Source organism: Glutamicibacter sp. NPDC087583 (genome assembly GCF_044743685.1).
Taxonomy (GTDB): domain Bacteria; phylum Actinomycetota; class Actinomycetes; order Actinomycetales; family Micrococcaceae; genus Glutamicibacter.
In genome coordinates, this window is the sequence record NZ_JBIUWY010000012.1 from 1 (window position 1) to 53,955 (window position 53,955).

50 protein-coding genes are annotated in these 53,955 nt (G+C 55.7%); 33 read left to right on the forward strand and 17 right to left on the reverse strand.

The window, feature by feature from the left end; genetic code table 11:
• Positions 1-253: 253 nt before the first annotated feature.
• From ACIOU9_RS17575 to ACIOU9_RS17590, 4 genes are all read right to left on the reverse strand, one after another.
• On the reverse strand, positions 254-547 hold the full coding sequence (locus ACIOU9_RS17575; RefSeq protein WP_402697727.1) for a hypothetical protein: 294 nt from the start codon (positions 545-547) through the stop codon (positions 254-256).
• The gene (locus ACIOU9_RS17580) at positions 544-1,329 is read right to left on the reverse strand and encodes a ParA family protein (protein ID WP_402697729.1); all 786 of its coding nucleotides are present in this window, start codon (positions 1,327-1,329) and stop codon (positions 544-546) included. Before ACIOU9_RS17580 ends, ACIOU9_RS17575 begins: the two co-directional genes overlap by 4 nt.
• A 316-nt stretch (positions 1,330-1,645) precedes the next feature.
• Positions 1,646-3,073 (reverse strand): hypothetical protein, encoded by a 1,428-nt coding sequence (locus ACIOU9_RS17585; protein WP_402697730.1) that lies wholly within the window; start codon positions 3,071-3,073, stop codon positions 1,646-1,648.
• Between the two features lie 149 nt (positions 3,074-3,222).
• Positions 3,223-3,423: a hypothetical protein gene (locus ACIOU9_RS17590; protein WP_133833129.1), complete on the reverse strand. Its 201-nt coding sequence runs from the start codon at positions 3,421-3,423 to the stop codon at positions 3,223-3,225.
• 461 nt (positions 3,424-3,884) lie between these two features.
• On the opposite strand from ACIOU9_RS17590, the gene ACIOU9_RS17595 reads away from it, so the two are divergent.
• Entirely contained in the window at positions 3,885-5,624 is a 1,740-nt protein-coding gene (locus tag ACIOU9_RS17595) for a hypothetical protein (RefSeq protein WP_402697731.1), read from the forward strand.
• Between the two features lie 272 nt (positions 5,625-5,896).
• Entirely contained in the window at positions 5,897-6,631 is a 735-nt protein-coding gene (locus ACIOU9_RS17600; RefSeq protein WP_402697732.1) for a hypothetical protein, read from the forward strand.
• Positions 6,632-7,243: 612 nt separating this feature from the next.
• On the opposite strand, the gene ACIOU9_RS17605 is transcribed toward ACIOU9_RS17600, so the two are convergent.
• A complete protein-coding gene (locus ACIOU9_RS17605; RefSeq protein ID WP_402697733.1) occupies positions 7,244-8,086 on the reverse strand; it encodes a hypothetical protein in 843 nt (280 codons plus the stop codon).
• A gap of 385 nt (positions 8,087-8,471) precedes the next feature.
• Here ACIOU9_RS17605 and ACIOU9_RS17610 point away from each other — a divergent pair, with 385 nt between their 5' ends.
• The 3 genes from ACIOU9_RS17610 (at position 8,472) to ACIOU9_RS17620 (ending at position 11,631) form a co-directional block, all read left to right on the forward strand.
• The gene (locus ACIOU9_RS17610; protein WP_402697735.1) at positions 8,472-9,308 is read left to right on the forward strand and encodes a hypothetical protein; all 837 of its coding nucleotides are present in this window, start codon (positions 8,472-8,474) and stop codon (positions 9,306-9,308) included.
• 1,402 nt (positions 9,309-10,710) lie between these two features.
• Positions 10,711-11,178, forward strand: coding sequence for a helix-turn-helix transcriptional regulator (locus ACIOU9_RS17615; protein WP_402697736.1), 468 nt, complete (start codon positions 10,711-10,713; stop codon positions 11,176-11,178).
• A gap of 3 nt (positions 11,179-11,181) precedes the next feature.
• Positions 11,182-11,631: a hypothetical protein gene (locus tag ACIOU9_RS17620; protein WP_402697737.1), complete on the forward strand. Its 450-nt coding sequence runs from the start codon at positions 11,182-11,184 to the stop codon at positions 11,629-11,631.
• A 518-nt stretch (positions 11,632-12,149) separates the two neighbouring features.
• Here the strand turns inward: ACIOU9_RS17620 and ACIOU9_RS17625 are convergent.
• The gene (locus tag ACIOU9_RS17625; RefSeq protein ID WP_402697738.1) at positions 12,150-12,500 is read right to left on the reverse strand and encodes a hypothetical protein; all 351 of its coding nucleotides are present in this window, start codon (positions 12,498-12,500) and stop codon (positions 12,150-12,152) included.
• A 418-nt stretch (positions 12,501-12,918) separates the two neighbouring features.
• Between ACIOU9_RS17625 and ACIOU9_RS17630 the strand changes: the two genes are divergently transcribed.
• The 3 genes from ACIOU9_RS17630 to ACIOU9_RS17640 all read left to right on the forward strand — a co-directional run bounded on the left by ACIOU9_RS17630 (position 12,919) and on the right by ACIOU9_RS17640 (position 15,406).
• Positions 12,919-13,545: a helicase associated domain-containing protein gene (locus tag ACIOU9_RS17630; RefSeq protein WP_402697740.1), complete on the forward strand. Its 627-nt coding sequence runs from the start codon at positions 12,919-12,921 to the stop codon at positions 13,543-13,545.
• Positions 13,546-13,973: 428 nt separating this feature from the next.
• Positions 13,974-14,666: a hypothetical protein gene (locus tag ACIOU9_RS17635; protein ID WP_402697742.1), complete on the forward strand. Its 693-nt coding sequence runs from the start codon at positions 13,974-13,976 to the stop codon at positions 14,664-14,666.
• A gap of 5 nt (positions 14,667-14,671) precedes the next feature.
• On the forward strand, positions 14,672-15,406 hold the full coding sequence (locus ACIOU9_RS17640) for a hypothetical protein (RefSeq protein WP_402697743.1): 735 nt from the start codon (positions 14,672-14,674) through the stop codon (positions 15,404-15,406).
• On the opposite strand, the gene ACIOU9_RS17645 is transcribed toward ACIOU9_RS17640, so the two are convergent.
• A complete protein-coding gene (locus ACIOU9_RS17645; RefSeq protein WP_402697745.1) occupies positions 15,390-16,592 on the reverse strand; it encodes a M23 family metallopeptidase in 1,203 nt (400 codons plus the stop codon). The two genes, ACIOU9_RS17640 and ACIOU9_RS17645, sit on opposite strands and share 17 nt — an antisense overlap.
• Complete coding sequence (locus ACIOU9_RS17650; protein WP_402697746.1) at positions 16,592-17,110, reverse strand: hypothetical protein; 519 nt, start codon at positions 17,108-17,110, stop codon at positions 16,592-16,594. The genes ACIOU9_RS17645 and ACIOU9_RS17650 overlap by 1 nt, the downstream gene beginning before the upstream one ends.
• Before the next feature lie 89 nt (positions 17,111-17,199).
• Here ACIOU9_RS17650 and ACIOU9_RS17655 point away from each other — a divergent pair, with 89 nt between their 5' ends.
• The 8 genes from ACIOU9_RS17655 to ACIOU9_RS17690 all read left to right on the forward strand — a co-directional run bounded on the left by ACIOU9_RS17655 (position 17,200) and on the right by ACIOU9_RS17690 (position 27,282).
• Entirely contained in the window at positions 17,200-18,486 is a 1,287-nt protein-coding gene (locus ACIOU9_RS17655) for a ParA family protein (protein ID WP_402697747.1), read from the forward strand.
• A gap of 3 nt (positions 18,487-18,489) precedes the next feature.
• On the forward strand, positions 18,490-18,843 hold the full coding sequence (locus ACIOU9_RS17660) for a hypothetical protein (RefSeq protein ID WP_402697749.1): 354 nt from the start codon (positions 18,490-18,492) through the stop codon (positions 18,841-18,843).
• Positions 18,843-19,598 (forward strand): hypothetical protein, encoded by a 756-nt coding sequence (locus ACIOU9_RS17665; RefSeq protein ID WP_402697751.1) that lies wholly within the window; start codon positions 18,843-18,845, stop codon positions 19,596-19,598. The genes ACIOU9_RS17660 and ACIOU9_RS17665 overlap by 1 nt, the downstream gene beginning before the upstream one ends.
• Positions 19,595-21,670 carry a hypothetical protein gene (locus tag ACIOU9_RS17670; protein WP_402697753.1) on the forward strand — a complete coding sequence of 692 codons (2,076 nt, stop codon included), beginning with the start codon at positions 19,595-19,597 and terminating at the stop codon, positions 21,668-21,670. The genes ACIOU9_RS17665 and ACIOU9_RS17670 overlap by 4 nt, the downstream gene beginning before the upstream one ends.
• A 9-nt stretch (positions 21,671-21,679) precedes the next feature.
• Positions 21,680-23,302, forward strand: coding sequence for a hypothetical protein (locus ACIOU9_RS17675; RefSeq protein ID WP_402697754.1), 1,623 nt, complete (start codon positions 21,680-21,682; stop codon positions 23,300-23,302).
• A 233-nt stretch (positions 23,303-23,535) separates the two neighbouring features.
• Entirely contained in the window at positions 23,536-24,933 is a 1,398-nt protein-coding gene (locus tag ACIOU9_RS17680) for an ATP/GTP-binding protein (protein WP_402697755.1), read from the forward strand.
• Complete coding sequence (locus ACIOU9_RS17685) at positions 24,908-26,668, forward strand: type IV secretory system conjugative DNA transfer family protein (RefSeq protein ID WP_402697757.1); 1,761 nt, start codon at positions 24,908-24,910, stop codon at positions 26,666-26,668. Before ACIOU9_RS17680 ends, ACIOU9_RS17685 begins: the two co-directional genes overlap by 26 nt.
• Positions 26,665-27,282 carry a DUF4913 domain-containing protein gene (locus ACIOU9_RS17690; RefSeq protein WP_402697759.1) on the forward strand — a complete coding sequence of 206 codons (618 nt, stop codon included), beginning with the start codon at positions 26,665-26,667 and terminating at the stop codon, positions 27,280-27,282. The genes ACIOU9_RS17685 and ACIOU9_RS17690 overlap by 4 nt, the downstream gene beginning before the upstream one ends.
• A gap of 360 nt (positions 27,283-27,642) precedes the next feature.
• Here the strand turns inward: ACIOU9_RS17690 and ACIOU9_RS17695 are convergent, their stop codons facing one another.
• The gene (locus ACIOU9_RS17695) at positions 27,643-27,807 is read right to left on the reverse strand and encodes a hypothetical protein (protein ID WP_166650673.1); all 165 of its coding nucleotides are present in this window, start codon (positions 27,805-27,807) and stop codon (positions 27,643-27,645) included.
• A gap of 376 nt (positions 27,808-28,183) precedes the next feature.
• Positions 28,184-28,936, reverse strand: a complete 753-nt coding sequence (locus tag ACIOU9_RS17700) for a hypothetical protein (protein WP_402697761.1) — start codon at positions 28,934-28,936, stop codon at positions 28,184-28,186.
• A gap of 715 nt (positions 28,937-29,651) precedes the next feature.
• On the opposite strand from ACIOU9_RS17700, the gene ACIOU9_RS17705 reads away from it, so the two are divergent.
• From ACIOU9_RS17705 to ACIOU9_RS17715, 3 genes are all read left to right on the forward strand, one after another.
• Positions 29,652-29,909, forward strand: coding sequence for a hypothetical protein (locus ACIOU9_RS17705; RefSeq protein WP_402697763.1), 258 nt, complete (start codon positions 29,652-29,654; stop codon positions 29,907-29,909).
• 356 nt (positions 29,910-30,265) lie between these two features.
• Positions 30,266-30,892 (forward strand): transposase, encoded by a 627-nt coding sequence (locus ACIOU9_RS17710; RefSeq protein ID WP_402697764.1) that lies wholly within the window; start codon positions 30,266-30,268, stop codon positions 30,890-30,892.
• A gap of 72 nt (positions 30,893-30,964) precedes the next feature.
• A complete protein-coding gene (locus tag ACIOU9_RS17715) occupies positions 30,965-31,474 on the forward strand; it encodes a transposase (protein ID WP_402697765.1) in 510 nt (169 codons plus the stop codon).
• Positions 31,475-31,796: 322 nt separating this feature from the next.
• Here ACIOU9_RS17715 and mobF read toward each other — a convergent pair whose 3' ends face one another.
• Positions 31,797-36,137, reverse strand: coding sequence for a MobF family relaxase (gene mobF, locus ACIOU9_RS17720; protein ID WP_402697794.1), 4,341 nt, complete (start codon positions 36,135-36,137; stop codon positions 31,797-31,799).
• Positions 36,138-36,739: 602 nt separating this feature from the next.
• Here mobF and ACIOU9_RS17725 point away from each other — a divergent pair.
• The gene (locus ACIOU9_RS17725; protein ID WP_402697767.1) at positions 36,740-37,174 is read left to right on the forward strand and encodes a hypothetical protein; all 435 of its coding nucleotides are present in this window, start codon (positions 36,740-36,742) and stop codon (positions 37,172-37,174) included.
• A 279-nt stretch (positions 37,175-37,453) separates the two neighbouring features.
• Here the strand turns inward: ACIOU9_RS17725 and ACIOU9_RS17730 are convergent, their stop codons facing one another.
• Positions 37,454-37,876: a hypothetical protein gene (locus ACIOU9_RS17730; protein WP_402697768.1), complete on the reverse strand. Its 423-nt coding sequence runs from the start codon at positions 37,874-37,876 to the stop codon at positions 37,454-37,456.
• A gap of 1,716 nt (positions 37,877-39,592) precedes the next feature.
• On the opposite strand from ACIOU9_RS17730, the gene ACIOU9_RS17735 reads away from it, so the two are divergent.
• Complete coding sequence (locus tag ACIOU9_RS17735; RefSeq protein ID WP_402697770.1) at positions 39,593-40,063, forward strand: GNAT family N-acetyltransferase; 471 nt, start codon at positions 39,593-39,595, stop codon at positions 40,061-40,063.
• Positions 40,064-40,103: 40 nt separating this feature from the next.
• Here ACIOU9_RS17735 and ACIOU9_RS17740 read toward each other — a convergent pair whose 3' ends face one another.
• Positions 40,104-40,298 carry a helix-turn-helix transcriptional regulator gene (locus tag ACIOU9_RS17740; RefSeq protein WP_402697771.1) on the reverse strand — a complete coding sequence of 65 codons (195 nt, stop codon included), beginning with the start codon at positions 40,296-40,298 and terminating at the stop codon, positions 40,104-40,106.
• Positions 40,298-40,762, reverse strand: coding sequence for a hypothetical protein (locus ACIOU9_RS17745; protein ID WP_402697773.1), 465 nt, complete (start codon positions 40,760-40,762; stop codon positions 40,298-40,300). Before ACIOU9_RS17745 ends, ACIOU9_RS17740 begins: the two co-directional genes overlap by 1 nt.
• Before the next feature lie 284 nt (positions 40,763-41,046).
• Between ACIOU9_RS17745 and ACIOU9_RS17750 the strand changes: the two genes are divergently transcribed.
• Both ACIOU9_RS17750 and ACIOU9_RS17755 read left to right on the forward strand, forming a co-directional pair.
• Positions 41,047-41,631 (forward strand): recombinase family protein, encoded by a 585-nt coding sequence (locus tag ACIOU9_RS17750; protein WP_402697775.1) that lies wholly within the window; start codon positions 41,047-41,049, stop codon positions 41,629-41,631.
• Between the two features lie 338 nt (positions 41,632-41,969).
• Positions 41,970-42,521, forward strand: coding sequence for a hypothetical protein (locus tag ACIOU9_RS17755; RefSeq protein WP_133833159.1), 552 nt, complete (start codon positions 41,970-41,972; stop codon positions 42,519-42,521).
• Between the two features lie 104 nt (positions 42,522-42,625).
• On the opposite strand, the gene ACIOU9_RS17760 is transcribed toward ACIOU9_RS17755, so the two are convergent.
• Positions 42,626-43,147 carry a hypothetical protein gene (locus tag ACIOU9_RS17760; protein ID WP_133833160.1) on the reverse strand — a complete coding sequence of 174 codons (522 nt, stop codon included), beginning with the start codon at positions 43,145-43,147 and terminating at the stop codon, positions 42,626-42,628.
• 223 nt (positions 43,148-43,370) lie between these two features.
• Here ACIOU9_RS17760 and ACIOU9_RS17765 point away from each other — a divergent pair, with 223 nt between their 5' ends.
• The 10 genes from ACIOU9_RS17765 (at position 43,371) to ACIOU9_RS17810 (ending at position 52,741) form a co-directional block, all read left to right on the forward strand.
• Positions 43,371-43,946, forward strand: coding sequence for a recombinase family protein (locus ACIOU9_RS17765; protein ID WP_402697776.1), 576 nt, complete (start codon positions 43,371-43,373; stop codon positions 43,944-43,946).
• Positions 43,947-44,225: 279 nt separating this feature from the next.
• Entirely contained in the window at positions 44,226-44,930 is a 705-nt protein-coding gene (locus tag ACIOU9_RS17770) for an Abi family protein (RefSeq protein WP_402697778.1), read from the forward strand.
• Positions 44,931-45,184: 254 nt separating this feature from the next.
• Positions 45,185-46,318: a DUF262 domain-containing protein gene (locus ACIOU9_RS17775; protein ID WP_402697780.1), complete on the forward strand. Its 1,134-nt coding sequence runs from the start codon at positions 45,185-45,187 to the stop codon at positions 46,316-46,318.
• On the forward strand, positions 46,318-46,785 hold the full coding sequence (locus ACIOU9_RS17780; protein ID WP_402697782.1) for a HEPN domain-containing protein: 468 nt from the start codon (positions 46,318-46,320) through the stop codon (positions 46,783-46,785). Before ACIOU9_RS17775 ends, ACIOU9_RS17780 begins: the two co-directional genes overlap by 1 nt.
• A 295-nt stretch (positions 46,786-47,080) precedes the next feature.
• Entirely contained in the window at positions 47,081-47,665 is a 585-nt protein-coding gene (locus tag ACIOU9_RS17785; protein WP_402697784.1) for a recombinase family protein, read from the forward strand.
• Positions 47,666-47,874: 209 nt separating this feature from the next.
• Complete coding sequence (locus ACIOU9_RS17790) at positions 47,875-48,708, forward strand: hypothetical protein (RefSeq protein WP_402697785.1); 834 nt, start codon at positions 47,875-47,877, stop codon at positions 48,706-48,708.
• A gap of 76 nt (positions 48,709-48,784) precedes the next feature.
• Positions 48,785-49,849 carry an HNH endonuclease gene (locus ACIOU9_RS17795; RefSeq protein WP_402697787.1) on the forward strand — a complete coding sequence of 355 codons (1,065 nt, stop codon included), beginning with the start codon at positions 48,785-48,787 and terminating at the stop codon, positions 49,847-49,849.
• 224 nt (positions 49,850-50,073) lie between these two features.
• The gene (locus tag ACIOU9_RS17800; RefSeq protein ID WP_402697788.1) at positions 50,074-51,117 is read left to right on the forward strand and encodes a restriction endonuclease; all 1,044 of its coding nucleotides are present in this window, start codon (positions 50,074-50,076) and stop codon (positions 51,115-51,117) included.
• A gap of 14 nt (positions 51,118-51,131) precedes the next feature.
• A complete protein-coding gene (locus ACIOU9_RS17805; RefSeq protein ID WP_402697789.1) occupies positions 51,132-51,803 on the forward strand; it encodes a hypothetical protein in 672 nt (223 codons plus the stop codon).
• 380 nt (positions 51,804-52,183) lie between these two features.
• Positions 52,184-52,741: a hypothetical protein gene (locus ACIOU9_RS17810; protein WP_402697791.1), complete on the forward strand. Its 558-nt coding sequence runs from the start codon at positions 52,184-52,186 to the stop codon at positions 52,739-52,741.
• A gap of 61 nt (positions 52,742-52,802) precedes the next feature.
• Here ACIOU9_RS17810 and ACIOU9_RS17815 read toward each other — a convergent pair whose 3' ends face one another.
• Both ACIOU9_RS17815 and ACIOU9_RS17820 read right to left on the reverse strand, forming a co-directional pair.
• On the reverse strand, positions 52,803-53,105 hold the full coding sequence (locus ACIOU9_RS17815) for a hypothetical protein (RefSeq protein WP_013350251.1): 303 nt from the start codon (positions 53,103-53,105) through the stop codon (positions 52,803-52,805).
• Between the two features lie 426 nt (positions 53,106-53,531).
• Positions 53,532-53,774, reverse strand: a complete 243-nt coding sequence (locus tag ACIOU9_RS17820) for a hypothetical protein (protein ID WP_402697792.1) — start codon at positions 53,772-53,774, stop codon at positions 53,532-53,534.
• Positions 53,775-53,955: the final 181 nt, after the last annotated feature.

Sequence of the window (53,955 nt, forward strand, 5' to 3'; positions counted from 1 at the left end):
TTCGGGTCAGGCTTTTAATGAGTCACATCCAAGGGTGGGACGGCTGGTTCTTATCCTGCCAGCTAGTCCCAGACCAACCACCTCGATACTCACAGTGCTTTTAAAGAATGCGCCCTGAGATACACAGAGCCAAGAAAAGTCATTACCCATCGCAATTTCTACGGGGAATCGTCGAGTCGCGGAGGATCAGAACAAGCAAAATGGTGGGTTTGCTAGTCCAGCCTATACAATCTTTCATTCATGAAAGAAATATTTATTTCTTTCTTTCAAACTCTGCCCACTTTTCTGCAACTGCTAGTTCAATTGCTTCATAAATGGGGATCTTGGCCTCAGCTTTAACTCTTGCCAGGGTATCCATCGTCTTTTCGGACAATCTGTTACTGAAAGGCACCCGCACGACTTTTCGCTCAGGTGATACCGCAACTGGTTTCGCTATCTGCTTCTCCGGTGTCGGCGCAGGTTCGACGGGATCTACGTTTACATCAGGGGCAGGGCGTGGCACGCGGCGCCTTCCCGAAGCTGGGCGTTCCGGTAGTTCTTGGTTCATTTGATAATTGTCCTTGCTAGTTCCTTGTAAGCTGCTAAGACCGGAGCGCCTTTGCGGTAGTTCCCATACCATTCCCCCGCCAAGCGAACATCTTGAACGATGGTCCGTTCTGGAACAAGCGGAATCAAGAGCAGTCCCGTTTCGCGAAGCTCATCTACAGAGCTGATTGCTGCCCGCGGTGTGATCGTGTCTTTATATCCCCCGATAACAATCCCAGCTTCCCTCAATCCTGCGGTTAAACCGAGGCGTTTCCGACTGGCCAAGAACTTATCGACTGTGATTTTGGCGCCCTCAAAGCCGTCTATTCCGTCAACGGTCGGCTTAGCAGCGTATACGACGGTGTCAGAAGCGTTCAAAGCACTTTGAGTAAGGGGGCCACCTTGACGGTTAGGGCAATCAATTACTACTAGATCCGCTGAGGAGCCGAGCAGTGAAGTTTTCAATCGTATCTCCAGGTGGTCGGAGGTGTCCTTCTCGCGGTTGGATACCGATCTCGATGAAGGCAGCACACGCAAATTTGGGCTCCAGTGAGAAGATACGGCCAACTCATCGGCCCAGCCCTCGGGGTCTTCATCCGCAAGTATTGCACCTACATCAAGTCCTGACTCGCGTGGTTGAACCGCCGTCCATTTCGTGGTGGCTGCTCTAGGATCCAGATCAATCAGCAACACATTCTTACCAGCTTCGGCAGCCACCATCGCGAGTGAAACAGCAGTGGTTGTTTTGGATACGCCACCAGACTCGCTATAAACCATGATCGTTTGCATGATTTGATCGTACATGAAATCAATCTTTCATGCAATAAATAAATATTTATTGCATGAAAGATTCACCGTTTTTGGGGATAGCGGGGAATCAAGCATTTTCCAGCGCGAATGGAAGCATCGGTATGTAGTTCTTAATGAATTGCATAGAGCTCCTGCTAGATATTGGAAGGCACCTTGGCTCAAGGTGATCAACGGACAGGTGGGCTGTTCCCGCCTGCACGCCTTCGTATGCTGTTCAAGTAGATCCGTACATACAATAATGCTTTCATGAAATAAATAAAGATTTCATGAAATCTCTATTGTTTCTCGCGGAAGACTAGTCCTATGGCTTCTACTTTCCCGAACGAGATTTTGCTAGGACGGCTCTGACTTTTGCTGCGCCGTGTGTTGCTGCGGTTTGGTGTTTTGTTTGGTTGGCGGCGTGTTTGGCTCGGCGTTCTTCTGCGGCCCGCGCAGCCGCGCGGGCTTGGTTGCTGGCTGCGGCGGCTCGCTGGGATCGGCTGAGCATGATTTCTCCGGTGGCGGTGCGCCATTGGTTCATGCGGTGCAGGATCGCTGCGCGCAAGATCCGGCAGTAGTCGATGTAGGACTGGGTTTCACGGTTGTGCTGGGGTAGTGCTCCCCAGGCTTCCTTGCCGTGCAGGCCTGGTGTGGTGCGCCATTCGAGGGCGTGCTGGATGTCTGAGATTGTCCATCCGGTGGAGAAGAAGGGTTTGAACATGTTGAGCGCGTTTTTCTTGGAAAAACGGGCGAAATCTGGCATCCGACGCAAGATTTCAGCGGCAGCCGATAGCCCCTGTCCTCTAGAGCTGATCGTTCGGTGAGCTGGCCACAGTTCAACTGGTCGATCTTCGCTGTGGTGAGTTCGCACGGCGGAGCCGTGCCCAAAAAGGTTTTCAGTGCCGCGTAGCGGCTCATTGTGAGTGTTTTTCTCGCGCGTGCGCGTGTAGGAACTTACTTCGTAAGTGGTTAACCCCCCTACGGGGAGGGGTTCTAAGTTATTTCCACAGGCTGTGTTGTTGGGGGTTTGGTGGGTTGGGCGGGTTGTGGTGGTGTCTGGTGTGTCTTGGGGGCGTAGTCCGAGGCCGATGGGGCGGGTGATGACGTAGACGGGGGCTTCGTTGGTGGCTGGTTGTCCTGCTTTGGCGGCGTATTGTGCGCTGCGGCCTGAGGCGACGATGCCGAGGATGCCGTGGGTGCGCAGGAAGCGTAGGGCGTTGCCTACGGTGGCGCGGGATACGCGTGCTTTAGAAGCGATGGTGTTCCAGGTGATGCGCACGGTCATGCTGTCGTGGTCGGTGTAGCGAAGGAGGACCCAGAGCACGGCCAGGATGTTTCGTTTGCAGTCCGCGCGGCGGCATAGCAGCTCGTCCAGGGATCGGGCGGCACGCCAGGCTTGGGCGGTGTGGTCGATTTTCTTGCTGCCGTGGGGGATTGCCCAGGCAATGGCTCGGTCGGAGGTTTCCTGGGCACGTGAGACACGCCGGATATGTACCGGGGCGGGGGTGTGGGCATGTTTGGTCGCGAGGGCTTCTTTAGCCGCATTGAACTGCGTCTTGCCTTTGGCGCTGAAGGTTTGGGGGGTTTCGGCCTTGACGAACGGGCGGTGCCCCTGGGCTGTATGGGCGAGGATTGCGGCGATGCGACCGTCGGTGGGGCGGGTGCACCAGCGTGGTTTTGTGGTGTGGATCGCGGTGTTTTGCGGCGTTTCTTTGGTGCTGGTGCTTGATTGGGCGCGCGGAGGCGCTACTATAGACACATAAGTCCTTTTCTCGTTGGAGGGTAAAGGAAGGGGAGCGTCCGGCTTGGTAACCGGAAGCTTCGTGGTAAATCACGATCTGAGAACTTTGGCGAGTAGGCAGATCGGATTCAGAATTTTAGTCCCGCGCTTTGCGCGGGCTTTTCTGTTTAAGGCTTGTCGATAGGCAAGTGGCCTTCCTCATCGTCACGAAGCACCCAATCAGGGAGACCACGTTCGTCAAGTTCGAGAGTTTCGACCATCATGTCGAATAGGGCTGCACCCGAGATACCAGCTTTGGCAGCTAGTTCGGTGAATTTATCCCGGTTTTCGCGCTCGACACGCCATCCCAATGGGATGGGGTCTTTCATTGACCCCTTGGGGCGCCGTGGTGAACTCATATAACCACAATATTGGATAGCGCTGTTATTAAGAGGTTTGCGACACGACTAATTTTTAAAAGATTCGACTTGTTTCTTCCCATCAGCTCTCTAGTCGGGGGAGGACAGCTCTGATCGTCAGCCTGAGTTGGGGTGGAGTTACCTGGAATCAGTGAACACATGACCTGTCTAACGCGGCTGGTGTGAATACGGTTTTTGGTGCCTCAACCAGCACATGCTGGCCGCGTAGCTATTGTCCAAACTCTATCGGGGAAACCTTTCAGTCTGTCAGACGGATTATGCATGACCACCTAATCAATCCATAGAAAGAGACTAGGAAAACACGATAGGACCATCCAGAAAGTCCAGGTTCCGACCAAACAGTGATACCCAATTTTCTAAGCGCAAGATAAACTTCGTCTCAATACTCGCATCGCAGCATTTGGGGAAAATTGAAAACTAAATTATCTGCTCTGATCCTCAGCATTGCTCTGGGAATCAGTCCACTTGTGGCAATTCCGGCGCAAGCCAGCATGGGGGACTGCACCGTTGAAGGCAGCAGCGCGGTTTGCACTGGAGCCGACCAGCAAGCAGTGCAGGGTAATACTTCCATCACTGACTTGAGCTTAGTGAACGCGCCAATTAAGGGTGATGTTCTGAAAAGCATGACCGCGCTAAACCGCCTGGCATACAACGGTCCGATTGACGTGGACTTACGAGAATTCTTGAACGCACCAGCTTTAGCACAACTGGAAATCACGTTCGACACGAAGCCCATCCGTGTGCTGGCAGGTACTGAATTCAAGCTTCAAACCTTCAAAGGTTTCGACGGCGAACCTTTCAGCTTGGAAATCGGAGACTACTTTACGAACGACGGATGGACAGATCCGCCAGTCAAGCAGGTGGGGTTCAATACTTTCGTTGCCCCCAAGGCCACGCATATTCGATTCTTGGATGGATACTACGAGGGCCAGCACAAGGCAGACGGGCGCAGCCTGCAGTACAACATCCATGTCGGTGAACAATATGTTGTCTCTGCGTACGAAGAATTATCATGGCTGGGTACGGGAAAGCTACAGGCTAGCTATGCCCCTTTCGGCGAAGCTTCGATCCTGAATCCGTCGGCAACTACGGTTCCCGTCGGTACTTGGGTGACTGCTGCAGGCAGCAAAACCTCCAGCGGTTCCGCCATGAAAACCAATTGCACTTGGAGCCGCGGCAGCACAGTAGTCCAAAAATCAAAAAGTGGAGATTCAGGCGGCTGCGCTTACAAGCTGAGCAAGGCAGACTCCGGCAAAAAGCTCACCGTCAAAGCAACGCACCATGAGTACTGGGGCGAAACAGAATACTGGCAAAGCACAACGGAAACCTTCTCCAAAACTTTCACTGTCCAGGATCCCATTCTCCTAAAACTGGGGCGGATTGACTCGGCGCAGGTAGGGAAGAAGCTCACTGCGAAGGTCTCCAATGCACCGTCAGGTGTAAAGCTCAAATACCAGTGGCTTCGCGCAGGGGAGAACATCAAGGGCGCCACCAAGTCCACTTACACGCCAACAACTCCGGATCTAGGTAAACGCCTTTCTTACACGGTTACCGGTTCAAAGACCGGAATGTATCCGGTTGTACACACCTCGGATTACACCTCCCAGGTCATCAAGGGCAAATACGCTGTCACCAAAGGCCCGAGCATCGGCGGCAAAGCGGTCTACGGTCAGACTCTGAAGGTGAATCCTGGCACCCGTTCTACCAAGCCGGGAAAGTTCAAGTACCAGTGGCTGCGTGATGGCAAGACCATCAAGAACGCCACGAAGACCACCTACAAACTGGGTCTGTCCGATGTAGGCAGGAAGATCAGCGTCCGGGTCACCGCTAGCGGTGCCGGATTTGTACCCCAGACAAGCACCACGGATAAAACCAAGACGGTAGCCAAGGCGAAGTTCACGGTAAAGAAGGGTGCCTCCGTATCGGGCAAGATGAAGGTTGGCTCGAAACTGACAGCCCAACCGGGTTCGTGGAGTCCTAAGCCTGAGAAGTACAAGTACCAGTGGTACCGTTCTGGCGCGCCGATCAGCAAAGCCACCAAGTCGACCTACAAGGTGACCTCGCGGGACCGCGGCAAGGTGGTCTATGTGAAGGTCACTGCAAGCAAGAAGGGCTATGCTTCGAAGACTTCAACTTCTTCGGTGAAGTAGTATCGTCAGCAGTTGGTCGACAACTATGTGTCCACGTGGTTGTCGGCTCTTGCGCTCTGCCGAACTCAGGACGGACGACGTAACCTAATAACCGATACTGGGATGAAGTTGCCGGTTCTTCGATGAACTATTGGCTATCTCCGTGCACAATCGAATGACGCTACTTTTTCGAATCATCTATCGCATACTCTCTTCTTAAATGTCGAATGAATCCTTATGATCAAGAAGTGGCAATCAATGGGGTAGCCACTCATCACGTCTAAGGACATCTCATGGGGATACTCTCCCGCACAAAATATACCGGCGCCCTGACTGCCGTTGCTTTAGCCGGCAGTCTACTCCTCGCCGGCGCTCCGGCTCAGGCCGCTAAGAAACCGATTGACATCACCGGTTTCAACGCCTCGGATCAAGTAATCACCAATAGCAACTGCCACCGAGTGAAAATCTCCGCCAAGCTGAAAAAGAACTACACCGGCATCACGAATGTCGGGTATTGGTTGACTTCGTCAGTAAGCAGGAATGGCGGAGAGGTCGATTCTGCCTGGTTTGCGGACACCACCGTCGACTATGTACAGATATGTCCATCATTTGAAGGTCTGGGTGCTTACAAAATCGGGCCAACCGATATCTCTGTGGACTACGAATATGTAGATCGGGATGGCTACCAGTCCTACGGCTTCAGCAACTACTGGGATACGACGAGTAAGACCATTTACCTACGCGGCAAGACCAAAAGCACTCTTACAGCCAAACGATCCGGTAAGAACGTCACGCTAACCACTAGCGCCAGCGTCTACTCGCCAGAAAAGTACCGTTACGCACAGTACAACCCCACAGCCAAACTTCAAGTCAAGTCCGGCACGAAATGGAAGACTATCAAGACAACGAAGTTGAAGAGTGGTAAAGCGACCTTCAAGCTGAAGGAGTCCAAGAAGAAGACTTATCGCGTGACGATCCCCAAAACTAGCTGGGCCACGGCAGCAACTAGTAAATCAGTGTCGAAGTAAAATCCACTCGAACCGGAATACCAGGATTTCCTGCCACTAAGAGCTGAATAAAAAAGTTTGCCAGTCACTGGGCTGGCAAACTCTTTTCTGAGATCTGCTCTTTAGATACCCGCTGCTTCAGCTCTGCCCGGGACGATTCCGTCTCACAAATAACATTGATAACGGTTTTCTCTGACAACGATTGCAACACATAGTTGCGAGATTCTGGGACTGTTGAGGTTTCGCAGATTTTTCACCGGGGGAGTGAAGTACGGCGAGACGTCTTGCAACTCTTGGATTGCAAGACGCATCTGATATTTAAAAATGTTTTCTATCGGATCATGTTCACGGCCGTTCGCAGGACTGGCTCTTACTTTGCCAGCTGATCCCAAACCAGCGACTACAAGACTGACAGTTACCGATGTATTGAGACATCACATTAATTTGGAAGATTCCACTAATTTCCTCTCATCGGCGTCTTAGCAAGACGGAAATCTCAGGATTATCAGTGTGCCCGCTGTTTAGTTTGCGGTGGTCTCACTTGACTTGAAAATTTCCAACAAATTGGGATCTGGTTACCTGTACGCTGTGCCTACAAGCCAGTCGAGAAGAAACTGCACAGCCTTCTTTGTTCTAGAGCGTCTTCTCAAGACTTGGATAGCGCAAACGGCGTGCACGCCCATCGTCGTGCGTTGACCTCATCCAATGCTTCCCGGCAAGGTCAACATACGAAACGCACACCACGCTTTCACGCTCCTCCACATTTTCCGAATGCTGTGGTCGCAAACTCCACTCAAGCTGTGTTTCATCTTCTGGTCCCTCGAAGTCAAAGACAACTCTTATCGCTTGCCCTTGCGGCAGGTTCCCCAGAGGAAAATGCGTCAACTCAGCATTAGGAGTAAGTGGCGATATAGGCCTGTTCCACTTGATCTCGCTTTTGTCGCTGAAACGCGTGATGCGTTGCGGATAGCCGTCCTTAACCTTCATGACCCCAGCGAAGATCTGAACATTCGTGATCGAGTTCCCTTCCTTCAAAGACGTTCTCGGAATGTACAGCTGAAGGTCACGGAACATGTTTTCCGAGTAGTTCGTCAGGTCAACTACAGCACCAGTAACTTCAAAACTCGCGCCCCATTCATCAGCTGCCCGTGGAGTCCCTTTCACACTAAGAACAAGCTTCTTCGCGTCCTCCCCTTCCAGCCCTTCCAAGTAGTCCATTTCCAACCGTCGATCATGCTGCTCTTTCAATTGAGCGTCAGCCGATGACTTGAAGGTACGGGCTGCATAGATCACTGCTCCGATGGTCCCGCCAGAACCAACGACTGCACCCCAGGCAGCCCAATCCCCCGCGGACTGCGGCCAGAAGTACTTCGGCTCCGGCAAAGTGCACCAACGAAGCACCCCGAGCCCGACAGCTACCAGGACAGCTACAACCCAGAACCAGGGACTAGTCATGGCATTCTTCTTATCAGCCAAGCTCTACGCACCTTCCAATCTCTTCTTGAGTGCTGCAAGACCTGCTGCACCTGTTTCGCCCATAGTAGTGCTTCAGAAAAACCGCTCGACCTCTCCTCAAGGACGTGGCTCATGAACCTTGCCAGGACTCAAATCGCGCGAAACCGAGACGAAAGGCGAAAATCAAGAAATCTTTTTTAAGTCACCAGATCTCGATGCCCACGCGCACCCAGCTTTTCGGCAGCATGTGCATTCAGTCATCTTTAACCTGCATTGCTATCTATGCGTTGATATCTATGTGTTGGCATTAGTGTTGGTATCCGCGTTGATATAGCACACGCTGAAACTGCAAGAATAGAAAATTTGGTCAAATTTCAGATTCCGAAATGCGTGCTTTCATGGATACATGACCACACAACACAACGACGCCAGGGCAAAGTTTCAAGGACTTCCAACCCTAGTCAAGCAGCACAACACCGTTACCGACATCGTCCGAGCCTCCAAACGCACTAAGAATGTCCCCATCCGTGACAGCTTCCTGCAAACGGGAGGACCGACGAATCCAAAGCCAGGCATTCTTGGGGAGTTGATCAACAGCTCTAACGGGCGCTCGCTGGATCTCTACCTTCTGCATCGCCTGGCTTCTAGCGCCGAGCCCTGGGCAACCACAAAATCTGCAGATGTTTGGGCTCGTGCCCTGGGGCTCAACGATGAGGAATATGGCAAGGCCAGCGTTTCGCGTTGCTGGAAGAAACTGACCGAGCTACAACTGATCTCAAAGACTCGTGGAACTGGACGGCACACCAAAGTGACGACACTTCAAGAGGACGGTTCAGGAAATGCGTTCGAGAACCCCACCCGGAACTACTTCACCTTGCCACTGGCCTACTGGGAGGATAAGTGGTACCAAAAGCTGAAGTACCCTGCTAAGGCGTTCCTGCTTATCGGCCGCTCGCTGCAGCCTGGCTTCTACCTGCCAGATTCGCAGGTTCGAAAGTGGTACGGCTTCTCGTCAGACACCCTCTACAGGGGTATGAACCAATTGCAGAATGAAGGACTTCTGGACGTTGACACCAGGATGACCGAAGACTGGAACACCACCGAGATCGCCAAGTCCCAGAACCACTACACGCTCCTAGGACCCTTCGCCAAACCATCCAAAACGCAACCAGTCGCCACCGACATCTGGCAACTGATCAAGGATCTGAGCGGAGGTGATACTGGTGAATCCAATGATGCCTAAACGCTCTGGCGTGGAATCGTTCCGAGTATGGCTCGACACCATCTCAACGACCATCATTGCCGTAACCGCGGTTGCCTCCGTTGTACTGCCGGCTGCACTCGGCTAACAACGGAAATCAACCTCTTCCCATAAAACGCCGAGGGCCCACTCACTGAACTAAGTGACAGCTCAGGTGGGCTCCGGCGGTGGAATCAGTTTTCCTATAATCAAATGTGCTACTTGCAAAAATGCGGATTCAGCGCGGCGATCACTGAATCCGTTTCAGGTTGGCCGCCAATGCACTAATTCGTGCCGAAACAGAACATCGCTAAACTCCGGGTTACTTTCTCCCGACAACCGTCGTTTTTGCCTGACTCTAAAAGGACCGTTTAGAGCCGGTTAACCCGTATGGCATAGAGCCTAAGCTCCCAGTGCGTTCAGTGCTTCGAAGACACAGGCCGAAGATACGCGCCACACGCCTGCGTCATCCCGTTGGAACCTCTCATTCGCAAGTAACCAATCTCCAACTTGATTTGCGCCGATATTCGCATTGTTCGAAGGTAGATCGTATGCCAGCATAGTTTCGGCCGCCCGCTGGCGCGCCTCATGCACATCTGGTTGTTTCTGCATTGTTTTTCTCCGTTATAAATGCTCGTGACTTCCGTGGTTACGGGTCACTGATACTCATCGAATACAACCTTCAGCATACCTGCCCAATAATGAACGATTGTGGGAACATCCTGAGGCGTAGCGCAGTCACGAAACTTCAAAACACGGCATTAATATTTTTCTGTCCAACCCAAGAAGGTGCTTAGCACGCCGTTATTAGCTAGCATGTGTCCTACGTGTGGCCATTAAGGCCTGTGGTCTCCGCTTTAATAGGGCCCATTGGATATTCGTTTAGATAGGTACTGACAGATGGATAATCGGACAGGGGCGGACTCCCGATGCAGCCAACCTGGAAATGCCCCATATCAATGGATTGCTAAGTACGATTCCGAAAATGAGCGAGTCAAGGAATTAGAACAATGGCTCGGAAGCCTCGCACCCTTCGACAGAGAACATTACCTCGGGCAGATTGATGGGTTATTCGAGGATGCTGCAGCAGGCAGGATAGTCAACGTGGGTGACTCTAAAACACCCATCAAACCGGTTCGAATGGATCCAGATTTATATGAGCTTCGTTACCAAGTGCTAAAGCGCAAATTGCGTTTTTATCATGGGGAACCGAGCGGTCACCCTCACTACTTAGTTCGACTGCATAAACACATTAAACGTACTCAGCACGACGGAAACGTTTCGAGAGAGGCAGCGAAAGCTGACCAAGATGAACAAATGGACTTCGCCGTATCTCGATACCGCGGCACGTCCTGACGCAACATAAATGTTGCTACAGATACGTCGGGAGGGTAGTCTGGCAACCATGTCAACCAAATTCGAGTGGTCCCATTTGACGACTCCTGGAGTTGTTCGCGCAAGATCGAAAGAACTATCCCAGTCACATCGCCAGATGATGTCCGATCTTATTGATGTCCGTATCGAACGCGGGATGACGCAAGAACATGTCGCAGAGATATTAGGCGTCAGTCGCCAGCGTGTCTCCAAGATGGAACAGTACGACTCCAACCCACGCTTGGATACCATTCAAAAGTACGCGAACGCCATTGGTGCGCTCATCGAAACGCACGTCCAAAAAGATACTCGAGACGAAACGGCCCGTTTTGAATCAGAATCGGTCGTCTATCGATCTATAAGGGTCAACTTCCCTCAAGACAAGATCGGTCATAGTACAGTTGCCAGCCCTGCAGGTGAGATTCGTAAACACACATGGTCTGACTCGACTCATTTGGCCAATCAGTGGACTCATGCGGACTTCGCATTGGTGGCGTAGAGAATGAATGATCTTTCAGCAGAAGACACTGACGCGCTTAAGGCCCTTATTACCCGCTCGAATCTGGACGGGGTCCAGTTTCACGAAATCTACGCAAAAATTAACGACGACATCCCTGACGGCATTGCACGTGAGGATGCGGATGTTGAGCTTCATTATCAGACCCGAACTTCGGATAGCGACTTCGGTGTTCGCGTAACTGTGAATGTGACTTCAGATTCAGGAAACGCCCGAGTAGTAGTTGCTGCCGAATACTCGCTCGAAAGTGGTGGCGCACCGGAACCTACATTGTTGGACTTATTTGCAAGCGAAGTTGCCATCATGACGTTGTTCCCTTTCGTTCGAGAGGGAATCCAGAGTGCGACAAGTAGAGTATTTGGGGTCCCGCTTCTACTTCCCGTCCTCGAGCGCGGCCAGATCCGCAGTAATACCTCGGCAAAGGGTACCGATTAAGCTTCAATAACAGCGGAGTCGACGTCGGGCATCGGATGTTATAACGGCGACTCAAAGAACAAGCCGCTAAAGGTGCTATATAGGATCAATTAAGTAGTCACTTAATCTTGACCAACCCCGAAGCACCTACGGATCCAGAGATTAGTGCAGCATCTTGAACAAGTATCATCAAAAGGTTTCTCTCTGAGATCGAATACCACGCCGAGAGAAGCGTCCAGAGAGGGATGTTTCGGTGCAAATAGAATATTTGCGCTGTTGTCCATCGACCGTTCTCAGCGCTCGAACTGGATTGCGATTCTTGCACATAATTTGCGAAACTCGCAATAGCTGAGGCTGGAATAGCACGTCAACGGATGCATCTGCACTGAAGTTTTTGCGGCGTCTTGGTCAAGGGACAGCACCAACCTGATGGACGCGACTACTGATAAACCTCAGGCCAAGGCAGGGTTGGGGATCGATGTGAGGCTTTACCCGAAAGTTCGTTATGTGCGGTGAAAGCAAATAAAGTCTTTTCGGCTTTACATAACGTACATTATCGGCGAACGAATTCCGTACCCGGCATAGGCCCCCACCTCGGCTGAAAATCGCATACACGAATAGTCAGGATCTTGCTGCGTATTTTCCACAATATGAGCAGCACCATTGGCCATTCGACTGCATAAAGATTCCTCCCACTCAACACGTAGACAAGTTTTGAGCAACTGATCCGGCTGCACGTGCAAGTGGACCTGCTCTCCATCGATTACGCGAGAAACTGACCAATCTGTCAGCGGAGTATGCATTTTAAGGTAAGAAATAGCCTGTTCAGCCGAATCGGTGAATATCTGAGCACCGTTAAATACCTGTGCATCTTTCGCAATGCGTGTCATCTTAGGCTTTAACCTCCATGCAGCTCAGGCGATAATACCCTCAGAGCACCATTCGAAATTAATCAAACTTAAATTCTCAACGAGAACAGCGATTCTGTGTGAAACCATTTCCTACTAAACAGAATAACAACCGTCAGGTGCTGAATTGATGTATGTCCTCTCTAAATCCCACCAGAACCGTTTGGGTATTTAACGAATGATCGAGCATTCATTGAGACAAGCACCGGCATAGTTTCAAAACTTTGGTAAGTATCGCTAGCCTGTATTCGCTTTTAGCGGTGGTTACGGCACCTACTAGGACCGGTGCCCCCTACCGGAGACAAGCACGCCGGGACCGGCATGCAAAAGCCTGGACTGCAACCCCACCAAATCCCAAGAATCCGTCCTCAGCGCTCGTCGCGTACGGTATCTTAAGGCCATGACCAGCTGGAGTATCTCAAGGCACCCCGAATGGGACCAGCTGCTGCTCGCCGGTATCACCGTGCGGGAAATCGCCGAACTATGCCATCGCGGTCCCGCCACCATCCACTACCACCTACGACGACGCGAGCATTATGAACCCGGTTTTCGCGCCAAGCACGAAGCTGCAGTGGCCTCACGCGGCAAAGCCCGGCCCTCCAGCATGTGGCGGCGACGAGCAAATGAACTGACAGCATTCCATGCTGAGTACAAAAGGGTTCCCCGCACCACCGGGGACCGCGCCGAGCGTTCCTTGCACGCCTGGCTTGCTGTTCAACGCAAAAACCTCCAGGCCGGCCAGTTGCCCGCCGCTAAAATTCTGCTTTTGCAAGACGTTCCCAACTGGCATATCGACCCGCGGCAATTCGAACTCAATGAGCGATGGCAGGCCCGGTTTGAGGCTCTTGTCCAGTACGTTGCAGAGCACGGTCACTTCCCACATTACCGGACCTACGCATCCGAGAAGGAACGATCCTTGGGTGTCTGGCTGCACAACCAGCACCAGTCTCGATCGGAGAAGAAGCTGGCGGCATGGCGGTGCGACGCTCTGGAAGAAGCTTTTCCGGGCTGGTCCAGCCAAGCTTGACCAACAACAGAAGACGAGGACCAGCCGCACAATTGTGACAGGGACCCTACGAGTGGTCTGAACGGCGACTGCTACCGCCCCCAAGACGGCAGGTCAACGATTCCGATAGGCGTCCCCACGCCCGGAATCAACTGCAAAACTTACTCATTATCGTACGTGCCCTACCGACAAGCTTCCGCTTTTGTTCGGCTATCGCGAGTACACCTTCGTTAAGCATCCGCCGGCCGGCACGTTCGCCTGCCATAGCAGAGTCTTGGGCGCCGGTTTTCTGGTTGTCCGGTGTTTTGTGGCCGAATTGTGTCTTGTCCCCGCCTCTAAACTGGGATTACAGACGCGTCAGACAGGATAAATTGAGACACGTTGGCAAAGCACCGAGCCTCAGGGCGCGGTGTGAGCATGTTGATGTCGTGAGAGTGAATGAGCGGTAAGTGAAGCTAGGGCGCGATGAATTTCAAGCGTGGCTGGATGAGGTTTCTCCAGGCACCGGTTCCGTGCGGCTTGCCGCCGTCGCTGACCTGCCGAGGTTGCGGGTCAAGCAACAGCTCGCTCGAGGCAACGTCGCCCCGGCAACAATCGCTGCCATCTCCCGCGGCCTGGATTTGGATCCTCTCACCCAGCTCGCCCGATTCGAAGCCTTCTCAGATCTTGTTCCTTCGTCGCCGGCTGTCGGTGAGATGCCAGGTTTCATTTCATCGCCAGGGTTGTTCCGCGCCAGTGCTGAACGCCTGGAAAACCAGCCAGTGACCGAAACCCAACTCGGACCTGAAAGCTACGATCTGGCGACGTTGTATTGGTTCAACCTCGCCAACGACGGGGCGTTGCGCGCCAGGATTGCTGATGAGTTGGGCGTTAATCAGCCGACGCTATGGAAGATGCTGCGCACCAGGTTGCGAGAAGACGTTGCGCTGGCTGTCTGCGAACATGCTGGGTGGCCGGGCGTGTCGGCTCTAGTGATCTCTGAAGTCCTCACGGGGAAAGAAGCTGGTTGGGTTGAAGAATGCCGTGCGACTTGGGCTAATTCGGTTCCGGTCGGGCAGTTGCTCAGTTGCACTGAGCAACGTTTGCAGCAGGTGGGCAAGCAGGAACGCGACCGGGAGAGCTTCGACCGTCATTTAGGATGAATGATGTGGCGTTTTCGAGCTGGGTGTCTGCAATCGTTGCCACCAGTTTCCTCGCAGCCCTCGTCGCCCGCCTTCCTCGCCTGATCCAAGGGATCGGGAATTTCTGGTTGTGGCTCACCCATTTGGGCATGGCCCTCGTCCTGTCCTTGGCTGTTGATCCGGTCTATGAGTTCGTTGATTCCTTGGCGGGATCCCAAAATTTTGCGAACCTCGTATCCCATATTGGCATTGCGCTGGTGTTCTTCTGCGGCGGCATACAGATCTCCCATGGCATCAACCGCCCTGAGATCGCCAACAAGATCCTGAAACTCTCTACTGTCGCATTGCCGGCCTCGGCCGCCCTGATGGGTGTCCTGTTCGTGCTCAGTGGCAGTTCCTACTCTGACGTTGGCTTGAATGCGTTCAGGGATAACCCGTTGGTGGTCTTATATAAGCTCGCGCTCTATATCTACCCGGCGATTGTTTCCTCGTTCCTGGTGGCCCCGCTGATGCGGGCAGCTACCGAATCGGTGTCCAGGATTCCTTACTACTCCAAGAAGCTCATGGGCTTCGGCTTCGGCCTGGTCATCGCGGCCCCGCTGGGGCATCTGGCCGAGCTGGCGAACCGGCAACTGGGCTGGATCACTGATCTGTTCATCTATCCTGCGATTCTCAGTGTCCTGGCGGGCATGACGTTGGGCCTGGTGGATGCGGTGCTGTGCCGGAGGCAGCAGCGACGGGAGTTCATCCGGGCATCGTGACGCCTTGCTGCTCGAGCAGTTCCATCGGGTTCGTGATTTGCCCGTCGCGCCATACTTCGAAGTGCAGGTGAAAGCCGGTGGAGTTGCCGTTGGTACCCACTTGGGCGATCTGCTCTCCTGCTTCAACTTCGTCGCCGACGTGCGCGATCAGATCGTCCGGATACATGTGGACATAGAGTGTCGTGATTTGGGTGCCGTCGTGGGTGCCGTGGTCGATTTCGATCTGGCATGGTGAGCGTCCGACGACGAGGTCATCACAACTGGCGCGGATGACTTGTCCTGCGGCTGCAGCGTAGATCGGGGTGTCTTCCGGGGCGGCGAAGTCTTCGCCGGCGTGCGGGTAGGGGCCGCGGGATTCGCCGTAGTTGTGCCAGATCTTCGTCAACGTCTCCAAGGGGAAGACCCATTCTGAGTCATTGTTCGGGGAGGTGTTTTTCGTTTTCGGATTACCAGTATCAGCCCCGTTATCGCAGATGGCGTGGGCTTCGTTTTGGCCGGTGGCGGTGACTTCTGCTCCTTGCAGGGCTGCATAGATCAGCTCGGCGTCATCCCGGCGTTGTGCGTAGTTATCTGGCAGCCCGGAGACTTGGACGGCTTCGGCCGCTTGCTCATAGGGCATCTGGTCCCAGCCGTCGATGTTCTGGAGGCGCTCGAAGAAGGTGGCGGCCGCATAGGTGGGGTTCATGATCTGTTCGACGGCACCCCAGCCAGCACTGGGACGCTGCTGGAGAATGCCGAGGGCGTCCCAGGCGTGCCCGACGCCTTCATGCGGTTCATCCAAGGAAGCCACGGCCACCTCTTTGGCTTGTTCCCATTCGTATTTGGTCATGATGTGGGTACCTTCCGGGTACTCCCAGCTCCCGTCGTTGGCCAGGATTCTCAGGCTGCTTTCCTGGATGGAGGTCATCAGCCCGATGATCGCCGCGCGTTGGGGCAGGCCTGCGTTGCTGGCTTCGTTGATGATGATCGCGGCGTTGGCCAGTTGCTTCTCCGTGTAGCTGCCGACTGGGGTGGTGGGCAGGTTGGTGACGTCGATGTTTTCCCCGATGCTGCTGTTCGGGTCGCAGTCCATGGCCCGGGGATCCGCAGCGTCCCGTGGTCCGAGAATGGTCAGAGAGAGGAAAATGCCGCCGAAGAAGACCAGGACGACAATGGCGAGGGCTTTGATGAGTCTGAAGCGTCGCATTACTTGGTGCTGGTGATCTTTTCTACGACCCATTCACCATCAGCCCGGCTCAGCAGGAAGTCCAGGGAGACGCTGTTGGTATTCACGGTGACGGTGGCGATCGCCGCGGACCGTCCCTTGACCGGTTCCTCGGTGCTGGTGACTGTGGTGGCGGTGATGTTCAGGTTTGAGACGTTCTGGAAGGTGCGTTGCGCGTCGGCCGAAAGGTAGGGCCGCAGCCCGGCAAACCATTGGGACTGTTCCAGGTCGGCGCGGGCGTAGGCTGTCGCGGCGTTGGTGGCAACCTCGCTGGCTTCTTGGGCGATCTGGGGGCTCCAGTCTTCGATGGCTGATTGTTCCGGGGAGGCGTGGATGTCGTGCATGATTCCGTTCTCATCCCCCGGCGTGTCTTCTGTTTCGGCCGGCGTGCAACCCGCCAGCAGCGCGCCGGCTAAGGCCAGAGCGAGCCCTCTCGTGGCGGCACGGCGGCGAGAGTGTTCCCTAGCGTGGTGCGTGTTGCGGTGCATTCTCTGGTTCATGGCAACCCCATTGAGTATTGTTTAGTGTTGAAACTTATATTTTCAATACTAATTGATACTATGGGTTTGATGAACGAAAGGGGACCTGCATGAGCGGGGATTGGCCGGGCGAAGAACGCCGCCGCATGAGAACAGACCTTCTGGTGAAACCAGCACCCAGCGAAACGGACACCAGCAACCCACCCACCCAGCAACCAGCCAGCGACGGACCAGCCCCTGGCTCGAGCACTACGACCCCAAATAGCGAGGGGCAAGAACCAGCAAACGCATCTGAGAAACCGGATTCCGCACAGGCATCCCCGGCATCCGGGACGATTCCGGGATCAGGAACACTACTGGGCTCAGGGACACCGCTGGTTTCGGGAACGCTCAGCAGTGCGATCACCGGTTCCGACGCCCTGGAAACGCCATTGCCAGCCGAAGAGGGGTGGCAAAAGAAGATCCGCACCTTCACTGGCGGGCTGATCGCCCCGAAACCAGGACCCCAAGAACTGGAACGCCGGGCCACGCTCGCCTCAATCCGCAGGGTTTACCCGCGGCCGGTGACAGTGACCATCGCCCAACCTGCCGGCGGCGCGGGGAAAACTTCTCTCACCGTCGCCCTGGCCTCAACCATCGGCAACACCTCGGATCACAACGTGCTGGCCATGGACAACAACGAAACCATGGGCACCCTCGGGGTGCGAACCCGTTCCAATGGGTCGAACATGACCATCATCGACCTGCTCGACGCGCTCGAGCAGCTCAAAAGCGAACGGACCCGCAGCGGCGATGTACAGTACTACACCCGCCCGCAAGGCGACAACCGGTTCAGCGTACTGGCCTCCGATGAGGATCCAGACCGGATGCAAATGCTCACCCGCCCCACCTTCAACGAACTGCTCGAAGTCGTCCAGCGTTTCTGGAATGTCGTCGTACTGGACACCGGCAACAACACCCGTGCCGAGAACTGGCTCGCCGGCATCGACGCCACCGACCAGCTCGTCTTTCCAGTGGAGCTCAACGACAAATCCGTCGTCTCGGTCCTGCGCACTATCGAACAGCTGCAAGCGATGTCCCACGTCACCGACAACCAGCACTATGCCAGTCTGTGTGAGCATGCGGTCCTGGTCATCACCCCAGGATCCCACCGACGCGCCGTGGCTCCGGAGCGCCGCCAAGAACTGCGCCACATGCTCGAACAAGCCCTCGGCGAGACCGCCACATTCCTCACCGTCCCCTACGAGCCGGCCCTAGACACGAACGGGCTCATCGACTGGCAGCTAGCCACTGACGAGTCAGTACGCGCCTTCGAGAAAGTCGCCGCTGCCGTCAGCGCCGGACTCTTCCGCTCAGCTTCCAACGACACAACCCCACGAAACACCAAGGAGAACTAACCCGTGTTCGCACCAGTACCCACCGCGCCCAGAATCGTTGCGGAACAAACCGAAGAAACCACAACGACCGTGAAAAACCCGTTCGAGGGCGTCTCCCCCGACATCTCACCTTTGGGCGATGGATTCGACAGCGCACTGGGCATCATCCTCGGCGTCATCTGGGGCGTAGTCCTGATCTATGTGGCCGTGAAACTGCTGACCAGTCTTGGCAAGTTCGCCGGTGCGAAAAAGCAAGGCCACTACGAAGAGCTCGGCGAGCATACCGATGAGATGAAACGCCGCGGCATTGCCCTGGTCGCGGTTGCCGCGTTCGGTGTCATCATCGGTGCGGTCCTGAAATTGGCGGGGATGCTCTAATGACCAGCCGCCGGAGAATTATTGTCCTCATCGTCGCTGTGGTGGCCATCGCCCTCGTCGTGGTAGCCAGCGTCCTCATGTCCCAAGACCAAGATCAACCCGATTCTTCGGCGGCCACCACCCCCACCACACCAGCAGAATCCAGCGAGTACGGGTTCCCGATCTCGCATATCCGCCTCGGTGAAGGCGGAACCAAGACCGCACCCGACGGAAAAACCCCTATCGGATACACGGCGTCGTGTGACGACGCCGTCCGCGCTGCAGTGAATTATGTGGCGGCTGATTCCTACTCCCCTGAAAACTGGAAAAACCAGAAAGCAACGCTTCAGCAGATCACCGCATCGGGCGAGTACAACACGAAGTACATCAACGCCACAGCCTCACTGGTATCCAATAATTCAGCTTCAGCCGAAAGCAGCCTGATCTCTCCGGCGATCTACAAGGTCGAGAACTGCGAATCAGGCAAATCAGCAAACATTGCCGTGGCACTCCAGATCGACGATCCAGGGCTCGAACTGGATGGGAAAACTATCGGCCCCTCGATCGAATACCGCACTCAGAACCAATCTTTGGTGTGGGAAGGCAACGATTGGAAGATCGATTTCTCGCCGACGCCCGTTCGTGCGGAATCGCAATTGATCATTGCCGAGGGCGAGAAAGCTCCAGAATCCCCCAACGATCTGTTGAACCAGATTTTCGTGGACTCCCAAGGCAATCCGCTAAGCCGTGATGGTTGGATGGAGCTTGCACGATGAGGCGGTTGCTGACCGCCATCTTCGCTGCCTTGCTCACCCTAGGTCTAGCGGTCCCGGCGCAAGCCACCGGAACAGATGAAAATATCTCTGAGGTTCTGAGCCAAGACCAGGTCAAGAGGTACGAGAACTTATCGGATGACGATAAGAACACCTTGCTGCATGATGTCATCACGGAGATCGGTGCCGACGAATGCAGCAATTTCAGTTACTACCGCAAGATGGAATCTTTCCTCAACTTCGATGCCCGCAACTGCGAAGAACAGACGCGCGATGCGTTGCACGCCATGTATCCGGACCCTGACGCGCTGATCATCAAGCAGGAACCAGTCATGGATTTGTGCGAGGCCCTGAGTTCCACGGGTGCGGGACAGCAAAGCGTTACTTTCTGCGTCAGGAAACAAGCGAATGATTTCCTTATGGGGTGGGCTTCAGGCACTCTGAGAAATTGGATGGGCCAAAGCGAGATCGGCCGATCGGTTCTGAACGCCATGGATGCCATCGGCAACACCATCGACTTCGTTGCCGACCCCAAAAGCGGACTCGAAGAAGTCGCCAACAGCAGCAAATCAGAGTCCATCGCACTCACCTCAAAAGTCCTCGAAGAGCTCACCTCCACCACCGAATTCGACGCCTCCAGCCAAGAGTTCAAAGACCGCTGGGCCCTCTACGCAGGCATCGGTGTCGTAGGCCTCTCCATCATGCTGCTCACATTATTCAAGCACCACAGCAACGGAGAGATCAGCGACGACGACTTCAGCAACTCCCTGCTCTACTACCTCCCGATCAGCCTCTTCCTGGTGATCTACGGGCCGTGGGCCATGATCGAAATACAGCAACGCATCGCCCCGCTCACTTCCGGGGCCACCGACTGGTCAGCGGAAATGATCAGCAACTTCGTCACCGTGATCTCCCGGTTCGCCTCCCTGGAATCCAGCAGCTGGTTCGGTCCTCTGGCGGCGATCATCTTCTTCGGCATGCTGTTCATCGGCGCCATCGCCCTGATGATCTACTTCCTGCTCATCCCGATCTTCCAGCAACTCATGGGACTGGCCATCGCCGCCCTGATCGGCATGCTCATCTCTCCGAAAACCCGCCGCTACGTCCTGAAGATCGCCTCCACCCTCGCCACCCTGCTGATCCTCAAGCCCGTGGTCTTCCTCGCCATGGGCGCCGTCTTCGGAGTCCTCGCCTCACAGACCGCGTTCAAGGAAGGCACCGACGATGTGCTGGTCAATGTGGGCAACCTCGGTGCGACTGCGTTCATCATGCTGCTGATCGTTCTCTCCCCGGCCGCGATCTTCCGGTGGATGCCGATCATCCAAAGCCGCGAAGCGAACTTCGGCGGGATCTCCCCCGAAATTTCTGCTGGCGTCGGCGCTGCGGCCGGTGGCATGGCCGGCTCACTCGCCGGAGCTGGCGCAGGGGCCGTGCGTCGGGCGATCTCCGCACGCCGCGGCAACGCTTCCAGTGGCGCCTCGTCTGGCCCCCGGGCCGGTGCCGGGCAATCCAGCGGTACTGCAGCAGGTGGTGGAGCAGCAGCCGGTGCTGCCAGCCAGGGATCTTCAGCTGCGCGTGGCGGTGAGGATGGTTCAGCCCCAGCTTCAGGATCCGGTGCGTCCGGCGGTCCGGATGCTGTCCAGCCGCAAGGTTCTTCTGGTGGCCAATCGTCGCCTGGCAGCCCAGGCCAGGGTGCGCCGACCGAGGTCATGGAACGGCCAACCAGCCCCCGCACAGGAGGCGCAGGAAATTCCGGCGGCTCCAGCGGCGCGGGTGGTCCAAGGACAACGGGTTCGTCCACCCGCAGTCCTGAAGGCGGCCCTGCTGGCGAATCGACCTTCGACGGTGGAGGTACCGACGCTTCTGGCCAGGCTACTGGTGCCTCCGGTCGGCAAACCCAACCTGCAAGCTCCAACCCTCCAACCAGTGCGGCGTCCAAGGCGTATCGGCCGTTGCGTACCGGCAAGGTCGGGATGCTCGCCAACGCCCGCTACGCCATGTCCAACGCGGCAGCCCAAGCCCGCATCGCCCAACAGGACTCCGACCCCGATACCTGGGATTCGTTTAAGGACTGATCGACCCTCATGACTCGTCACGTTGCCCTCGGCGGTGAGTTCAAGTCCCGCGGACTGCTCTCAGGCCGTTCCCTGCCCGAAAAGCTCCTCCTCTTCATTGGCCTCGCGCTCTCCGCGTTCCTGGTCATGTTGGGATCGTTCAGCTTCTTCTTCCTCGTCGCAGCGCTCTTCGTGGCCGTGGCCAGCATCCTGACTACGATGCCCACCGCCATCAATGAAGGCCGCAGCCTCGCAGCCATCCACGCCGAACGGGCCTACCGGCTCTGGCAGAAAACCACCGGCACTGATGTCTTCGACCCCGTCCACGAACAGATCGCCGCAGAGCGCCTGAGAACCTACCAGCACGCCACCCAAAATAAGCAGAGAACACCGAACAAACAGGCAACCCCGAACAAGCAGAAAACTGCCCGCCCCAAAGGATTCGCAGTGCGCAGGGCCCAACGCCGCAAGGCCACCGACCAGCAGGCCCCGTTGATGATCGGGAAGATGAGCGCCACCGAAGTGCCCTTCAACACCCGCGAACGCCTCACCGTCTTCAGGCATGCGAACACGGCTCCAGTGTTCTATACCGCGATCTTCGAAGTGCGCGGCAGCACCGGCGGCGTGGTGGAAGAAGACATCGAAGACATCCCGTTCATCGGGTTCGGCAAAGTACTGGCCCGGGCAGCGCGGCGTACTAGCGCCATCTCCCACATCCAAAGCTTCACCCGCTCCGTCCCGCTGGATATCACCGACCATATTTCCTGGCTCTCGGACTACGTCCACCCCGAAGCCCACGACCACCTGGTGCGCTCTTACCAAGAGCTGTGCCTGGATGTGGAGCAGAAGGCCGAACAGCACCGCTCCTACTGGGTGCTGCGCTTCGATAACCTCGCAGCCCTGCAGCGCGCCATCACCGCCCAAGCCCCTGGGACGCGGGCCGTTTATGACGCGATCGTCAGCGAAGCCCACGCACTGATGTCCCAAGCAGTCACACATAAGGCGATCCGCAGCTTCCGTCCAGTGAACTCCAACATGGCCGCAGCACTACTCTCCCACCTGCAAGACCCGTACGAATTCAGCATCGACGACCCGGACCACAACCTCGACTCGGTCTGGCAGCGCCTGGACGCCACAAAAACGTCCAAGGCAGTGCTGGTCAACAACCATGCCTACACCCGGGTGGCATATATTCCTCGGCATGGGTTCATGGCCGGCTCCGCCCTGCCCGTCCAATCCATGCGGCAGCTGGTCAACGGGATCGTGCCCGCAGTGATCCACTCGGTGTCCTGGGTCAACGAAGTCGTCGATGCCCGCACCGCCCGTGCCCAAGCAGTTTCTGATCGCACCAGTGATAAGGCCAAGCGCAAATCCGATGCCGAGAAAGGAAAGGTCAGCGACGGCACCGAACACGTCATGTCCAGCTCCTCGGACCAGCGCGGCGCCGATCTGATGCCAGGCAGCGGGCATCACGGGGTGAAGTGGGGCGCGTACCTGAGCTTCACCGTGCAGTCCGAAGAAGAACTGCTGGCTGTATCCACACAGATTGAATCGGTGGCCACTGATTGCGGAATCGAACGACTGATCTGGCTCGATGACCGCCACCACATGGCGTTGGCTTCCGTGATGCCGCTAGGACGAGGGATCCGTTAATCATGAAATATTTCAAGAAAACCAGCACCACCACCAACCCCGCCGACACCAGCAAATCTGGGAGGACCGCATCCGGTCCCGCATCCCCTGCCAGCACAGTCGCCGGCCAAGGAGAGACGAAGAAATATTCGAGGAAGGACCGGCGGACAGCGAAGCAAGCTAGGAAACTAGCTCGAATACAAGCTACCAAACTAGCAAGCACTCAAAATAGCAACACCCCCACCCCCAGTGAAATGTTCCGCCCGGACGTGTCCTGGGACGCCGGCCGCCGCTCCCGCACCGGATCCACCTACGGCCTCTACGACCCAGCCCCCGAAGGCGGAATCAGCACCACCCGGCAAACAGAAATCAGCAACCTCGCCGTCCCCTGGTCCCCCACCTCCTACAAAGGCCTGCTCTTCGGCCTGGACCTGGAATCAGGATGGGGCGTCATGCACGACCCGATCTTCGCCTACCCCAATACCGTGAACAACGCCAACGTCATCCTCATCGGCGACCTCGGCTCCGCCAAAAGCTCCGGCGGCAAAACCTGGGGCTGCCTGCGCCCGCTGATCTTGAACCGCAACGTCATCGTCGTCGACAAGAAACCCTCGGACTCCAACCCCGAAGAAGGAGAATACGCAGCCCTCTCTAGGTTCTTCGGACGCGAGCCGATCACCTTCAAAATCGGTGGCGGCGGCGCCTGCCTGAACATCTTCGACCCGGCCATCTCCCCCGAAATCGAAGACACCCGAACCAACGGCTCCGAAGCCCCACCAAGCCAAGCCCAACTGCTGCGGGCAGTTGCCACCGAAGTCCTCGGCCGACCAGTGTCCTCCCGCGAAGGCAAAGCAATGCGTACCGCCCACCACCGCGTCCTCAAAGAAACCCGCGCTGCTGGCCGCACACCCACCATCGGCCTGGTCATCTCCCGCATGCTCGACCCCTCCCCTGTCGACTGCGAAGAGCTGCAGATCGACCGGACCGTCTTACGCGAATGGGGGTACGATCTGGCGTTCGAACTGGAACGGTTCGTCGATGAAGACCTCTCCGGCCTGATCGACGGCGAAACCTCAGAAAACGTGATCCTCGCTGACGGGCTGACCGTCTTCGACGTCTCCCAACTGCCAGAGACCGGGCCGGCGTTGGCGATCATCATGACCGTGATCAACACGTGGATGACCAACCGGCTCTTCCGGGCCAAGAACCGGCGCCAAACCCACTTCATCGTCGAAGAAGCCTGGCACGTCGTCCAAACCTCCGTCGCCAAAGTCATCCGACGCAACCAGAAAGTCTCCCGCGCCATCGGCCTGTCGAACTGGTTCATGTTCCACCACGTCTCAGACATCCCGTCAGGCACCGAAGCTGAGGCGATCATCAAGGAATGCGACACCGTCCTGGTGTACCAGCAGAAGAAAGCCCCCGATGCGCGGGCGGCCGTGGAAATGTTCGACCTGCCCGCCTCCAGTTATGGCACGATCTTGAACCTTGCGACCGGCACGTGCCTGATGAAGATCGGCAACGAAGCCCCGTTCGAGGTCAAGCACCTCCGAAGCGACGTGGAGAAGATCCTCACCGACACCGACAAGGCCCTCACCGCCCAGAAAATGAACGAGGTGATCACCGATGAGCTCGAACCCCACGCAGCGTAACCGCGAAATCCCCGCCTGGCTGATCATCGCAGTCCTCGCCGGCCTGGCCTTGGTGGCGTTGAACTGGGGCGAACGCCTCACCCCTACCGGCACTGGGATCTCGTGGAACCCGATGGATCTGATCCAAGCCGCCCTCGATAAGAACCTTGCCTGGCCGACCGCGTCGTGGTTCATCCTCGGCGGCTTCTCAGCCGTGCTGATTGTGGCGTATGTGCTGTTCGCCGAACTCTGGGGAACCTCGCGGGATGAGGCGAAGAAGTTCACCCCGCAGGGCGCTGCGATTACGTCGATGATGGGCTTCACCGCAGCTTGGCGCAAAGCCCGGCAGATCTACGGGGCGCAGGTCACGAAGAAGACTGCCGAGGCGTTCATCGTCCTGGCGGTCTATGCCAACGGGTCGAAGAAAACCCCTCTGTATATCCAGCTGGAAGACAGCATGTGGGTTTACGCCCCAGCCCGCGGTGGCAAGACCTCCAGCATCGTCATCCCCATGGTCCTGAACGCTCCCGGCCCCGTCCTGGCGACCTCAACCAAGCCCGATGTGGTCGCCTGGACTGCCCTGGCCCGGGAGAAACATGGGCAAGTGTTTGTGTGCGACTGGGAAAACATCACCGGCTGGCCCAACACCGTGAACTGGACGCCGATCTATGGTTGCGAGGACGAAGACGAAGCCCTCGAGCGCGGCAAAGCCTGGGCTAACGCGGCCCCGATGGAAGGAACCAAGAACGGGTCCTGGTTCAGCACCAAAGCCGGCACCGTCCTCGGCCGGCTCCTGCACGCCGCCGCATTGGAAGACCGCACCATGGATGACCTGCTCATGTGGATCTTCGACTCCCACAACCCCGAACCCATCACCATCCTCGAAGACCACCACAAACCACGGGCCTTCATCCAGCCCCTGCGCGAACGCACCGAATCCCGGGCCGGTGAAACCGAAGACTCCATCAAAGCCACCCTCATCTCCCTGGCCGAACCCCTGGTCACCGAGCGGGTACTCTCCCAGTTCCGATTCCGCAAGGAAGAAGCCTTCGACATCAACACGTTCCTTGAAGGAGCGAACACCCTGCACATCGTGGTCGACGGGGAAAACTCGCCATTGGGGACTTTGAGCACGATGTTCGCTGACCAGGTCTATCGGGCGGCCCGCCGCAAATCCAGCCAGTACGCCTCCGGCCGGCTCTGGCCCGTCTTCCGCATGGTCCTGGATGAAGCACCGAACGTGGCGGCGTTCAGCAACATGGGCGAACTGATCACCGACACCGGCGGGCGCGGCATCCAAGTGATCGGCATCAGCCAATCCTTCATCCAGAACGAAGCCCGGTGGGGCAAGGAAGAAGCCAAAACCATCGAATCCAACGCGAGCCTGAAGCTGATCTTCCCCGGCATCAACAGCGAAGACCTGAAAACCTACGCGAATGACATGGGCGTGCGAGACACCCCGCGCGTCAGCCACTCCTCCAGCAAGACCGGCGGATCGATGACCCGCAGCACCGAGGAAAAAGCGGTCGTGCGCGCTGAGGAGCTCAAGCACCTGCGGTTCGGGCAAGCCACCGCCGTGTATCGGAATCTGCCGCCGCATGTGGTGCATACCGAGATGGTGTGGCAGCGCAAAGACCACCAGGAACTGAATGAGATGAAAGAGCAGACGTTGCGCAGGTGCGGAAAGATCTTCCACGAACCCAACCAAACTCAGACCGGCAATGCGTCGGCAGAAACCCTTGGCGGTGCACGATGAGCGAACCACGAACCCACGATGATCTCGTCGAACTGATCGTTCCGCTGGTGGAGCCGCTGATCGAACGTCAAGAAAAGGTCGAGCAAGGCCTCGCCGCACAAGAAACAGTTCTTGTGGAACTCACGAACCAGCTGGAACGGCTCACCAGCATAGGCCCCGAGCAGGAAGTTTCACCCTGGAATCTCTATGCGGCCAACCCGAAGCAAATCTCGGAGCTGTTGACCAAGATCAACCAGTGGTTGCCCTGGATGAACGCGACCTACGGGACCGGGCAAAGCACGAACATGATCCCGGCCTGCTGGTTCCTGCACCCGAACGTCGTCGCCCACCTCGTCGGACTGTATACGTCGTGGACGTCCGCGAACTATGGGAGTGAGAACCCAAATAGTGATCTGGTGTATTGGAACCTGCGCTACCTGCCCGACGTACTGGACATCGTGAACGCACCAGCGGATAAGGGCGGGATGGCCGGTTGCCGGCGCGAACACCGCGCCCCAGAACGGACGGATCCTGTCCCGGAAGCTCTCACGGATGAATTTACGCAGTGGCTGGAGCGGGGATACCTGCTACCCGACGACGATGAGGCCGTCGCTCAGCTCGACGTCTCTCAATGAGGCTTAGCTTCTCGACCTGTGTGAGGCTTCAGGCTAGGTCTTCGGTCGTTGCTTTGACACTGCACGCACACGATTGAGCTTCATAAGCCACTCACCGAGGGCAGGGTCCATGTATTTCATGAGGAAGAAGACATCAACCAAGCGATGCTCGGGCTGGGCAGAAAGAATGTTCTCGCCGTGGGCTATGCGGTTTCTCAGGTGATGCAAGCGGTGCAATCGGGCGGAACGATCACGCGCTCCTTGTGAGGCGTAGGGGAACGCTTTCAACAAGGCTTCCTCCCATTAGCCCCATAATGCATCAATGCTAACCATTTACCAAAGGAAATCTGAGCACTAATATCGTAATGGATTGGCTTTCTCTTATGCCGGCTGTGGCTTTTGCCTTCGACCTGATGCATCAACCGTATGCCTTGATGTTTTAGCAATGCCGTTCCGCATCATGCTATTAGACGGTGTAGCAGGATCTTCATTCCATCTAGCCATAAACATGCGTCCACTGATTTCGACTATTTCCACTTCACTCACGATGCGAAGTGTATTCGGACTAGAGTAAAGAGATTTCACGGGCGGAGAATCATAAAGAATAAGGCCTGCCCATTTGTGGAGATTGCCACTGGGGAATATCTCGCGTGCGCATTGGCATGCGAATGGTTCTCCGAGCACTCCGGCGGGTAACATCAAACTCTTATTGGAAGGGATTTTAGGTGAGGCGTTATTTTTCTTGCTTGGGATCGCTTAGATTGGCTTGGCCAACCGGTGAAGGCCTCCCACGCTTCTTGAGAGGTGGGGGTTAGACGCCCCCACCTACTCGATTAAATTATTGCTAAATTCCCAGACATTCAGGGGAGTAATAATCTCTAAAATCTAACCTAGGACTAGTCGCTTGGCAGATTATTCAAACCTACGACCAAGTGCCGTATGTTCCGAACCCTAGGTAAGCAGACTTGCTCCTGAACTGAGGGTATCCGGCAGAGTTTTCCCAAGGAACGTTGCGGCCTCCGGTCTTTCCGCAGCCCAGACCGTAAGTTTTCTTGGTTACCCCTTTGAAAACACCATTGGTGTACTTGGACACGTAACCAATTCCTTCTCCGCAGGCTCCACCATCACTGGTATAGATCAGCTGAAAGTTGTAAACTTGACGGCCAACTTTATTTCCAATCTGAGAGCATGATCGGTTGCCCCATTTGCTCCAACCGCCGCCAACTGGCGTATAAAAACCGGTCCAGCAAGCGCCTTTAGCCGCTGCAGGTTTAGCAATTGCAGCTGAAGCAGAACGCTTCGATTGTGGAGATCCTCCGGCCTTGATAGCGAGAAGATCTTTAGCTACTTCGTTTGTTTCTTTTACTGGGACTTCACCTGGAGTAAGTCCAATGTCTGATGCTAGATCTGGCGCAATGAACAGAGCGTCTTCTGCTTCAAGAGGCATAGGGTAAAAAACTTCATCGCCGCTAACCTTTGAGGTTGCAGGATCCATGACAAACATTTTTTCGGAGCTAACACCGAAATTTTCTACCATTGCCGAATCAAGAGCAGCCTGATTGACGTATGTCGAAGAACTAGATTCATGTGGAGCCGCCAGAGCAGCTACTGGAGTCAGGACGCCCAAAATCAACGGTACGCAGGCAATACTCGTCAGACTTCTTCTAAGTTTCATTTTTATCCCATGTTGGACTGAATTTACCAACGACAAATGTACATCAATCTCTAGGATTTAATACCGGCAGATGCTCAATGGTTATCAAATCGATATAATTCGACTGTGCTGAGTGTAATTTTCACTTCCCGCTGGAATCGACTTCAGAGTCCCTTTGCTCAATGCCAGGAGTTGCATCGGGTTGACTGAGGACAATTTTTCCGTAGATCTTTGACGCATCGGCCAATGGTTCCAAGGGGTGAGGCGTGCAGCTATCACGACGAGACCGGATGATTCTTACTAAAGTTCCGACAATAATAGTGATCCAGAACGCTACATGGGGTATTGCGCCGTAATGTGGCTTTGACCCATCCTGCCAAGAAAAGTAAAAAACACCAGAAATGAGGAATGTTGTACACAGGACTGCTATCAGTAGCTTTTTCACGTTCACTCGTCTTTTCAGAACGTCCAATGCGCCGCCTGCACACTGTTCATCGGTTCATCGGTTCATCGGTTCATCGGTTCATCGCATGAATGTTGTGTCCTGAGCATAGGCTTGAAAACATTCACGTCGGTTTAGATGCGTAACGTTCATGCTAGTCAGTACGGCGCATGAACGCTAATTAATTCATTCTCTCATTGTAAATATACTACGATAATATCAGGTCATCTCTTATCCGACTGTTAGGATATGGACCAATAGGATGAAAATCAATCACACTACCTCAAGGAAAAAATGGCTCCCATTCATAAGAAGCTCGTTAGCATTGGAGCGCTGATTGCTGCAGTTGGCGTAGTGGTATCGAGTTTATCCCCGGGGTTCTTCTTCGGCCTCTCCAACAATTTGAGCACTAACGATCCTCTGGTAACAGTTCCGCTGACGCTCTTAGTGACTTTTTGCCAGATGATCTTGGCACCATTCGGAGCAACGCTTGCTGCAATTGGGGTGTCCAAGCATCTGTTATCCAAGTCTGAGATGGATTCAAACGAATAATATTTATGCCTTCTTGACTCCTACTGTGCCTGGAATGTGCGGCTTTCAGGCCCTATCTGCGGTGAACACATGTGGTGTTGGGTCAAAGGCTAAACACATTGTTTGGGAAGCATGAAGCCCGTTATGTTGATAGTTCCCTCACCCGAGGATGATGGGAGCAATCGCCCAGCCAACCCCGGCGTGGTTTCTTGCCCCTGCTTATCCAATGGTCCGGGGCGTTGTAACCGGGGTTGGATGGCATCAGAGTGACTGCTGATTAGAGGCACTGTGCCAAGAGGCACTGGGCGCCAGTCGTAACGTGGATGAGAGGCTTTGTTACCGGTGGTTGGCCGGCACTGAACAATTAATCGATTCAAGTGAGCACAGGTCATGAAAACCGAAAAAATCTAGATCTTCCTTGGCCTCGACGACGGAAAACCGACCGCTGGGCCTGCGCCGTCACCACCGGCGACACCAAAATCTGGAACAAAACCCTGCCAAACGACGAAGCCAAACTCACTAAGATCTGTCAAGAGCTCAGAGTCAAAGGCACCGTACTGTTAGTTATCGGTCAGTCCGCGACCATTCGTGCCCTGGCCGTGGCTGTAACTCAGCATCTGGGCATCACTGTGGCCTACTTTGCCCGGGCTTACCATGCGCCGCATCGCAGACATGCATCCGGGCACGGCCTCAACAGACGAAAAGATGCCTTCATCATCGCTGACGCGGCCCGCAGCATGCCGCACACACTGCGCAGCATCCAAGTCTCGGACGTAGACGAAGCCACGCTGGCCATGCTTACCGGATTCGATCTGGACTTGTCTCGGCAAATCACTCAGATCAGCAACCGGATCCGCGGGCTTTTCACCCAGATTCATCCCGCTTTAGCGCGTGCGTTGGGAGCGCGGCTGGAGCATGATTCGGTGTTAGAAGTTCTCGCTGCGTGGCCCACTCCCGCCCGGCTGCGTCATGCCGGCAAGGCCCGGATCGACGCGAAGCTCTAGAAGCACGGTGCCCGTCGGCACACCGACTGCGCTAGCACCATCCTGAACGCCGTCGACGAGTAAGCAGTGGTCGTGATCGGTATCGACGCAGCAGGATTAGTCATCCCGCATTTAGCCCGACAAATGATTTCCTTGCACGCCCAACGCACGGACGTAGCCACACATCTGGAGAGCATGCTGGAGACTCACCCTCTATACTCGGTCCTGACATCCATGCCAGGGGTTGCCGTTAGGACCGCTGCGATCATCATCGCCGAAACCTCCGGCAAGACCTTCGCCAGCGCTACAGCACTGTCCTCATACGCAGGATTAGCCCCAACCACGCAACAGTCAGGGACATCGATCAAGTCCGAACGCGTCATCCATTCAGGTAACAAATGCTTGAAACGAGCATTGTTCCTTTCCGCGTTTGCGCCCATCCGTTTCCATCCTGTCAGCCAGGCCTATTATGACCAGAAACGAGACCAAGACAAACGCCACGACCAAGCGGTGATCGCATTCGTCCACCGTAGCCTGACGGTGTTGTTCACGATGATCCGCGACAGGTTTATTTACGGCGTTCCGGCGGTGGAAGCTGCTTGATAAAATACACAGGGGCACCTCCAGGAGTGTCACGGCGTCGCCACGAGTCGAACCCGATTGGGTTCCGAAAAGACACCGTGCGAATCCTGAAAACGCTAATCGATTTGCTCTCTAACAAACGTATTCGTTTTCCCATACCCGACACTGTGGATAGGTTTCGTACCACTTCTCTGGTCACCAAGCACTGCCTCACGTGCTAAGCCTCTGAGACAACTGCGATTTGTCATACTCACTGGTTGTGCGGGTCCACTGCACAGGCCCTCAAAAATAACTCATGATTTCCCTGACCAGCATGGGTCAGTCGCTTACCGTCGTTCTCTTCTCATCGCATGGTTGGGCCGGATGGTCCGCGGCGCTGCGTTTCATCGTCCTTGAGTTTGCGCTGCTGATCAGCAGCTTGCTGCTGTTGCTCTTGGGTCTTGCGCAGGCGGGCCAGCAACTCATTCGCTTCGGCAGCCCCGAGCCTTTCCTGTCCGGCATGGTTTTCGCTCGTACTCATGGTGTTCTCCTTCTCCTGGGGTGTGGTTTCGTTCCTGGTTTGGGCTCGTTGGCGTAGCGCCGCGATCTTCGCCGCAGCCTCCGACTGCCCCACCGTTGCGGCAGATTCATTCATCTTCTGCTGGACCAGTTGTTCCTTAGCCTCTGCGGGCATTGGCTCGCGGGTGGTCAGTTCCGAGTGCTTATGCAGTGCTGCGGCGCGGTTGCGCAGGTCCTGCGCCACCGGACTGTTCTTCAGATGTTGCGCAGGCAGGAGGGATGGTTCAGCATCGGGGATGTTGTAGGTGCGGCGGTAGGCAGCGATTTCCGCTGCCAGCCGGCGCCACTCTTCGGCCCGGTCAACCCGGCCGGGGACTGGTCCCAGATCCTCCAGCCATGCTGGCGGGTTTTGGGCGAGTTCTACTCCGAGCCTCTGGTGTTCGGCGTCAACCACGGGCCGGTACGCTTCGATCTGTTCCTTCCACGCCACAGGCAACCGCGGATCAGCCAAAGGCTCACGAGGGGCGAACCACTCACCCAAACTGTTGGCTTCACGGCGCTTCTCGAACGGTGCTTGTTCTAGTTCGCGCAGCTTCAACTCCGTGCTGATGCGGCGCAGGACGGTGCCGCTGGTGGCGGCCAGGTTCTTGTGGTCGCGGTCGCGGATCTCTGCTTGGGCCAGTGGTTCTGGCATGTCTTGGCGTAGTTGTTGCTCTGCCCGCAGTCGGCCCAGCGACCAGGACAGGTAATCCTCGTTGTTGTCCACGGCTGAGGGGATCTGGCGGATCAGTTCGTTATCGGTGTGCTTGATCCGGGCAGCCAATTCTTCTTCGCCCAGGTGCCCATACAGGCGGCGCGTGAGCGGCTTGATGCCTTCTGCTTCGGCCAGCTCGACCGCGCTCTTCCGATAGGAGGTGCCCGCGGCCTCGGAGCGCTCCAGTGCGCGTTCCTTCAACGCGAGCAGGTGGTCTTGGTCGACTGCGCGCAGGGGGCGTTCGGCGGTGGTGAGGATGGCTTCGCGGTTGTCGATCAGGGTGTCCATGCGCCAGGCCAGGATCGCGGCGATGCTGTCGGCTTCGGTGAAGTCGTGCTGGGAGTAGGCATCCTCGATGAGGGTTTCCAGCTTCACCCCGGACTCTTCGGCCCGCTCCAGATGCCGGGCCACAGCTCCCCAGGCAGGGTCTTCAAGGATTGGCTGGGCTAGAGGGTTGCTGAGGGTGGCGCGCAGAATCTGCTGGTATTTGGCGGTCTGGGCTTGGTCTGCCAGGTCCCGGTAGATCATTCCTAGGCTGTTGATGTCTCGGGCCTGCTCGAATTCGCGGGTCACGGTTTCGTGGGCGGTGAGGTTCAGGTCGGTACGCTCGGCAATACCGTTCAGGACCGTGTCGACTCGGTCCCCGTCGGCCAGGCCCACATAGATGCGGTTGTCGTATTTGCCGCGGCTGGTCGCCACGTACGCGCCGGCACGGTCAGTGCTCTTGGTCAGCAGGGCGTGGGCGGTGTCGACGGTGGCGCCCTGGGCACTATGCACGGTATCTGCATAACCGAGGATCACGCTTTCAGCGACGTAGTCGGCGGGGATGGCGGCCAGGCCTTGGTGTTGTTGGTGGCGGGCGAGCAGGTGCCCGGATTCGATGCCTTCAACTACCCAGGAATCGTTGTTCTTCACGAAGTCCTTGCCCTGGTGGACGCTGAGGCGGCGGTCATTGTTCTTGGTCAGGATGACATCGCCAACAAAGATCTCAGTGTCATGCCGGCCAAGGATCTTTTGGGTTGGATCGAGTTCATTGTTGCCCAGCCGGTAGGCTTGGGCCTTCTGGTTCAAGGCGGCGACTTGTTCGTTGGTGCCGGCCAGCATCAGGGAGGTGCGGTGTTCGTTGGTGTCTTTTTGCCAGGCGGCGAACACGTGGTCGGCCATGTCGCCGGTGGTGCCGGCTTTGATCTTTCCTTCACTGCGGTAGTACGCCCACGGGTCATCCTTGCCCACTGCTGGGGCTTCGCGCAGGGCCAGGGAGGCGGCGGCTTCGCCAAGGTTGGGTGTGCCGTCAAGGTTCCTGAACCGGTGGATTTCCTCCAGGTGGGTGAGCTGTTCTTCGTGGTTGAGCAGGCGCAGGATCCCGCCGGAACCGACCGCGGCGAGCTGCTTGTCATCGCCAATGGCGCGGACCAGGGCGCCGTGTTCTTGGGCTTGTTCGATCAGGGCCAGGAATTGGGTGGTGCCGATCATGCCCGCTTCGTCGATGATCACCACATCCCCTGGCGACAGCTTGTCCTCGCTAGCCAGGAGCCGGTCGACGGTCATCGCTTCCACCCCGACCTCATGGCCCAACAGGGTGGCTGCTTTGGCGGAAGGGGCTACGGCGATCACGTGGTGATCGGCTTGCTTCATGGCGTTGACGGCCAGTTTCATGGAGGTGGTTTTGCCGGTACCAGCCGGCCCGATACCCGCCATCAACAGCCGTGGGCTGCAGGAGAATTCGCGGGCCAACGCCACCTGCGCCTCGTTCAACCTGCCCTCGAAGCTGTCGAGGACGCTCTGGAAATGGTCGACCGTGACTGCCGGAATGACATCAGTGCGCGCGGCCTGCAGGACCTTGTGTTCGGCTTCCAACACCGTTTCGGAAGTGTAGAGGGCGGCGTGGGGTTTCTGGTACTTGTGCACCGCCACCACTGCTCCCGCTACCGGTGCAGGCACGGGAAGATCAGGGGTCACTTTCAAGCTCAAGGAGTCAATCGCGGTGGCCCGGACTTGTGCGATGACTGCACCAGATACGGGTTGGGCTTGGTACTGGTTGGTGATTTGGCGGCGCACTTCTGCTTCCACATGCGCCTGATTCCATGTCGCCCGCGACTGCTCCAGGCGGGTGATGGTGGACTGCGCCAGCTCGTGGATCTGTTCTTCTGGCAGCTGCTGGATCGGTGTGTAAACCAGTTCTTGGCTGGCCGAGTATTCGCGGGCGGCCGCGAATAATTCATCACCTACCAGGGCTCCGGGGACAGAAGAGAATTTGTCTTGCCAGTGCTCGGTGAGCTCGGAAAGAGAGAGGCCTTTCTTCTTCTCTGCACGGGTTTCCAAGGTCGCTTGCTGGGAGAGCTTGATCAGCTGCTTCGGGCTCGGAGCCCTTCCATGCTTCTCTTCGAACTCATCCACGAGGGTCTTCAGCTGGGCTTTGATATTGGTCCGGCGTGAGGACGCAGCTTCAATGCTGGCAAGGGGGATGCCGCCAATTTCGGTGATCGGGCGCTTGCCTTCCACCGTGCGTTGAGTGGTGGCGAGTCCCAGGTCGCGGCAGATGTTCTGCATGACCCTTGCGTTGTAATGCTCCGAAGCAGACACCGCATACTTGTGCAGGACGGTCCCGTCGATGGCACTCCACTTGCCATCCATCCCCAGCACTTTGTTGGACACAACGATGTGGTCGTGCAGCTGCGGGTCCCCGTCACGGGAGTCATAATGCCGGAAGGAGGTGTAGATCAGGCCGCCGTCCACGTCTTCTGAGCGGACCCCGTTCTTGCCGCGACGAGTGAAGACCGCATTGGTTTCCAGGTACTTCATGGCGTCTTCGATGGCCTCATGATGCGCTTTCTCAATGACTTCCTGGACCGTGCGGTCGCTGACTCCCCAGAGGTAGGAGATGCTCTTGGACGGGGAGAACACCATGTCATACCCGGCCACGGCGTTCGATCCCTTATGGGTTTGCCGGGAGATGAATTGGCTTAGTTCTTCCTTAGTCTTCGGCTTGCGGCCGTGCAGCTTGTAGAAGTGCTCGCCACCGGCCTTGGCGCGCAGGACACGTCGTTCATCCGCGGTCGGTTCGCGGTGCTTGAGCCGGGTGAAATCGCCCAGGACGGTGTTGATCTTCTTGGCTAGTTCGCCATCGAACTGGTCGAAACGCTTGTAGCGTTGGCCCAGCTGCGCTGGGATCTTCTCCCCCGACACCGGATCTATCTGGCCGGCTAAGGGGTGTTGTCCTAGCCCGTAGAGCAGCTCCATTTGCTCTTCAGTGACTTCACCATGCACGCCGAGGTTCTTCGCTCCTCTGCCGCCCCAGATGCCAGGTGGGTGGCCGGTGACGGTGTAGTAATCCCCGAGTTTCCGATCCGGTGAGCGCAGCTCATCGGCGGAGGCAACTTCGCGGGTGTAGTAGAGATAGCCGTCCCCTGCACTGAGCTTATGCAGGGTCATCACACGTTCGACTCTAGCAATTCTGGCCAAAGTTATCGAGGATGCAAGAGGTGTGACAGATCTGGTCTTGATGGATCGGGAGAAAATAGGGCCGGAGGACTTCGACGATGCGTGAGAGATCTTGAGACGTCCGAATGAGGTACGAGTGGAAACTGGCGGGTCAAGGCTCTTCTCGTATCGGGGATGGCACTGACCGGAGGGCTGCTACTGATCCATCATGTTGGTCGGCTCTGCATTCTTTGAGGAACGAAGAAGAAATAGTGCAGAGGCGGGCAAAGAGATCTGGCCATCAAAAGAAGGATGTTTTTGGTGCGGTTTTGCACCTGCGATCTTCGCTGTGTGCAGGTGCGTCCAAGGTGGGTTTGATAGGGTCGCAGCTGTGCCCAGGGCAAGTCTCTTGTGTAATACCGTGGCCCGATGTTTTCCACGTGTGGGCGGGTGGAGACGGCGCTTAATCTCAAAGCCGTCCACAGGTGGGAAACATCGGTCAGGGCAGAGCCTGAGCGTGAGCGATGTCCGTTAACGCGTTTTTGGGCGGGGTGCGCGAGGGGTGTCCCCTCGCAAAATTTTGTTTTCGAGTTGGTGAAGGATGAAGTGTTTTGATGAGTAAGCCACGCAAGTCTGCTGCAGCGGTGGCCGCCCGAGAGAAGGCGCGGGCGAAGGCTGAGGAGATCACGCGCCGTAATGAGCAGTTGATCGAGTTGGCAGCCGCGTTCTTCATCCATGAGGATGAGATCGAACTGATCGATGAAGACACGAAACTGAAGATCGCCGAGCTGCAAGCCGCTGCGGAAGCGAAGAAACACAAAGCGCGGACCGCAGCGGCCTCTGTGGTGGAGCAGATGGTGGGTACGGGTGAGTCGAAGAAGTCGATCGGTGAGCGTCTGGGGCTCAGCGGTTCGGAGTTGAAGAGCTTCCTGCCGCCGGCGGCTCCAGCGAAGGAACCCAAAGTGGTCGAAGAACAAAACGAAGAGACTGCCCAGGCCCCAGCGTCGACTGCCGAGGGGCAAGCTTCCGGAGTTGCGGCCAACGCCTAAGGCCGAATGCTGAGCGCGGTTCCGCTTCTCCCCATGCAGCGGGTTTGAGCTTATGTGTTCGGGCCGGTGATTGGCCACGAATAGCGGATCTTGAGGCGCTAAAGCTCTTGTCCTCAGACGGGCTCCTGCGTAAGCCATGCAGCGAAGCAGCCTCGGTGCCTGTGGCTAGAAATTCATCCTCAATCGCAAGACTGAACATACAGCGCATCGCCACTGGCAGAATGACCGTGACAGAACTTTGGCCCTGAACGCGTGAGCATTCAGGGCCAAAGTGTTGGGTTAGTTCCCGAAGTCCGGGATGTATGGTTCACATAGTCCGTCGATCTGCTTGAACTCTTGCGGGTTCATCCCTTCAAGCGCTTCTGGTCCGTCCGCTTGTCCGCTGGCCCAGTACCAGAAGGCTTCCTTGCTGATGGCCAGGTTGCGGGCTTCGCAGCTGCGGTACCAGCGCGCGATCACGTCGCCTTCCACGTACGTGGTGTATCCGAACAGTTGGCCGGTTTCGTCTTCTGTTTTGGCTGCAGCGAAGATGATGTAGGGCCAGGATCCCAGGTCCCATCCGTCGCGGCCCCACCCAGGCACTTCGTGCCATCCGGTGCCGGCCAGCGATTCCATCCAGTCATACCCTTCGCCGTACATGTCGCGTTCGACAGTAGCTGGGACGGTGACAGTTTCGCGGGTGTCCTTGGTCGTGGTCTCCATGGTTTTTGCTTCCTTTCGCTTCACGGAAAGAGGGGCAGGTTGCCAGCCACCCGCCGAAGCCCTCCCCCGGTTGTTTTTTGCCTGCTGGCGAAATGAAATGAAGCGGGGCCAGCCGGAAAACCCATCAACCCGTCAGGGGTGCGCAATCCACGAAAATCTTGGGCCGGAAGAAGCGACGAAGGAGCGCGGCCCGAGAATTTCTGGTGGAGCACGCCCGAAGCGCAGCGAGTGGCATGTGGGTTTGGAGGTGGCCCGTACACTCCGAAGGACAGCAGCAAAAAACAGGAAAAGGCCGGACGGAGTCCGGTCAACAGCCGGCCGCGCCAGCGGACGCCCGATACACCCTGGAGACGAGCTTGCGAGGAGCCAGGGTGCTCAGCGGGACGGGCACCTCATGGCATAACCTAGTCTGCGGCTAACGTCCATGACTATCCTGAACGTGGAATGCTCGCATATTCAGGACCACCAGCGGGCTTTGTCACCAAAGTTCGGGACGTCAGGTTCACGCATCCCGTCGAGCATAGGAAACATTCAACTCTCTGGAAGTCGCCCATGATGCCCCCAGATCAACTACGAGCAGCACACGAAAGCGCAAAGTACTCGTGCACGGCGGTATTCCATCCAGCTCAATCCTGGAGCAACAAGGGCGTAGCGCCATGAGCGGTGAGTATGTTCCTGCCTACCGGTCCAGCGTGTGAGACTTGACCCAGGAAACCGGTTTGCTGAAAAGACCTAAAATCTTCAGGGCGTGGTGTGCAAGTAAGCATACAACTGGTGGTTTAGCCTAGATTCATGCGTGGTTCAGTCTCATGGCGACACCACGCACTGTTCGGATTGAGCGTTTCACCTCTCTCATCCGTGCGGGAACCCTGCATAATGGCTAGGTGCCCTATTGGGCACCTAGCCATTTGCATCTGCAAGCACTGAACAGGCTTAGCTTGACGTTCTTGGCTTAGCTGTGAACCAGAGTGGCCACACTTCAACGGTCTAAAACCAGCGATGAACAACCACGAGCAAGCGACGTTTACGTTGTGGCTGCTTAAGAAAACAAGTTAAAGAGCCTCTACAAAACCCGGGGCTTGACACCCCGGCGTGTTGCCGGGGTTGGCTGATCATTTCTAAAATGGTCGTTTCGATGCACCACAAGGGGAACCCTCACCGGGACGGTGCAAGGTAGATGCGGAGCGCCACTCAATTTCTGAGGAGACTCGGCATCGGACCCTAGTCGAGCTTCCCAAAGGGGCCGGCCGCGTCGAGCGGAATCCGCTCTGACCTCCTGGACATGATCAAGAACGATACCCCTACGAGGAGTACGGAAATGGCAAGGCCAAGTAGGCCCAAATCATTTGATGTCGCAGGACAGCCCGCAGAACTGTCATCAATCTCAGGACAGCTCCTCCACGGCTGCAAGAACATCACGAAACCACCTGCCGCTCCTGCGAGCGTCAGCAGGAGTCCCAACATCATGTAAACAGTATTTCTGGAAGCTTTCACGCTTCATTCAAACACAGCAATGCTTGCCTTCTTCATCGCACCGTATGAGGAACCTTGACCGGGCATGACCAATAGTATGAAGTGCTACGTCGCATCATGAGGGAATTTGAGAATCACCCTTCGACTATTTGGCGCTTGGCGGAGCTTGGCACGATGCCACACGAATGGACGCCACCTGGGATTCGCGGTCGAACCAACTCGCGAAGTGAGAGGATAAACCGCATGACACTCCAGCTCGAATACGCACGAGATCCATCAGCCGTCCGCCGCATCCTGGAGGCACTGCCGGAGTGGTTCGGAGATCCTGAAGCAATCGACGAGTACGTTGCCGATGCCGCCAACGACGACTTTGTGAGCATGCTCGCGCGCGAATCTGGAACCACGATTGGTGCTGCACTTGTCCGTCGGCACTTTCCTGAATCCGCAGAATTGCACCTCATCGCAATCTCCCCAGAAGTGAGAGGTCAAGGAGTTGGACGGGCACTTATCGACGGCGTCGCCGCCGACCTTGCGGAAGACGGATGCGTGCTGCTATCCGTTCACACGGTAGGACCGTCCTTCGACAGCGACTCATACGCCCAGACCCGTTCCTTCTATCTGGCGACCGATTTCTATCCCTTGGAAGAGCACCGCAACCTCGACTGGTCAGGACCAACGCTCATCCTCGTCCGCCGGCTAGCATCAGTTTCATAAGTCGAACCCACTGCGGGACAATGTCTTGTTGCGGATTGGTTTACGTCCTAGGTGTGAATAGATCCTCAATGCTGCATTGAAAGGCAGCTGCGATTCTGAAAGCAACCGGCAGCGAGGGATCGTAATGGCCTTTCTCAATAGAAATGATGGTTTGACGGGACACCCCGAGTTCGTCGGCTAGACGCTGTTGAGACCATCCCAACTCTTTACGGCGCTGAGGGAGCGTGTTCTGCACTATGAAGCCGACTTCTTCTGCCAGAGGTAACGTGCTGCGATGTCGAGCATGGCGAAAAGGACCATGGCGGAGAGGCACCAACTAACAGGAGCTTCGATCTTCATGAACGCGAACACTGCAGCGCCGAGCCCGCCAACGAGGAGAATGTCTCCGAAAGCGCCACTTGCAGCTTTTTCGTACCAAGCGGATTCGATGGAATCGTCTGGCATTTTGACTACACCAGAAAGTGTTGATCGGTCAACAAGGAGTGCCCATCCGAGCGCTGCACTTGCTGGCAGGGTACCAATGGCCATAATGGCAAAAACGAGCACCGGGCGCTCCGGGTTACCGAGCAACGAGAAGCCCCATCCTAGGCTTGCTGAGACGAAGATGCCTATCCCAAGCGAGGCACCTATTAAGGCTGCAGAGCTGCCGCCAAAGCGCGCTTTCCCCCAGCGGTTCTGTGAAACCTCGTCGGCATTCATTTCATCCACCCTCTCTAAAAACAAGGCTCTGACGGAGCCGCTACTGTAAAACAAACTTTACTGACAAGGGGGCTTTACGTCAAAGGAGCTTGTCTCTATGCGCAAGCTCACTCCTTCCGATTCCCCGTCTCACCGACGGTCCCGTAAGCCAGTCGTTCACCGGTACAACTACAGACGACTTCGGACACTAATAAATTTGGCGAGTTTCAGCGATTGCTAGATTCCCGTATACCCCGCCCGATAAAATGCCCGGTGAAGGGGCGCTAAACGGTACACTCCAAATCATGACCGGACTCCTGATCGGATACGCGCGCGTATCCACTAACGACCAAGACCTCACAGCTCAAAAGAACGCGCTCATGGCCTCGGGCGTGCCTCCTGAGAAGATATTCACCGACCAAGGCCTCACCGGCACCAATAGAGCACGGCCAGGACTCAGCGAAGCATTGGCCGCCTGCCGCAATGGGGATACGCTGGTGGTCACTAAACTAGACCGGCTGGCACGCTCATTACGCGACGCAAAAGACATCGTTGACGAACTCACCCGCCGTGAGGTGAAGCTCAGCATCGGCGGATCTATCCATGACCCCACCGACCCTGTAGGCAAGTTACTCTTCAATGTCTTAGCCATGGTTGCCGAATTTGAGGCAGATCTAATCAGGGCGCGTACCCGCGAGGGCATGGCCGTTGCCAAAGCAAAGGGCAAACTGCGCGGCAAACAGCCCAAACTCTCCAAGAAACAAGAAACCCACTTAGTCGCGCTTCACCACGCGGGGACCCATACGACGGCAGAACTTGCCGAACTCTTCTCAGTGGCTAGATCCACTGTTTACCGCGCTATTAAACGCGCGGGTGAAACAGCCAGTTAGGGCCGCACATTCCCTCTGTGCAGGATAGTGCAGAGGACTATTGATCAAAAACCGACTCCGTGCAGTCGACTTCTGAAATTTTTATGTCCATAGTCGACTGCACAAGCCCGGAATTTCAACGGCTCATGTGCAGCCAACTTCGGAATCTGACAGTCATAGTCAGAGTGGGTGTTCGCATAAAAACACCCCCTAAAGAACTGTCCAAAACGCCATGCCGGACAGACCCCTACGGGACGGTGTGACTGTTGCAGGTGCGAAAGAAAAAGCTTGTAGGTTCGAATAAAGCGCGGGGCGCGCTTCAGCGATTAACATGATTCGGACTGTGCCATACTGGCGAAATGGACACGCCACGCATCCCCGTATCATCGATCATGGCGCGATGGAACTCCGCTGATCAAGCCGTGGACCTTGTCATCGACGGGACCGCGGTCATCGATATAGTCGATATTCAACGACATTGGGGGGTTTCTCCGTTTGCACGCCGTTTCTCGCGCGCAGCAGTACACCAATGGTTGACTGATTATCGCGGGGCGTACGGCGACCGCGATGAGAGGCTTTCGGGAGAAGAACTAGAAATCACAGTCTGCAGGGCGTGCGGCGATATGGATTGCGGCAATCTTGCGGTCGAGGTCGAGATGACAGCCGACACAGTCACCTGGAGACGACCTCACTGGGCCGGAGATGACGATGAAAACGACGACGAGCCCGATGCTAACGATCCAGAATCACTCTTCCCTCAGCTATTGGTATTCAACCGTGTCCAGTACGATACCGCGCTAATAGACGCGGAAAGGTTCATCGCGCGATCCAGGTGGCGTCGGCAGGAACCTGAGGCCGCAATATGGCTTGATCGACTACGCAACCGGTTCATGAGACTGTGGAATAAATAGGTACGTGCGCGCTGGTGGTAGAGGCCTGCTAACGCGATCCCAGTTAGGGTTCAGCTGGCGGTCATCGGATCTCAGTGGAGACGGCTTTGGAAAACGACAATTGCTCAGCCGGAAGTTGCATCAGCTTCTGCAACGGCAGCCAGAGCTGTACCTTCTACGCTCAACATCACAGTGCTGTCCCGACGGTTGAAGAAGTGTGTAATGATCGTCCGGCCGTTGGCCTCCCAAATCCAGGGTGGCGTCTCTTCGTTGTCCCACGGATGTTCTGGTTTTCCAAAGAGATCGGTGAGTTGGATACGTAGTTCGTTGAATCCGTTTTGAACTGCTGGTGCACCGGATTCTTGAGTGCTGTAGAGGTGGATTGTTACACCTAGGAACTTACGGTTATACGTGTCCCATGAACCAAGCACTTGTCCGCCGACACATATATCCAGCTCATTCATCTGGTGGGGTGATTCTTCGTTCTCTAGCTCGTACCGGCCCCCTGATATGAATCCAAGACGCGCGAATAGATTTTCGCGTTCTTGATCAGACCGTGGCCAAGGCTCGTCGACCAATTTCTTGACGAGCTTCACGACGGTGCCAGGAGTGGGATTCAATTCCAACAAGAGGTCAGTCTCGGACATAGTGTGAGCTTACCTCGCAAGAATTGAGACATGGCCCTTAGAGGTTCCTCATTCGGGACACCAAAAACGGTCGTTTTTGACACACAATGCCGGTGGCTCCTCCGAAAATTCCTGACCGTCGAAAACTCAACACATTTTTAAACGTGATTTGTCGCAAAAATCAGTGTCACAAACTATGCGTCAAAACAATGACCGTCCCACGAGTATTGATACATTTAGAGCCATGGGACACCTCCTCGGATACGCCAGAGTCTCCACCGGCGACCAAGACGCACAACTCCAACACGATGCACTGACTAAAGCTGGCTGCTTTCGCATCTTCACAGACACCGCCTCCGGCGCACTTGAATCACGCCCTGAGCTCGATAAGCTGCTAGATCAGATACGGCCAGGCGACACTTTGGTGGTCTGGCGTCTCGATCGACTCGGTCGCTCCATTCGCCACCTGATCAATCACATGGACGCACTGCAACAACGAGGCATCGAGTTCAAATCCCTGCAGGAGAACATCGACACCAGTTCCTCTGGCGGTCGGCTGGTGTTCAACATCTTCGCGTCCCTGGCCGAATTCGAACGCGACCTCATCCGCGAACGCACCAACGCCGGCCTCCAAGCAGCCCGCGCCCGCGGCCGCACCGGCGGACGGCCTGCGAGCCTCTCCCCCGAGAAACTCCGCACCGCCAAGAGACTGTATGAACAGAAGGACATGACAGTGGCACAAATCGGTGAGGTTCTTGGCGTCAGCCGCAGTACGGTTTATCGAGCGCTAGGTAAATCATCAAAAAGTAAAGATAACTGATGCATCCAAGCATAGAGAGCTCTTCTTATCCTCACCACCACCAGGAGTCAACAAGCCCGGAAGGATTTATTTCACCGATACAGCCTGCTGCTGAGGTGTAAAAAGAACCATGAAGTTAGTGCGCCACTTGGCACTACCTGAAGATATGGGAACGCCCCGGGTCCGCTCATAGACGGAATACCGGGGCGACCAAGTCATGTGTTCAAGTAACATAACAGAAATCTTCTGCCAGAGGCTATCCTGAACTTGCTTAATCAGCATAGCCGAAAGGAAGCAAGATTGCATCCGAACAAGTCAAAGTATCAAACCTGGGTGCAAACATGGCTGACCGTGGAAAGATTCAACACATATCTGCGTGCTTCGGGGAACGATGCGCAGCGAGCGTTTGATTTGTATCAATGGAACACTGCACTTAATGCTGCGTTCCTCCACGACTTCGCTCATATGGAAGTCGCGCTAAGGAACGCTCTACATAGACAGCTCGCTACCTTAGTAACTCCATCGCTAAGCTGGATGGCCTCTCAAGTAGCCTTGACTACTTTTCCTCCCTTGCCGGGCACGGATAAACATGGCAATAGCTACGACAAGAACTTATGGCTGCGGACGAAATTAGAAGAATCTCGCGAAAAATTTCGTTGTGATGAGACAACTGCAAAATTTACTGCTCACATAGAGGGCCGGATCGTTGCCAATTTAACGTTTGGGATTTGGGCCGAGCTAATGGACTCTCGATTCGAACCGTCGCTGTGGACCCTAGCTTTGCATAAGGCTTTTTCATCTGGCGTCTCTAGGCAAGAGGTCCACTCCCGACTTCGCACATTGAATGATTTTAGAAATCGAATCGCGCATCATGAACCGAATTTAAGTCGTGCAAATAAGGCCCACCGCGATCTCTTTTGGCTGCTGAGTGTGCTTGACCGCGACATTCAAGGACACGTGAGATCACACAGTGAGGTTGCACTTTTACTTTCATCACGCCCATAACTTGACCAATCGCACATCCGAGAGACTTGTCTCCCGCCGACCCACTCTTATCAATACGACTAATCATTTATAACGAACTCATTTTCAGCCATCGGACAATATCGGAATCAGCCACTCTCATTCCATCTGTTGTCGAGCACTTAGGTTATGAGACAAGCGAAAGTCTTAATTATCAGCTTCAGGCGTCTATTCCGCACGCCAAAGATACAACTCACGTACCCTTGAAGTCGACTGGCTAACTTATGGGGGTTGAATTGAGTGAAGTAGATTTCGATGCGAGCGCGATGGACAAGCTGATTCCTCAGTTTGGTGAAGACATCGTGGACGTCGATCAAACGGACGAAGTCCTTCAAACGGCATACGAAATCACTTCATATGGCGCTGATTACCCTGTTGACGGCCTCGTCAAACGGATGCAGTCCGGCGATATTGTTGTTCCCTCTTTCGATCCTGCCTTTGACGGCTCTGAGGATGTCGGAGCATTTCAGAGGGGCTTCGTCTGGTCGAGGCCCCAAATGGACAAGTTTATCGAAAGCCTCCTTCTCGGATTGCCGGTGCCAGGCATCTTTCTGGTGCGTGATAGGGCTAATAAATTGTTGGTTTTGGACGGCCAACAGCGTCTGCGAACTTTGCAGTTCTTTTATTCGGGGCTTATCGGCGATTCTCGATACAGATTGCGGCAGGTGCAAAAACCATTTTCGAATCTCTCATACGAAGAGCTTGAGCCTGAAGACCGTCGCCGGCTAGACGATAGCATCATCCATGCCACGGTGCTTCGACAGGACTCCGAAGGCTCCCAAGATGCGGTCTATTCGATCTTCGAAAGGCTGAACACTGGAGGAAGCCCACTTCAGCCACAGGAAATCCGGGTGGCACTGTACCCTGGTCCATTTCTTCACGGGATTAGCGCCATCAACGAAATACCATCATGGAGGAGCCTTTACGGACCCAAATCAAACCGATTGAAGGATCAAGAAATGATTCTGCGAGTGTTTGCCATGTACGAGGAGACCGTTGCGTACAGCAGACCGCTAAAGGGATACCTGAATGGCTACCTCAGGCTGAATCAGACGAGAATTCTTGACTCTTCTGTTGAGCTCTGGCAGGTCTTTGAAACTGCGATGCAAAATCTTCACGAACATGTCGGCCCCAAAGCCTTTCGTCCCGTACGACCCCTCAATGCCGCTGTTCTAGACTCGTTGGCTGTCGCCGTAATGCGCCGCGTTAAGACGGGGCCGATCACGAACCCTACGCAGTTTAATGCCACTTACAACGCTTTGTTGTCTAATGACAAGTACCGCCAGGCTACGAATAGCTCCACAGCCGCTGAAGAGACTGTGAGGCAACGGCTTGAGGAGGCAACCTCTGCGTTTGCTGAGGTGGTCTAGTGCGCGGTAGCGCTGAGGTCGAGCGACGCGTTCAGAAGACTGAGGCACTTTTCGCTTTGATCGAAGAACAGTCTCTCCCAGCAGAACTCACGTCTCATTATGCAAGATACTTGTGCGTCCTCGTTGCCGGGTTCGCTGAACAGAGCGTTAAGGAACTTGTTTCTGAGCACGCCAGAACCAAATCCTCACCTCGGATTCATCGATATGTTCAAGGACAACTCAAGCTGGTCTGGGGCCTAGATGACACAAAATTGCAACGACTGGTCGAAGCCCTTGACCCTACTTGGTGGGAGTTGCTGAGTGAGGGGCAACAGGAAGAGTTAGCAGCCCTTGAAAGCGTAGCGGCCATCCGCAACGTAATAGCGCATGGGGGTGACGCTGGCATCACGCTAGTGACAATCAGGCGGTACTTCGATGATCTCAAGAAACTCTTTCGTGCTCTGGCGGAAATTCTGGGAGATGAGTGAGTTCGGGCAAGAACACCTACTAGGTAGAGCAAAGGAACTGAACTTAGTTGACATGCAGAATGCCGACATACTAATTTCGCGGCCGTCCTACCCCATAAAATGACTGGAGAGGGTTAAATACCCAGCTTATTACTTCTTATAACTTATGAGTTGCAAGACGTCTCATCGGCCATCGATCCCGCAGGTGAAAAATCCGCGGAAACTCCACGATTCGGAATTCTCGCAACTATGTTTCGCAACTAATGTCATAGAATGATGTAAACACTATTAGTTGCGAGACACTTCCGAAGGACCAATGACAAAGCTGATCGGATACGCCCGCGTATCGACCAAAGCCCAAGACGCCGAACGGCAAATCCAGGACCTGCTCGCTGCCGGAGTGCGGCGCGATGACCTCTACGTCGATCATGGCCTTTCCGGAGCACTGGCGAAGCGGCCCGGACTCGATAAAGCTCTCGAGTCACTGCACCCAAACGACACTCTCGTGATCACCACCTTGGATCGTCTCGGGCGCTCCACCCAGAAAATGCTCGACCTCGCCCAAGAACTTCGTGAACGCAATATCGGACTCCGCGTCCTCAACCTCGGCGGCGGCGACGTAGACACCAAAACACCCATGGGTGCCATGGTCTTCACCGTCATGGCCGCCCTCGCGCAGATGGAACTGGAGATCAAGCGCGAACGCATCAACGACTCTGTCACCAAACGCCGCACCACCGGAGGCGACTTAGGAGGCCGCCGCCCGACCTTCACCGACTCCCAAATCCGCACCGCCGCAAAACTTATCCAGGCCGGCGAACCAGCAACCCAAGTAGCCAAAGACATGGGCATGTCCAGGGCGACGCTCTACCGCCGGATCAAAGGACAAAAAGCCCACTAGTGCTCGGCGGCTTTACACCCTCGAAATAGACCTATTCTGTCGCTCTGACGTGCTTAGATAGCACTATAAGAGAACAATAGATGGGGATCTAATTGGGCAACTTTTGGTGGGTCAACCAAGGCGCCACGTACGCCTGGGAATCTGAACTAAACATCCTCTGGGCACCGCTCACAACCAGCAACGGCCGTACGCAATCCCACTGGGAACGCATGGACAGCCTCGCACCAGGCGACATCGTCTTTAACTACGCAGATTCACACATCAGAGCCATCAGCGAAGTGCTCTCCCCTGCCCGCAGAGCCTCGAAGCCCTACAAGAATCTGGCAGCCAATACTTGGGGAGAAGCCGGCCGCGAAGTAAGCCTCCGTATGCATCCCCTGGATTCCCCACTACACCTCAAGGAAATCCCGCTAGAACTACGCAAAGCATGGAAGCAAAAAGGCAGCCCCTTCAACAAAAACGGCGGCATCAACCAGGCTTACCTCTTGGAACTGCCCACCGAAGCCGGCTGCTGGATCATGGATCATCTCGGCCTCGCAACCACCCCCAACAATGTTCCTATAGATCCTGCACCGGCCAAAGATAGCGACGAGAACGAAGAACTGTTCATCATCGTAGGGCCCGACGGCCAAGTCACCACCGCCCACCGCCCCGAACATGCACGTCTCAAAAGCTTCCTCTTCGGCCAGAGACCGGTGAATGGCTGCGCTCTTTGCGGCAAAGAGCTGCCCACTTCCCTCCTGGTCGCATCACACATCAAGAAACGCTCACACTGCGATTCACACGAACGCGGAGACCTCCACATTGTCATGGCAGCGTGCGCCCTCGGCTGCGACGCCGTCTACGAGCGAGGCTACATCACCGTCGATACGCACGGACTCGTCCAGCAAGGACCTCGTGCTCCTGAAACCCACCACCTGCAGTCCTACATCAACGACTTAGTAGGCCGACAAGTAACCGCGCACACTCCCCGAACAGCCAAGTACTTCGAATGGCACCGCGACTGGCATCGCCAACAGCTAACCCGATCGTCCCAACGCTAACCATTACAACTCTCCAGGCAGCTCGCAAGAGCCAACACCCCATTCAACTCGCGAACTTCAGATCAAGGACACCGCAATGACTCTCAAAGATCTCACTGACCCCGCCGCCGTCCACCAAGCTCTGGACCTTTTCGACCGCATGGGACGAGAAGACTTCCTGGCCGAGTACGGCTTCGGCCCCGCCAAATCATACTGGCTACTGCGCGACGGCCGCTCATACGATTCCAAAGCCATCGCCGGCGTCGCACACCTCATCCAAACCGGCACCCTCCTTGAACGCAACCAGTTCACCGGCGGGCTCCATGGAGCGGCGAAAACCCTCATGGACCTCGGATTCGACATCACACCCCAGCACAACACCCCCGAGACTACCCGCGGAGGCGCCGCGTTCGAAGTGCTCTGGAATCCCAACAATTACAAATGGGACGAGAAAGAATTCCAAGATACCCAAGACCAAATCCAAGCAGGCGCCTCGGTTCCTTTCTCCTGGAGCATAGGAACTAAGAAACAAGGTGTCGCTCCAGGCGACCGGATCTACATGTTCCACGTCGGCTCGGAAAACCGTGGGTTGATCGCATCCGGCCATGCCACCAGCGAAATCTTCATGTCGCCCCATTGGGATGAGGAGCGTCCCGATGAAGCACCTTACGTCGAGGTCTCTTGGGACGCGCTGCTTACCCCCGAAGACCTTCTGCCATGGAAAACCATCCGCGATCACATTCCAGAATTTCCGAAGGCCTTCATGTCGGGGGGCGTCCGCCTCGAATCAACATACTCTGAAGCCCTCGAAGCCCTATGGCAGGACCACGTCGAACAGCTTGCGTTGGGACCTTCCAAGCCGCATCCCGGACAACCGATTGAAAAAGGGTACAAGTATTATCTGGCGAAGCACCGCAGCCATCAACGACGTTTCCGAGCACTGCTTCTGGCGCATTACGATGCCGAATGCATCGTTTGCGGCTTAGAGGAGGTCGCGATCCTCGAAGCCGCGCATCTGATCGCCGATGCTGACGGCGGGCTGCCGACCGTCGGAAACGGGCGGTTGATGTGCCCCAATCACCACAAGGCTTTCGACGCCCGCTTCTTCCATCTCGATGCCGATGATAACGCGATCTGGCAAGAAGGAATCGACGAATTCTAATCCTGCCAATCAAGCAGAGAACAGCCAGGCACCTGGAGGTGGCCAAGTGCCAAGGAGTTACCTGCCTCCTGGGATTTCAGAATCGCCCACAGGGCTGAAAGCCCAGGACAGCTCCTTCTCTCTGGCTGCGTTCCTATCGCCGATCTTCTCGTCGAGACATGATGCCTTGTCTGCGATACCTGACTTGTCGTAGTTATTGCTTACGATGGGCTCAAACAACACTCGTGAAAGTAGAACACCGCATGCAGGTATGGGGCCTCCACAACGACACGCTCACCACCGAGCTGACCGAGGAAAACTTCGTCAGTCTCAGCTGGGACACCATCAATGATCTATCGCAGATCCCCGGCGGCCGCGAAGGACTCAAAGCCGAGCTCGCCCGCATCACCCCGGAAGAACGCCACAAAGCTATCCCGACCTGGGCCGGGATGCTCCTTCGCTTCCGCGACGAAATGCAGATCGGCGACATCATCGTCGCCCCGTACAAGCCGGACAGCACCATCAATATCGGCGTCGTGGACAGCGACTACTACTTCGACACGACAGCGTCGACTCACCGCCATCGCCGACGAGTGCAATGGAGGAAAATCGGTCTCGCCCGCACCGTTTTCACCCAACCGGCACTCTACGAAATCGGCTCAGCACTGACACTCTTCAAGGTCAGCAAGCACACGCATGAATTCCTCGCCGCCCTCAAAACCCGCACCGATGACATGGAAAAAGTCACCGCAGTCGTCGAACAAGCTGCGGCCCGCAACACCCCCGATGACGACGCTTCCGATGAGCCCCGGGCGTCCAGAATCGAACGCCATACCCGAGACTTCGTCCTCGAAGCACTTCAAGAACGCATCAACCACCGCCAGTTCGAAGAATTCTCCGCCGACCTCCTGCGGGCCCTGGGATACCAAGCGCGCGTCACCGCCTACTCCCAAGACGGCGGCGTCGACGTCATCGCCCACAAAGATCCCTTGGGCGTCGAACCGCCGCTCATCAAAGTGCAGTGCAAACACAAGACCGCGACCATTGGCGCTCCCGAAGTGCAGCAACTCATCGGTGTCCAAGGAGCCGGCGAACTAGTCGTGTTCATGACCCTAGGAGCTTACAGCCGCGACGCCCTCGCACTCGAACGCCAACGGCCAGGACTGCGCCTGATCACCGGCGAAGACATCGTCTCCCTCGTCCTAGAGCACTACGCAGCCTTGCCTGAACGCTGGCGAACCCTCATGCCATTAACGCCCCTGCTCGTCGTCGCCGACACCGCATCCTAACCACGGAGAAAACCATGACTTCCCAGAACCTGCACGCAGAACTGATCAAACACTTCAGCAGCGACGTCGCCAAACTCACCGACGAACAGCTCACCGCCTACGCTGGCGGATGGCCCAACCATCTGCCCATGGCCATCCTCGATGCGATCTACTCAATCCAAACCAGATACACCACCAAACATGGCAAAGGCTTGCTCCCCCGACTGAAAACCTTCAAGGAAACCCACCCCGAGGCCGCCCAGGATCTGCGCGAACTGCTCAAACTCAGCACAGCAGATATCGAGGCCATCCTTGGCCGGGGAAAGACATCCGGGACCTCAAAAGCCCAAGCAGCCCTGCACGTCGCAAAGAACCTGACCGAACTGGCCCCACCGGTCTACACTGCCCAAGACTTCAACTACGTGAACGCAGAACACGAACGCGCCTACCGCAGCGTCCACGGCCTCGGGAACGTCACTTACCGCTACCTCGGCATGCTCCTGGGACATGGAGATGTCAAACCAGATACCTGGATCATCAGAGCCGTGCAACGAGTCGCAGACACGCACCAGCTAGACCTGCGAATCACCTCGGACCTCGCCCGGCACATCGTCACCGAAACCCACAAAGCCACCGGCTGCGGCGAAACAGTAACCCACCTGGACCACGCTATCTGGCTCAATGAACGAACCAGCGACGAAAACTGACCGCCTTGAGACTTCCCAAAAACCGTCCGCTGGTGTCTACGAGAAGCGACGTTTCGGTCCCCAGTATCGGGACATGTAGAAAGTAGAAGACCGCAGGTGAAGAGTCATTCTTCACCAGCGGTCTTCACATTCCCATAAACGACCGTTTTTGAATCATCTACACTACTCAAAGCATTGACTGTTCAAAATTTTTTAATTGCGCTCAATACCTCGTCAAATACGGATTAAATGTTAAAGCTCAGTATAAGCTGATCAATATGATTGACTAAGGCAACTAACAGATCGATGGGTGAAACTTTTGAAAAAAAATCACTTCAATTGCTCTCGGCGCTCTTCTGCTAGGTAGCTCGTTGCTGAGCGCGCCAGCTAATGCAGCCCAGATGGAGCCAGAAAATTTCGTAGAAACACAGGCAGTCCCAGCCTATGCTGTCGGGGAAAGTGGAGAACGGTTCTACTTTGACAACATTGAACAGAAGTTAGGGGTCGCGCAACCCGCAGCATACTGGTCACCCTGTGGCGTTTTCGATAAGAACGAAAAGCTCGTCAGAACTTTCAGTAGGCAAACGGTTAAAGGAGTCTCGGGACGTACAGCCTATCTACGTTGTGGCACAAACAAAGTCGTCAAAGGTAAAAATATCGGTTGGGGCTATCGGCATATCAAAGCTGGCCACATGAACGACTGGAACAACCAGGCGGAATCCTTAGGTGCGAACTGGAGGGACTTCGCGGATTGGGCAACAAACGAAGCCTTAAAATGGTCATGCCTAAAGAAATACCAAAGCGGCAATAAAACTATTCGGTACGGTGGGGTTTATGAACTTCGAGATTCCCGTGGGCGGATCATAAAAAAAGTCGGCGTCACGGCATCAGTTTCAGCCACAAATTCCCGTCTCATCACATCTCATCCCGACAGTGTGAACCGAGCTTGCGGTAAATAATCAAGCTTCGCTGGTAAGTTCTAACAAGAAGGGCTATGGCGCATGTGCGCCATAGCCCTTCTCAGTCTTCTGCTTCTATTCTCATACTTGCCCCGTACATGGTTCCCCGTGAACCAGTGAAAGTATGAAGAGCTGCTATCAACTCCGAGAACGCATACTGTTCGCCGCCGGTAAAGCCTCGCGGCATTCTAATCCCGTTCAAACCGGCAAGTTCATTTTCCGTAACCCTCCATTTGACGACCGCCGTGCCATTATCGTCAAAATTGGGATATTCGATATAGATTCCCCACGGAGTTAGGCGAGCTTCATACCCACGTTCGTTCACTAGGTAATCAACATACCTTTGACGCTTAAATGTCTCCATAGAATAATCCTAAGTCCTCCAAGCAAACAATCTAGTTACGGTAGCGAAGATCTCTGATAATGAATTCCGACAGGTTACGATTGCGATGGACCCAAGGATCTTTTTTCGCCACGAACTGTCATTGTTAGAGCTTTCTCACAGTTAGCATCATACGAACCCCAGCAGCGCCAAGGGTTAACTCTGATACCTCCACGTGGTCTTACTCCTTTAAGATGATGTGCCCATGATAGGTGTTCCTCGTGGCCTGGCAAGTGATATTCGCTTATCAGAGGCCATGCACGGGCCACGATCCGCCGTCGAAGGAGAACTCAGGTACCGCAGCTTGTGGCTTGTGTGCGGGAGGTCGTTTGGTTCCTGCTGTCCACGTGGGTGCAGGAAAAGCAGCGCAGCGATTGGGCTTTTGCTGTGCACAGGTGGGCAGGAGGCTTAACCGCGATGCCCTGGTTTCGTCGCGGTTGATTCGGCTTCGGGTAGGGTTTCCATCCAGCAGGTCGCGTTGATCGCGACCTGTAGCGTTGCCAGGGCTTGGGCGACGGCTGGTTTCGTGTCGGGGTAGTCCTTGTTCCATGAGTCGGTGCTCATGGTGATGCGGCCGGTCTTCGCGAGGTCTTCCAGCTCGTTGGCCAGCGCTTTGAGGTCTTCGTAGATCTCTGAGGCGTTGCGCGTCATGGCTCTTTTCCTTGGTTGGTGGGGTGGTGGAGAGCTTCGGAACCAAACTGATGAGCTGGTAAACAGGTTCCGAAGACTTCCCCCTTTGACTCTTCTATGTCTGTCAAGCCGCAACCGGAACCTCTTCAATCATTTTTGAAGCACTGAAGATTCTGAAGATCCGACGGGCGAGATAGCGTTT

What these genes read in the sequence shown, in the direction of transcription:
- ACIOU9_RS17575 (WP_402697727.1), bottom strand. Translation starts at nt 547, where the DNA reads ATGAACCAAGAACTACCGGAACGCCCAGCTTCGGGAAGGCGCCGCGTG.
- ACIOU9_RS17580 (WP_402697729.1), bottom strand. Translation starts at nt 1,329, where the DNA reads ATGTACGATCAAATCATGCAAACGATCATGGTTTATAGCGAGTCTGGT.
- ACIOU9_RS17590 (WP_133833129.1), bottom strand. Translation starts at nt 3,423, where the DNA reads ATGAAAGACCCCATCCCATTGGGATGGCGTGTCGAGCGCGAAAACCGG.
- ACIOU9_RS17600 (WP_402697732.1), top strand. Translation starts at nt 5,897, where the DNA reads ATGGGGATACTCTCCCGCACAAAATATACCGGCGCCCTGACTGCCGTT.
- ACIOU9_RS17610 (WP_402697735.1), top strand. Translation starts at nt 8,472, where the DNA reads ATGACCACACAACACAACGACGCCAGGGCAAAGTTTCAAGGACTTCCA.
- ACIOU9_RS17615 (WP_402697736.1), top strand. Translation starts at nt 10,711, where the DNA reads ATGTCAACCAAATTCGAGTGGTCCCATTTGACGACTCCTGGAGTTGTT.
- ACIOU9_RS17620 (WP_402697737.1), top strand. Translation starts at nt 11,182, where the DNA reads ATGAATGATCTTTCAGCAGAAGACACTGACGCGCTTAAGGCCCTTATT.
- ACIOU9_RS17625 (WP_402697738.1), bottom strand. Translation starts at nt 12,500, where the DNA reads ATGACACGCATTGCGAAAGATGCACAGGTATTTAACGGTGCTCAGATA.
- ACIOU9_RS17630 (WP_402697740.1), top strand. Translation starts at nt 12,919, where the DNA reads ATGACCAGCTGGAGTATCTCAAGGCACCCCGAATGGGACCAGCTGCTG.
- ACIOU9_RS17645 (WP_402697745.1), bottom strand. Translation starts at nt 16,592, where the DNA reads ATGCGACGCTTCAGACTCATCAAAGCCCTCGCCATTGTCGTCCTGGTC.
- ACIOU9_RS17650 (WP_402697746.1), bottom strand. Translation starts at nt 17,110, where the DNA reads ATGAACCAGAGAATGCACCGCAACACGCACCACGCTAGGGAACACTCT.
- ACIOU9_RS17655 (WP_402697747.1), top strand. Translation starts at nt 17,200, where the DNA reads ATGAGCGGGGATTGGCCGGGCGAAGAACGCCGCCGCATGAGAACAGAC.
- ACIOU9_RS17665 (WP_402697751.1), top strand. Translation starts at nt 18,843, where the DNA reads ATGACCAGCCGCCGGAGAATTATTGTCCTCATCGTCGCTGTGGTGGCC.
- ACIOU9_RS17670 (WP_402697753.1), top strand. Translation starts at nt 19,595, where the DNA reads ATGAGGCGGTTGCTGACCGCCATCTTCGCTGCCTTGCTCACCCTAGGT.
- ACIOU9_RS17675 (WP_402697754.1), top strand. Translation starts at nt 21,680, where the DNA reads ATGACTCGTCACGTTGCCCTCGGCGGTGAGTTCAAGTCCCGCGGACTG.
- ACIOU9_RS17680 (WP_402697755.1), top strand. Translation starts at nt 23,536, where the DNA reads ATGTTCCGCCCGGACGTGTCCTGGGACGCCGGCCGCCGCTCCCGCACC.
- ACIOU9_RS17685 (WP_402697757.1), top strand. Translation starts at nt 24,908, where the DNA reads ATGAGCTCGAACCCCACGCAGCGTAACCGCGAAATCCCCGCCTGGCTG.
- ACIOU9_RS17690 (WP_402697759.1), top strand. Translation starts at nt 26,665, where the DNA reads ATGAGCGAACCACGAACCCACGATGATCTCGTCGAACTGATCGTTCCG.
- ACIOU9_RS17700 (WP_402697761.1), bottom strand. Translation starts at nt 28,936, where the DNA reads ATGAAACTTAGAAGAAGTCTGACGAGTATTGCCTGCGTACCGTTGATT.
- ACIOU9_RS17705 (WP_402697763.1), top strand. Translation starts at nt 29,652, where the DNA reads ATGGCTCCCATTCATAAGAAGCTCGTTAGCATTGGAGCGCTGATTGCT.
- mobF (WP_402697794.1), bottom strand. Translation starts at nt 36,137, where the DNA reads ATGACCCTGCATAAGCTCAGTGCAGGGGACGGCTATCTCTACTACACC.
- ACIOU9_RS17725 (WP_402697767.1), top strand. Translation starts at nt 36,740, where the DNA reads ATGAGTAAGCCACGCAAGTCTGCTGCAGCGGTGGCCGCCCGAGAGAAG.
- ACIOU9_RS17730 (WP_402697768.1), bottom strand. Translation starts at nt 37,876, where the DNA reads ATGGAGACCACGACCAAGGACACCCGCGAAACTGTCACCGTCCCAGCT.
- ACIOU9_RS17735 (WP_402697770.1), top strand. Translation starts at nt 39,593, where the DNA reads ATGACACTCCAGCTCGAATACGCACGAGATCCATCAGCCGTCCGCCGC.
- ACIOU9_RS17745 (WP_402697773.1), bottom strand. Translation starts at nt 40,762, where the DNA reads ATGAATGCCGACGAGGTTTCACAGAACCGCTGGGGGAAAGCGCGCTTT.
- ACIOU9_RS17750 (WP_402697775.1), top strand. Translation starts at nt 41,047, where the DNA reads ATGACCGGACTCCTGATCGGATACGCGCGCGTATCCACTAACGACCAA.
- ACIOU9_RS17755 (WP_133833159.1), top strand. Translation starts at nt 41,970, where the DNA reads ATGGACACGCCACGCATCCCCGTATCATCGATCATGGCGCGATGGAAC.
- ACIOU9_RS17760 (WP_133833160.1), bottom strand. Translation starts at nt 43,147, where the DNA reads ATGTCCGAGACTGACCTCTTGTTGGAATTGAATCCCACTCCTGGCACC.
- ACIOU9_RS17765 (WP_402697776.1), top strand. Translation starts at nt 43,371, where the DNA reads ATGGGACACCTCCTCGGATACGCCAGAGTCTCCACCGGCGACCAAGAC.
- ACIOU9_RS17785 (WP_402697784.1), top strand. Translation starts at nt 47,081, where the DNA reads ATGACAAAGCTGATCGGATACGCCCGCGTATCGACCAAAGCCCAAGAC.
- ACIOU9_RS17790 (WP_402697785.1), top strand. Translation starts at nt 47,875, where the DNA reads ATGGACAGCCTCGCACCAGGCGACATCGTCTTTAACTACGCAGATTCA.
- ACIOU9_RS17795 (WP_402697787.1), top strand. Translation starts at nt 48,785, where the DNA reads ATGACTCTCAAAGATCTCACTGACCCCGCCGCCGTCCACCAAGCTCTG.
- ACIOU9_RS17805 (WP_402697789.1), top strand. Translation starts at nt 51,132, where the DNA reads ATGACTTCCCAGAACCTGCACGCAGAACTGATCAAACACTTCAGCAGC.
- ACIOU9_RS17810 (WP_402697791.1), top strand. Translation starts at nt 52,184, where the DNA reads ATGGAGCCAGAAAATTTCGTAGAAACACAGGCAGTCCCAGCCTATGCT.
- ACIOU9_RS17815 (WP_013350251.1), bottom strand. Translation starts at nt 53,105, where the DNA reads ATGGAGACATTTAAGCGTCAAAGGTATGTTGATTACCTAGTGAACGAA.
- ACIOU9_RS17820 (WP_402697792.1), bottom strand. Translation starts at nt 53,774, where the DNA reads ATGACGCGCAACGCCTCAGAGATCTACGAAGACCTCAAAGCGCTGGCC.